The organism is Sphingomonas sp. IC-11, from assembly GCF_021043365.1.
In the GTDB taxonomy this organism is placed as follows: domain Bacteria; phylum Pseudomonadota; class Alphaproteobacteria; order Sphingomonadales; family Sphingomonadaceae; genus Sphingomonas.
Genome location: NZ_JAJNDU010000002.1, coordinates 56,751 through 113,157, shown reverse-complemented (window position 1 = coordinate 113,157; position 56,407 = coordinate 56,751). Strand labels below are relative to the sequence as shown.

Annotated in this window: 50 protein-coding genes, 1 tRNA gene and 1 other annotated feature (2 of these 52 only partly in view); of the genes, 23 read left to right on the top strand and 28 right to left on the bottom strand. The window is 64.4% G+C overall.

Annotation, left to right across the window (positions count from 1 at the left end):
* A protein-coding gene (locus LQ954_RS09175) for an efflux RND transporter permease subunit (RefSeq protein ID WP_227771870.1) crosses the window boundary here: on the bottom strand, positions 1-3,231 show its 5' portion. Its footprint begins 36 nt before the window's first position; 3,231 of the gene's 3,267 nt are visible here — the first part of the coding sequence; it begins with the start codon at positions 3,229-3,231; its stop codon lies beyond the left edge, outside the window.
* A 4-nt stretch (positions 3,232-3,235) separates the two neighbouring features.
* Complete coding sequence (locus tag LQ954_RS09170) at positions 3,236-4,417, bottom strand: efflux RND transporter periplasmic adaptor subunit (RefSeq protein WP_227771871.1); 1,182 nt, start codon at positions 4,415-4,417, stop codon at positions 3,236-3,238.
* 214 nt (positions 4,418-4,631) lie between these two features.
* Between LQ954_RS09170 and LQ954_RS09165 the strand changes: the two genes are divergently transcribed.
* The gene (locus LQ954_RS09165; RefSeq protein ID WP_231022834.1) at positions 4,632-5,360 is read left to right on the top strand and encodes an SIMPL domain-containing protein; all 729 of its coding nucleotides are present in this window, start codon (positions 4,632-4,634) and stop codon (positions 5,358-5,360) included.
* 98 nt (positions 5,361-5,458) lie between these two features.
* On the opposite strand, the gene LQ954_RS09160 is transcribed toward LQ954_RS09165, so the two are convergent.
* The 3 genes from LQ954_RS09160 to LQ954_RS09150 form a co-directional block, all read right to left on the bottom strand.
* Positions 5,459-5,716 carry a GlsB/YeaQ/YmgE family stress response membrane protein gene (locus LQ954_RS09160; RefSeq protein ID WP_227771873.1) on the bottom strand — a complete coding sequence of 86 codons (258 nt, stop codon included), beginning with the start codon at positions 5,714-5,716 and terminating at the stop codon, positions 5,459-5,461.
* A gap of 92 nt (positions 5,717-5,808) precedes the next feature.
* Complete coding sequence (sciP, locus tag LQ954_RS09155; protein ID WP_088330758.1) at positions 5,809-6,108, bottom strand: CtrA inhibitor SciP; 300 nt, start codon at positions 6,106-6,108, stop codon at positions 5,809-5,811.
* A 101-nt stretch (positions 6,109-6,209) separates the two neighbouring features.
* Complete coding sequence (locus LQ954_RS09150; protein WP_231022833.1) at positions 6,210-6,437, bottom strand: hypothetical protein; 228 nt, start codon at positions 6,435-6,437, stop codon at positions 6,210-6,212.
* Between the two features lie 131 nt (positions 6,438-6,568).
* On the opposite strand from LQ954_RS09150, the gene mnmA reads away from it, so the two are divergent.
* Positions 6,569-7,672, top strand: a complete 1,104-nt coding sequence (mnmA, locus tag LQ954_RS09145) for a tRNA 2-thiouridine(34) synthase MnmA (RefSeq protein ID WP_231023026.1) — start codon at positions 6,569-6,571, stop codon at positions 7,670-7,672.
* Positions 7,673-7,725: 53 nt separating this feature from the next.
* On the opposite strand, the gene LQ954_RS09140 is transcribed toward mnmA, so the two are convergent.
* The 3 genes from LQ954_RS09140 to pdxH are packed head-to-tail and all read right to left on the bottom strand — an operon-like array spanning position 7,726 to position 10,048.
* Entirely contained in the window at positions 7,726-8,517 is a 792-nt protein-coding gene (locus LQ954_RS09140) for a PhzF family phenazine biosynthesis protein (protein WP_227771876.1), read from the bottom strand.
* Complete coding sequence (locus tag LQ954_RS09135) at positions 8,514-9,461, bottom strand: cation diffusion facilitator family transporter (protein ID WP_231022832.1); 948 nt, start codon at positions 9,459-9,461, stop codon at positions 8,514-8,516. The genes LQ954_RS09140 and LQ954_RS09135 overlap by 4 nt, the downstream gene beginning before the upstream one ends.
* Positions 9,458-10,048: a pyridoxamine 5'-phosphate oxidase gene (gene pdxH / locus LQ954_RS09130; protein WP_231022831.1), complete on the bottom strand. Its 591-nt coding sequence runs from the start codon at positions 10,046-10,048 to the stop codon at positions 9,458-9,460. The genes LQ954_RS09135 and pdxH overlap by 4 nt, the downstream gene beginning before the upstream one ends.
* A gap of 84 nt (positions 10,049-10,132) precedes the next feature.
* On the opposite strand from pdxH, the gene ku reads away from it, so the two are divergent.
* The 5 genes from ku (at position 10,133) to LQ954_RS09105 (ending at position 18,471) form a co-directional block, all read left to right on the top strand.
* Positions 10,133-11,044, top strand: a complete 912-nt coding sequence (ku, locus tag LQ954_RS09125; RefSeq protein WP_231022830.1) for a non-homologous end joining protein Ku — start codon at positions 10,133-10,135, stop codon at positions 11,042-11,044.
* A gap of 41 nt (positions 11,045-11,085) precedes the next feature.
* A complete protein-coding gene (ligD, locus tag LQ954_RS09120) occupies positions 11,086-13,587 on the top strand; it encodes a DNA ligase D (RefSeq protein ID WP_231022829.1) in 2,502 nt (833 codons plus the stop codon).
* 221 nt (positions 13,588-13,808) lie between these two features.
* Entirely contained in the window at positions 13,809-16,289 is a 2,481-nt protein-coding gene (locus tag LQ954_RS09115; RefSeq protein WP_231022828.1) for a circularly permuted type 2 ATP-grasp protein, read from the top strand.
* Between the two features lie 23 nt (positions 16,290-16,312).
* Entirely contained in the window at positions 16,313-17,197 is an 885-nt protein-coding gene (locus LQ954_RS09110; protein ID WP_231022827.1) for a transglutaminase family protein, read from the top strand.
* Positions 17,198-17,277: 80 nt separating this feature from the next.
* The gene (locus LQ954_RS09105) at positions 17,278-18,471 is read left to right on the top strand and encodes a multidrug effflux MFS transporter (protein ID WP_231023025.1); all 1,194 of its coding nucleotides are present in this window, start codon (positions 17,278-17,280) and stop codon (positions 18,469-18,471) included.
* Between the two features lie 53 nt (positions 18,472-18,524).
* Here LQ954_RS09105 and LQ954_RS09100 read toward each other — a convergent pair whose 3' ends face one another.
* The 6 genes from LQ954_RS09100 to LQ954_RS09075 all read right to left on the bottom strand — a co-directional run bounded on the left by LQ954_RS09100 (position 18,525) and on the right by LQ954_RS09075 (position 24,420).
* A complete protein-coding gene (locus LQ954_RS09100; protein WP_231022826.1) occupies positions 18,525-18,755 on the bottom strand; it encodes a hypothetical protein in 231 nt (76 codons plus the stop codon).
* A 131-nt stretch (positions 18,756-18,886) separates the two neighbouring features.
* Positions 18,887-20,371, bottom strand: a complete 1,485-nt coding sequence (locus LQ954_RS09095) for a SulP family inorganic anion transporter (RefSeq protein ID WP_231022825.1) — start codon at positions 20,369-20,371, stop codon at positions 18,887-18,889.
* Positions 20,372-20,436: 65 nt separating this feature from the next.
* Positions 20,437-20,492, bottom strand: a sequence feature (sul1 is cis-regulatory element that is thought to sense ions involved in sulfur or methionine metabolism; They are found in Alphaproteobacteria).
* Between the two features lie 50 nt (positions 20,493-20,542).
* A complete protein-coding gene (locus LQ954_RS09090; RefSeq protein WP_227771884.1) occupies positions 20,543-21,304 on the bottom strand; it encodes a ZIP family metal transporter in 762 nt (253 codons plus the stop codon).
* A 71-nt stretch (positions 21,305-21,375) separates the two neighbouring features.
* Positions 21,376-21,768, bottom strand: coding sequence for an acyl-CoA thioesterase (locus LQ954_RS09085; protein WP_231022824.1), 393 nt, complete (start codon positions 21,766-21,768; stop codon positions 21,376-21,378).
* Positions 21,765-22,325, bottom strand: coding sequence for a DedA family protein (locus LQ954_RS09080; protein ID WP_227771886.1), 561 nt, complete (start codon positions 22,323-22,325; stop codon positions 21,765-21,767). The genes LQ954_RS09085 and LQ954_RS09080 overlap by 4 nt, the downstream gene beginning before the upstream one ends.
* A gap of 34 nt (positions 22,326-22,359) precedes the next feature.
* Positions 22,360-24,420, bottom strand: a complete 2,061-nt coding sequence (locus LQ954_RS09075; protein WP_231022823.1) for a S9 family peptidase — start codon at positions 24,418-24,420, stop codon at positions 22,360-22,362.
* A gap of 266 nt (positions 24,421-24,686) precedes the next feature.
* Between LQ954_RS09075 and LQ954_RS09070 the strand changes: the two genes are divergently transcribed.
* Positions 24,687-25,616, top strand: a complete 930-nt coding sequence (locus LQ954_RS09070) for a DUF808 domain-containing protein (protein WP_231022822.1) — start codon at positions 24,687-24,689, stop codon at positions 25,614-25,616.
* An 86-nt stretch (positions 25,617-25,702) separates the two neighbouring features.
* Here the strand turns inward: LQ954_RS09070 and LQ954_RS09065 are convergent, their stop codons facing one another.
* Positions 25,703-26,623, bottom strand: coding sequence for an ABC transporter ATP-binding protein (locus LQ954_RS09065; protein ID WP_231022821.1), 921 nt, complete (start codon positions 26,621-26,623; stop codon positions 25,703-25,705).
* 80 nt (positions 26,624-26,703) lie between these two features.
* Between LQ954_RS09065 and LQ954_RS09060 the strand changes: the two genes are divergently transcribed.
* Positions 26,704-26,934, top strand: a complete 231-nt coding sequence (locus tag LQ954_RS09060) for a zinc-finger domain-containing protein (RefSeq protein WP_231022820.1) — start codon at positions 26,704-26,706, stop codon at positions 26,932-26,934.
* A 197-nt stretch (positions 26,935-27,131) separates the two neighbouring features.
* Positions 27,132-28,556, top strand: coding sequence for a metalloprotease TldD (tldD, locus tag LQ954_RS09055; protein ID WP_231022819.1), 1,425 nt, complete (start codon positions 27,132-27,134; stop codon positions 28,554-28,556).
* A gap of 2 nt (positions 28,557-28,558) precedes the next feature.
* On the opposite strand, the gene LQ954_RS09050 is transcribed toward tldD, so the two are convergent.
* Both LQ954_RS09050 and LQ954_RS09045 read right to left on the bottom strand, forming a co-directional pair.
* A complete protein-coding gene (locus LQ954_RS09050) occupies positions 28,559-28,831 on the bottom strand; it encodes a CcdB family protein (RefSeq protein WP_269142268.1) in 273 nt (90 codons plus the stop codon).
* Between the two features lie 21 nt (positions 28,832-28,852).
* Positions 28,853-29,098 carry a type II toxin-antitoxin system CcdA family antitoxin gene (locus tag LQ954_RS09045; RefSeq protein WP_231022817.1) on the bottom strand — a complete coding sequence of 82 codons (246 nt, stop codon included), beginning with the start codon at positions 29,096-29,098 and terminating at the stop codon, positions 28,853-28,855.
* Here LQ954_RS09045 and LQ954_RS09040 point away from each other — a divergent pair.
* The 4 genes from LQ954_RS09040 to LQ954_RS09025 all read left to right on the top strand — a co-directional run bounded on the left by LQ954_RS09040 (position 29,097) and on the right by LQ954_RS09025 (position 31,770).
* On the top strand, positions 29,097-29,705 hold the full coding sequence (locus LQ954_RS09040; protein WP_231022816.1) for a pyridoxamine 5'-phosphate oxidase family protein: 609 nt from the start codon (positions 29,097-29,099) through the stop codon (positions 29,703-29,705). The genes LQ954_RS09045 and LQ954_RS09040 overlap by 2 nt on opposite strands.
* Before the next feature lie 43 nt (positions 29,706-29,748).
* Positions 29,749-29,949 carry a putative signal transducing protein gene (locus LQ954_RS09035; RefSeq protein ID WP_227771895.1) on the top strand — a complete coding sequence of 67 codons (201 nt, stop codon included), beginning with the start codon at positions 29,749-29,751 and terminating at the stop codon, positions 29,947-29,949.
* A gap of 132 nt (positions 29,950-30,081) precedes the next feature.
* Complete coding sequence (locus LQ954_RS09030) at positions 30,082-30,420, top strand: P-II family nitrogen regulator (protein WP_066781918.1); 339 nt, start codon at positions 30,082-30,084, stop codon at positions 30,418-30,420.
* Between the two features lie 12 nt (positions 30,421-30,432).
* Complete coding sequence (locus tag LQ954_RS09025; protein ID WP_231022815.1) at positions 30,433-31,770, top strand: ammonium transporter; 1,338 nt, start codon at positions 30,433-30,435, stop codon at positions 31,768-31,770.
* 179 nt (positions 31,771-31,949) lie between these two features.
* Here LQ954_RS09025 and LQ954_RS09020 read toward each other — a convergent pair whose 3' ends face one another.
* Positions 31,950-32,900, bottom strand: a complete 951-nt coding sequence (locus LQ954_RS09020) for a retropepsin-like aspartic protease (RefSeq protein WP_231022814.1) — start codon at positions 32,898-32,900, stop codon at positions 31,950-31,952.
* 137 nt (positions 32,901-33,037) lie between these two features.
* Between LQ954_RS09020 and LQ954_RS09015 the strand changes: the two genes are divergently transcribed.
* Together LQ954_RS09015 and LQ954_RS09010 are read left to right on the top strand one after the other, a co-directional pair.
* Positions 33,038-33,361: a hypothetical protein gene (locus LQ954_RS09015; protein ID WP_227771898.1), complete on the top strand. Its 324-nt coding sequence runs from the start codon at positions 33,038-33,040 to the stop codon at positions 33,359-33,361.
* 83 nt (positions 33,362-33,444) lie between these two features.
* Positions 33,445-33,882: an acetyltransferase gene (locus tag LQ954_RS09010; protein WP_231022813.1), complete on the top strand. Its 438-nt coding sequence runs from the start codon at positions 33,445-33,447 to the stop codon at positions 33,880-33,882.
* 748 nt (positions 33,883-34,630) lie between these two features.
* On the opposite strand, the gene LQ954_RS09005 is transcribed toward LQ954_RS09010, so the two are convergent.
* Both LQ954_RS09005 and LQ954_RS09000 read right to left on the bottom strand, forming a co-directional pair.
* Positions 34,631-37,042, bottom strand: a complete 2,412-nt coding sequence (locus LQ954_RS09005) for a ligase-associated DNA damage response DEXH box helicase (protein WP_231022812.1) — start codon at positions 37,040-37,042, stop codon at positions 34,631-34,633.
* 217 nt (positions 37,043-37,259) lie between these two features.
* Complete coding sequence (locus LQ954_RS09000) at positions 37,260-37,448, bottom strand: hypothetical protein (RefSeq protein ID WP_231022811.1); 189 nt, start codon at positions 37,446-37,448, stop codon at positions 37,260-37,262.
* Positions 37,449-37,521: 73 nt separating this feature from the next.
* On the opposite strand from LQ954_RS09000, the gene LQ954_RS08995 reads away from it, so the two are divergent.
* The gene (locus LQ954_RS08995) at positions 37,522-38,520 is read left to right on the top strand and encodes a ligase-associated DNA damage response exonuclease (RefSeq protein WP_231022810.1); all 999 of its coding nucleotides are present in this window, start codon (positions 37,522-37,524) and stop codon (positions 38,518-38,520) included.
* Between the two features lie 86 nt (positions 38,521-38,606).
* Positions 38,607-39,734, top strand: a complete 1,128-nt coding sequence (locus LQ954_RS08990; RefSeq protein ID WP_231022809.1) for a tetratricopeptide repeat protein — start codon at positions 38,607-38,609, stop codon at positions 39,732-39,734.
* Position 39,735: 1 nt separating this feature from the next.
* Here the strand turns inward: LQ954_RS08990 and LQ954_RS08985 are convergent, their stop codons facing one another.
* Positions 39,736-40,659: a peptidylprolyl isomerase gene (locus tag LQ954_RS08985; protein ID WP_231022808.1), complete on the bottom strand. Its 924-nt coding sequence runs from the start codon at positions 40,657-40,659 to the stop codon at positions 39,736-39,738.
* Between the two features lie 94 nt (positions 40,660-40,753).
* Between LQ954_RS08985 and LQ954_RS08980 the strand changes: the two genes are divergently transcribed.
* Positions 40,754-40,844 (top strand) — tRNA-Ser (locus LQ954_RS08980).
* Positions 40,845-41,098: 254 nt separating this feature from the next.
* Here the strand turns inward: LQ954_RS08980 and LQ954_RS08975 are convergent.
* Entirely contained in the window at positions 41,099-43,324 is a 2,226-nt protein-coding gene (locus LQ954_RS08975; protein WP_231022807.1) for a CaiB/BaiF CoA-transferase family protein, read from the bottom strand.
* Positions 43,325-43,417: 93 nt separating this feature from the next.
* On the opposite strand from LQ954_RS08975, the gene LQ954_RS08970 reads away from it, so the two are divergent.
* Both LQ954_RS08970 and LQ954_RS08965 read left to right on the top strand, forming a co-directional pair.
* On the top strand, positions 43,418-44,878 hold the full coding sequence (locus LQ954_RS08970) for an aldehyde dehydrogenase family protein (RefSeq protein WP_231022806.1): 1,461 nt from the start codon (positions 43,418-43,420) through the stop codon (positions 44,876-44,878).
* Complete coding sequence (locus tag LQ954_RS08965) at positions 44,875-46,077, top strand: acyl-CoA dehydrogenase family protein (protein WP_231022805.1); 1,203 nt, start codon at positions 44,875-44,877, stop codon at positions 46,075-46,077. Before LQ954_RS08970 ends, LQ954_RS08965 begins: the two co-directional genes overlap by 4 nt.
* Before the next feature lie 147 nt (positions 46,078-46,224).
* Here the strand turns inward: LQ954_RS08965 and LQ954_RS08960 are convergent, their stop codons facing one another.
* The 4 genes from LQ954_RS08960 to LQ954_RS08945 all read right to left on the bottom strand — a co-directional run bounded on the left by LQ954_RS08960 (position 46,225) and on the right by LQ954_RS08945 (position 50,031).
* Positions 46,225-47,247 carry an acyl-CoA dehydrogenase family protein gene (locus tag LQ954_RS08960; RefSeq protein ID WP_231022804.1) on the bottom strand — a complete coding sequence of 341 codons (1,023 nt, stop codon included), beginning with the start codon at positions 47,245-47,247 and terminating at the stop codon, positions 46,225-46,227.
* A gap of 2 nt (positions 47,248-47,249) precedes the next feature.
* Positions 47,250-47,567: a 2Fe-2S iron-sulfur cluster-binding protein gene (locus tag LQ954_RS08955; RefSeq protein ID WP_231022803.1), complete on the bottom strand. Its 318-nt coding sequence runs from the start codon at positions 47,565-47,567 to the stop codon at positions 47,250-47,252.
* Positions 47,568-48,749 (bottom strand): aromatic ring-hydroxylating oxygenase subunit alpha, encoded by a 1,182-nt coding sequence (locus LQ954_RS08950; RefSeq protein WP_227771908.1) that lies wholly within the window; start codon positions 48,747-48,749, stop codon positions 47,568-47,570.
* Between the two features lie 61 nt (positions 48,750-48,810).
* On the bottom strand, positions 48,811-50,031 hold the full coding sequence (locus LQ954_RS08945) for an NAD(P)/FAD-dependent oxidoreductase (RefSeq protein ID WP_231022802.1): 1,221 nt from the start codon (positions 50,029-50,031) through the stop codon (positions 48,811-48,813).
* A 100-nt stretch (positions 50,032-50,131) separates the two neighbouring features.
* On the opposite strand from LQ954_RS08945, the gene LQ954_RS08940 reads away from it, so the two are divergent.
* The gene (locus tag LQ954_RS08940; protein WP_231022801.1) at positions 50,132-50,815 is read left to right on the top strand and encodes a TetR/AcrR family transcriptional regulator; all 684 of its coding nucleotides are present in this window, start codon (positions 50,132-50,134) and stop codon (positions 50,813-50,815) included.
* A 57-nt stretch (positions 50,816-50,872) separates the two neighbouring features.
* On the opposite strand, the gene LQ954_RS08935 is transcribed toward LQ954_RS08940, so the two are convergent.
* Together LQ954_RS08935 and LQ954_RS08930 are read right to left on the bottom strand one after the other, a co-directional pair.
* The gene (locus LQ954_RS08935; protein ID WP_231022800.1) at positions 50,873-53,353 is read right to left on the bottom strand and encodes a TonB-dependent receptor; all 2,481 of its coding nucleotides are present in this window, start codon (positions 53,351-53,353) and stop codon (positions 50,873-50,875) included.
* A 92-nt stretch (positions 53,354-53,445) separates the two neighbouring features.
* Positions 53,446-55,056 carry a GMC family oxidoreductase gene (locus LQ954_RS08930; RefSeq protein ID WP_231022799.1) on the bottom strand — a complete coding sequence of 537 codons (1,611 nt, stop codon included), beginning with the start codon at positions 55,054-55,056 and terminating at the stop codon, positions 53,446-53,448.
* 188 nt (positions 55,057-55,244) lie between these two features.
* Here LQ954_RS08930 and LQ954_RS08925 point away from each other — a divergent pair, with 188 nt between their 5' ends.
* On the top strand, positions 55,245-56,407 hold the 5' portion of the coding sequence (locus LQ954_RS08925; protein ID WP_269142253.1) for a class I adenylate-forming enzyme family protein. It continues 337 nt past the right edge of the window; only the first 1,163 of its 1,500 coding nucleotides appear in the window; the start codon lies at positions 55,245-55,247; the stop codon falls past the right edge of the window.

Below are 56,407 nucleotides of genomic sequence, written 5' to 3'. Positions count from 1 at the left end.
ACGTCCAGGCGGCGGCGGTAGCGAGCCGCCCGTCGCCGCGTGATCGATCGCGGGCACACCATCGTCGCCGGGCTGGTACGTGAGCAGCTTTCGACCCAGCCACGGCCCCACGCGGCGCTCGATGCCGATCGACAGGCTGAACGATGCCGGCACGATCAGAAGCGTCAGCAGGGTGGAGACGATGAGGCCACCAATCACGACGATGCCCATCGGCGCTCGCCAGGCACCGTCACCAGTCAGTGCAAGCGCCGTTGGCACCATGCCCGCGACCATTGCAACCGTGGTCATAACGATCGGCTGCGCGCGCTTGTGCCCGGCATCAACCACCGCATCATAGATCGGCACGCCCGCGTGCATTTCCTCCAGCGCGAAGTCGATCAGCAGAATCGAGTTCTTCGCAACAATGCCGAGCAACATCAGTAAGCCGATGAACACCGGCATGGAGAGCGGGTGGCCGGTAATGATGAGCGCAATCACGCCGCCCAGAGGCGCAAGCAGCAGCGACCCCATGTTCACCAAGGGTGGGAGCAAGCGGCGGTACAGCAACACCAGAACGGAGAAAACGAGGAACACGCCCGCCACCACCGCGATAACGAAGTTGATCAGCATCTCCATCTGCCACTTGGCCTGGCCAACGCTCATCTGCTGCACGCCCAGCGGCAGGTTCTTCATCGAGGGCAGCTGGCTCACCTGCTTCATCGCATCCGACAGGATCAGACCCGGAGCGAGATCCGCCCCGATCGTGAGCTGACGTTGCTGATTGAGCCGGTTGATCTTGGTGGGACCAGAACCGAAACCGATGTCTGCAACGACCGACAAGGGCACCGACCCGCCATTTTGCGTCGGCACCGGCAGGTTGCGGATGGTCGCCATTCGGGTGCGTGATGATTGGTCGAAGGCGACGCGGATCGGAATCTGTCGATCGTTCAGCGAGAACCGCGCGCTGTTCTGATCGATGTCGCCAAGGGTCGCGATCCGGATCGCATTGGACAGCGCACTAGTCGTCACACCTAGATCCGCAGCGAGATCGAGCCGCGGCTTGATCACGATTTCCGGTCGATTGAGATCGCCGGCGATGCGCGGCGCGAGGAAGCCGGGGATCTTCGCCATGTCGCGAACGATCGTGTCCGCCGTTTGCCGCAACAACACCGGATCATCGCTACCTAACGTAACAGACACGTCCCGGTTGTTGTCGCCCCAGCCGAACTGCGATTGGAAGTTGACCCGTGCGTCGGGGATCTTCGCCAGGGCCGGCGCGAGCGCACGCTCGAACTCCGTCGAGGTCTTCTGCCGCTTGTCACCGATATCCTTGCCGAAAATGGCGCCGATACGATCGTTCAGGCTCGGTTTTTCCTTGAACTGAACGGTGACGCGGCCATTGCCCACGAAAGTTCGCGTATAGGTCGTGTCCACTTCCGGTTGCTGGCTGAGCAGGTCGTAGACCTCGTTCACCACCCGCTGAGTCTGCGCCAGTGTGGCTCCCGGCGCCATGGTGATGGTGACAGTGGAACGCTCCTGGTCAACGGAGGGCTGGAACTGCATCGGCAGGCTTGCGAAGCCCAGCACGGTGAGCACGAAGGCGAGGCCGCCAATACCGACCGTCCATATGCGGTGATCATGGAGGTAGCCGGTGACGCGCCGAATGCCGCCACGCGCCCGAACGGCCAGCGACTTACCCGGATCGAGCGTCCAGCGCAGGACGCCCATATAAAGATCCATGAGGCGGCCTTCGCCGTGTGACTCCGGCCCGGCGGATTTCAGGAAATAGGCCGCGATCATAGGCGTGATCATGCGAGCCACGGCAAGGCTCATCAGCACTGCCACGACGACCGTTAGGCCGAAGTTCTTGAAGAACTGCCCGGAAACGCCCGGCATCAAGCCCACTGGCAGGAACACCGCGACGATTGCCATCGTGGTCGCCAGCACGGCAAGGCCGATCTCGTCCGCAGCATCGATCGACGCCTGATAGGCCGATTTACCCATGCGCATATGGCGGACGATGTTCTCAATCTCCACGATCGCGTCATCGACCAGCACACCGGCAACGAGGCTCAATGCAAGCAGCGTCATGCTGTTCAGCGAAAAGCCCATCAGGTCCATGAACCAGAAGGCCGGGACGGCCGAGAGCGGAATGGCGAGCGCGGAGATGAAGGTCGCTCGCTTGTCGCGCAGGAACAGGAACACGATGAAGACGGCGAGCACCGCGCCCTCAATCATCGCGTGAATGGCGCTCTTATATTGCTCGACCGCATATTTGGAGCCGTCGATCCGCAACTGGAACTTGACCTGCGGATTGCGCTTTTCCAGCTCCGCCAGCTTTTTCTGTGCCTCACGGAAGACGGTAACTTCCGAATAGCCCTTCGCGCGTTTGAAATCGAAAGTGATGACCGGCTTGCCGTCCACGCCCGCTGCCGTGCGCTGCTCGGCATACAAGTCGCGTACGGTGGCGACCGCGCTAAGCTTGATGGTGCGGCCGTTGCCGGCGATGATCTGTGTCTCGCCCAGATCATAGGCGTCTCTTGCGTTGCCGAGTACGCGAACTGACTGCTCTGCGCCCGCGACTTCGGCGCGGCCGCCGGCTGCGTTCAGGTTTACCTGCCGCAGCTGCTGGTTGATCTGCGTCGCTGTCAAACCGTAAGCCGCGAGCTTCGCCGGATCGAGGATCACGCGTATTTCGCGATCGACACCGCCATTCCGCTCGACGCCGCCCATGCCCTCAATCGACAGCAATTCCTTGGTGACGGTGTTGTCGATGTACCAGCTGAGCTGTTCCACCGTCATGTCGGTAGCGATCGCCGAATAGCTGCCAAGATCATCGTCGTTGATCTTCACGCGGCTGATCTGCGGTTCAAGAATGCCTTCGGGCAGGTTCGACCTGATCTGGGTTACGGCATCCCGTACTTCGTTGACTGCCCGGTCCACCGGCGTTCCGATGTCGAGCTGCACCATAGTCGTGGAATTGCCCTCGCTAACGAAGGATTGCAGTTCGTCCACGCCTTCCACGGTTCGCACGGCCGCCTCGACGCGCTGCGTGACCTGGGTTTCCAATTCGCTGGGCGCCGCACCCGGCTGTGTGATCTCAACCGCAACGGCCGGGAAATCGATGTCCGGCTCCCGGTTGATGTCCATGCGAATGAAGCTGACGATGCCGGCGACCGTCAGGATCACGAACAGAACGATAATCGGAACCGGATTTCGGATCGACCAGGCCGAAATGTTGCGGAAGTTCATGCCGTCACTCTCCCGGCTTGCCGAGAACCGGGGCGATCTTCTGCCCGGGGTTCAGGAATGCGCCTGCGGAAACCACCACACGTTCGCTGCCGTCGAGCCCGGACGCGATCGCAACCGAGTTATCGCTGACCGTGCCAAGGCGCACATCACGACGACGCACGACATTGTCCTTGTCGACGACATAGACGAAATTGCCCTTTTCGTCGCTAAGGATTGCAGACTGCGGCAGGCCAGGCATGCTGGCATCCCCGCCGACGATCACCGCCGATGCGAAGCCACCCGGGCGAAGCGCCGGATCATAGCGCAGCGCGATCCGCGCGATTCCCTGACGGGTCTGCGGATCGATGACTGGCGAAACTTGCCACACCTGGCCCTCGAAGGAGCGATCGCTGCCTACCGGCGTTACCATCGCGCGCGCGCCAACCGGCAGCGCCGCCAGATCATCCTCCGGCAACTGGGCGCGCATTTCCAGTTCCCCGCCCTTGGCCATGCGGAAGAGCGTGCCCGACGCTGAGCTGATAATCTGGCCCGGCTCGACCTGACGAGTGAGGACCAGACCGGCAGCAGGCGCGCGGATGTCCAAGCGCTGGTTGCGTGCGCGTTGCTCGGCGGCAGAAGCAGCCGCAACCTTCAGGCGTGCGGCCGCCGCATCGCGGGTCGCAATGCGGCGCTGCACGTCCGCCTGGCTGATAAAGCCACGGTCAACTAGCTGCTGGGCGCGCTGCAACTCTGCCTGTGCCAAGGTCAGATCTGCCTGGGCGACGTTCACCTGAGCGGCCAAACTCTGCGCCGTCTGGGTCTGGACCGAACGGTCGACCAGCGCCAGCACCTGTCCCGCCTGCACCCACTGCCCCGGCTCCACCAGCACACGCGTGACCATGCCGCCCTCGCCTGCCACGCCAACGGGCATCTCACGACGAGCCGCCAGCGTGCCGTTCGCGTTGATCGTGCGCGCAACCGCCCCGCTCCCGGGAACAACGACTGTCACACGAGGCGCTTGATCCGAGGCAGCGCTAGCCGCAGCCGGCTTCTCGCCGCCGCGCGTGAAGAAGAAGGCGCCCAGGGCAATCACGACGGCGGCGACTAGCGCGATTACGAGAATGCGGCGCCGCCGGCGGGCGACGGGATCATCCGGCGCCTCGATCAAAACGGTCTCCCCACTCAACCCGCCCGTTTGATAATTCATGCGCCCTACATCCCGCTCCGGCGGCTTGCGGCAACCGGCACTACATTGATCTGCAGCTGTGTTATATGAATAAGTCACCGGGCTCAAGCACCGGTTTTGCCCCAATGCCGCATGGCAGATTCGACGGGGCGCGGCAAGCGGCGAGCCGTTCAGCCTGCGTTGATCAATCGGTCTGCACTAGGGCCCAACCGTTCCAAACCGGAGATTTCGGACGATGCGTTACACGATTGCCACACTTGCTCTGGCCGCCCTCATTCCGGTGGCCTTGCCTGCTGCAGCGCAATCCACGGCAGCGGTGCCGATCCTGCCGGAGGCGACCGTGCTGGACGTGGTTGCAACTGGAGAGGTGTCGCGGGTGCCCGATGTGGCGACGGTCCGCGCCGGCGTCGTTACGCAATCGCCGACTGCGGCGGCAGCTCTTGCAGACAATGCGAGCCGGATGGAACGCGTGGTTGCCGCGCTTCGCGCCGCAGGTGTGGCCGCTCGAGACATCATGACCGCCAATGTCGGCCTTTCTCCACAATATCGCTACGGCGAGAACCAGCCGCCGGCCATCACCGGATACCAGGCGTCGAACACTGTTTCCGTGAAGTTTCGTGATGTGGCAAAGAGCGGCGCGGTGCTTGATGCGCTGGTGAAGGCAGGCGCCAATCAGATCGACGGGCCGCAGATGGCCATCGACAATCCCGAAGCAGCACTCGACGCAGCCAGAGTAGAGGCGGTCAAGCGCGCCAGAGCGCGCGCTGCGCTTTACGCTGAGGCGGCCGGGCTTCGGGTTGACCGCATCGTTGCGATCGGTGAGGCAGGCGAGGACCGCGGCAACAACCCGCGCCCGCCAGTGCTTTACGCGCGGGCCGAAATGGCGTCCGACGCACAAACGCAAGTTCTGCCGGGGGAAACCAATGTTAGCGCGACGGTCACGGTGCGCTTCCTGTTGAAATAACGATCATCGCAGTCTGGCCTGACGCCCCGGTCAGACTAGCCGAAAGAAAACGGCCGCCCGTTTTCGGGCGGCCGTTGTTCTATCTAGTCTCAATTCGCTTAGCGAACGCGACCACGACGGGCGAGGTTAACAATCGCAAGCAGGATCACCGCACCAAGCAGCGAAACCAGGAACGACGTAAGCGTCAGCGGCGCGCTGTTGATCGAACCGCCCGAAATGATCAGGCCGCCAATGAACGCGCCGACGATGCCGACGACGATGTTGAGAAAAATACCTTGCTGAGCATCGGTGCGCATGATGATGCTGGCCAGCCAGCCAATCACGCCGCCGACGATCAACCAGAGAATAATACCCATGACTCACTCCCCTGCGTTAACGGCCCGAACGGCCGGGCGCTGGGGAAAAGACTCTTGACACGCAACATTTGTTCCGGGCCCGTAACCCGCCCTCAGAACTTCTGCTGCCGCTCGTAGAGGGACTTGTAGTGCTGGATGCGCGTGACCCGTAGCCCGGGCATACCCGAGCGGTCGATCGCGCGCTGCCAGCTGGCAAACTCCTCGACCGTCAAACCGTAGCGGTTGCACACTTCATCAACGGTCAGCAGCCCGCCGTTCACCGCCGCCACGACTTCGGCCTTGCGGCGGACAACCCAACGCGTGGTGTTCGGCGGCGGGAGGGTGTCGAGCGTCAATGGCTCTCCGAGCGGGCCGATCACGCGGGCCGGACGAATTTTCTGGTTCTCGATCATGGCTTAACCTCGGTTCGGGGCGGGGGCCCCCTCTCCACTTGATGAAACTACGGTGCGCTTACCGCCTGAAAGCGCATTAACGATGCGCGGTAAACAGGTGGTCACTCATCCTTCCACTGCATCATCACCTTCGCAACAGAACCGTTGAACGCCCCGTCGACGGGAGCAAACAAAGGGGAGTCGAGCCGCACCCTTGCAGATCGGGCATAGATGGTCGCCGTCGGCGACGCCGCCTGACGCGCCGTCATCTCCACCAGCAGCACCGCGAGGTCGCTAGGTAGCTCGACCAACGGGGCCCGTCGGTCAAAAAGGGCAAAACTCAAATCCACGCCTTGGCCGATCCCTCGTGCTTCATCGTCGGAAGCACCCCTGTACGCGCCATGAAGTGAAGGGTCCGTAAAGCTCGCGACGGTTCGTCGCGTTCACCATCAACATGAAATGTGCTATCGGCCTCGCCGTGATCGATATCGGTGATTTCCAGATGTCCGGCAGCGCTGCCGGACGGCGCATCGTCGTCGCCATGTCCGGCGGCGTCGACAGTTCCGTTGTAGCTGCTCTTGCCAAGGCGAGCGGCGCCGAAACGATCGGCGTCACCTTGCAACTGTACGACCACGGGGAAGCAACCTCGCGCGCGGGCGCCTGCTGCGCCGGACGCGACATCCGGGACGCACGGGCGGTATGCGACCAACTCGGCATCGCACATTACGTATTTGACCATGAAAGCAGCTTTCGCACGCAGGTGGTCGATCGCTTCGCCGATGAATATCTGGCCGGCCGCACCCCCATTCCCTGCGTCCAGTGCAACATGGGGCCGAAATTCACCGATCTGTTCGCGCTTGCCCGCGATCTTGGGGCAGATTGCCTCGCGACGGGCCATTATGTCCGGCGCCTGATCGGCGCCGACGGCCCAGAACTGCACCGCGCCATCGATCCCGCGCGCGATCAGAGTTACTTCCTGTTCGCGACCACCCGGGCCCAGCTTGATTTTCTACGGTTCCCCTTGGGCGGCATGCCCAAGGATCGCGTGCGTGCAATCGCCGCGGAACTGGGGCTCGGCGTTGCTGCGAAGCCTGACAGCCAAGACATCTGCTTTGTTCCGGACGGTGATTATGCCGGCCTGGTGCGGAAACTGCGTCCCACGGTCGTTGACGGGGGAGAGATCGTAGACCTGAGCGGGCGTGTTCTCGGCCGCCATAGCGGCATCATCCACTACACCGTCGGCCAGCGCCGCGGCCTCGACATCGGCGGCCAGCCGGAACCGCTGTACGTCATCAGATTGGAGCCCGAAGCGCGCCGCGTAGTGGTGGGCCCGCGCACTGCGCTTGCGGTCGGCGTTGCTCGCCTGACCGATCTCAACATCCTGGGACCTCTGGATCGGCCGCTGACCGCGAAGGTTCGCTCCATGGCGCGGCCGGTTCCGGCGCGGTTGCGGGGTGATCACCTCATATTCGATGCGCCGGAATATGGAGTCGCACCGGGGCAGGCAGCGGTATTGTATGATGGTGATCGCGTTCTCGGAGGTGGATGGATTGCCGAAACGGAAAGCGCGGCGCTGGCGGCCTGACGGCCGACTGGCGACCAACAGGCACGCCAGCACGCCGGTTCGTCAGCCCAACGTCAGGGCAACAAGAACGTGCCCTCGATCATGGTAATACACGAACCAGTCAGCACTACACGTTCGCCATCCAGACGACAGCCGATCCGCCCACCTCGCGCGCTCGCCTGGAATGCAGAAAAGGTGTCGCTTCCAATCACCTGCGCCCAATAGGGCACCATCACCGCGTGGGCGGATCCCGTGACGGGGTCCTCCGGGATGTCGAAATACTCTGTGAAGACCCGACTGACCACCTGCGCGGTTTCACCGGGCGCAGCCACGATGTGAACGATCGGGCCTAAACTCTTCAGCGCGCGGGCATCAGGCGCCGCTGCGCGCACCGCTGCCTCGTCGTCCACGATGACAAGGGCGTATCCCTTTTCATGCCACAGCGTCTCGCGCGCCGTCACTCCTAGCGCAGCAACGATATCGTCCATCGGCTTCGGCTCTGGAGCCCAAGCGGGCAGCGCCATTTCATACGCTGGCCCGCGACGCGTGACTTCCAGCACGCCCGCCTGGCGGGTGACAAAACGAACTGAGTGCCGGCTAGTGTCGGAGGAGAGCACGAAGTGCCCGCTCGCCAGGGTGGCGTGCCCGCATAGTGCCACTTCGGCAGCCGGCGTGAACCAGCGCAATTCGAAGTCAGCCTCGCCTTGGGACGGGACCAGAAAAGCCGTTTCCGATAGGTTGTTTTCCGCCGCGATCGCCTGAAGCGTAGCGTCGTCGAGCCACGAGGAAAGAGGCATCACTGCCGCCGGATTGCCGGTAAACGGCTGATCCGCAAAGGCGTCAATCTGAGCGAACGGGATCCTCATATGCGCTTTCCGAACCAGTGGGGGGTGACGTCAGCTTCGACGAGCGGATTGTCTGTATCCACATGCCCTTCAGGATCGAGGTGGATCAGAACTTCAACGCGAGGGAAGACATCCCGCAGGCGCCGTTCGACACTTTCAACGATATCATGAGCCGCCGCGACCGTAAGGTTGCGGTCGACCTCCATGTGGAATTGCGCGAAATCGTGGGTTCCCGCTCGCCGCGTCCGGAAGTCGTGGATGCCCCGGATACCTGGCTGCCGAGCCGCGATCTCGATGAACGCCGCACGTTGGTCGTCAGGCCATTCCTTGTCCATCAGCATGTCGATCGCCTGGCTGGACGCCTTGAAGGCGCCCCACACAAGCCACAAGGCGATCGCGATGCCGAACACCGGGTCTGCGCCAGCCACTCCCATGAACTGGTCGAGCACGAGTGCGGCGATAACGGCCACGTTCAGCAGCACGTCGGATTGATAGTGGACATTGTCGGCCAGGATCGCGACCGATCCGGTACGACGGATAACGCTGCGCTGGTAAGCGAGCAGCGCGAAGGTTGCCGCGATCGCAACAAGTGACACGCCGATGCCAAGCGACGCATCCTCGTTCACCTGCGGATTGGAAAGGCGCTCAATCGCGCGTGCCGCGATCCCGATTGCCGAAGCGGTAATCAGCACGACCTGGAACAGCGCGGCAAGCGCCTCGGCCTTGCCGTGGCCGAACCGATGATCATGATCGGCCGGCTCCGCGGCGACCTTGACGCCATATAGCGTCACCAGGCTGGCGAGCAGGTCGAGACCAGTATCGGCGAGACTGCCCAGCATCGCCACCGAACCGGTATGCCATGCGGCATAGCTTTTCAACGCGAGCAGGAACGTCGCGGTCGCGACGCTCGCCAGCGCCGCACGCATCGCGAACGGAATGATACGGCGGCGTTCTTCGCGCGTCATGGGTATAGGAGGCCTTCGATCCAGCTTGCGCCACCATCCGTATCGGTGCGCGTGAACAATCGACGCTCATGTAGTCGATGTGCGCGGTCCTGCCAAAACTCAATGCGGTCGGGCACCACCCGGTATCCGCCCCAATGCGGCGGCCGCGGCACCTCCCCTCCCTCAAACCGGAACTGCATCGCATCAAAGCGTGCCTCGAAGATCGAGCGCGCGGCCAGCGGTCGGGACTGTTCGGATGCCCATGCACCCAGCTGCGAATCGCGGCCGCGCGATGCGAAGTAAGCATCGCTTTCCGCCTCCGTGACCAGGCTTACCGCACCTTCGATCCGGATCTGGCGTCGCAACGACTTCCAATGAAAAAGGAGTGCCGCCTGCGCATTGGCCGCAAGATCCTCTGCCTTCCGGCTCCCGCGATTGGTGTAGAAAACGAACCCGTCGGGCCCGTGTCCCTTCAGCAGCACCATCCGCACCGCCGGGCGACCGCTTGCGTCCGCGGTAGCCAGCGCCATGGCATTGGGATCATTGGGCTCACTGCCGCGTGCCTCGGTGAACCAGGTGTCGAACAGGGTGAAGGGATCGGTGGTCATGCCCACGCCTTAGCACCGTACATATTGCGGAACGACTCCCCGCGCCGGGATTTGAATCGGCCTCGCAACGACAAAGGCTCCATCATGCCCGCTCGCGCATATTGGCAGGGACAGATCCGCCTCGCGCTAGTCTCGATCCCGGTCGAGATCTACTCGGCGACCAAATCCGGTGCCGCCGTCAAGTTTCGCCAGATCCACGAGCCGACCGGCAAACCGATCCACTACGAGAAAGTGGCCGAGGGCGTGGGGCCAGTCGATCCCGACGACATCATGAAGGGCTTCGAGATTGAGAAGAACGAATATGTCCTGCTCGACCAGGATGAGATCGACTCGGTGAAGCTGGAGTCCAAGAAAACCCTTGAACTCACCCAGTTCGTCGATGCGAGCGACATCGACGTTCTCTATTACGAGAAGCCGTATTTCGTCGTGCCGGCTGATGACCTTGCGGAAGAGGCATTCATCGTCCTGCGAGAGGCGCTCAAGCGCACCAAGAAAGTCGGGCTCGGCCAACTCGCCATGCGCGGGCGGGAATATGTCGTCAGCCTGAAGCCCTGCGGCCGTGGCATGATCCTCGAAACGCTCCGCTACGCCGACGAAGTCAATCGAGCCCAGAGCTATTTTCGTGAGATCCCAGATGAGAAGCCCGATAATGAGCTTCTGGAACTCGCCGAAGCGCTGATCGAAAAGAAGAGCGCCGCCTTCGATCCGCAGGAGTTCCACGATCGGTACGTGGACGCGCTGAAGGACCTGATCGAACGCAAGCGCAAGCAGAAGTCGAACCGCAAGATCATCGACGAGGATGAAGGCGGTGGCCGATCGGCGTCCAACGTCGTCGATCTGATGGCAGCCTTGAAGAAGTCGATGGAGAAATCAGGCGGCGCGTCGTCATCGACAAAACCGGCGGCGAAGAAGGCGCCCGCGAAGAAAGCGCTGGCCAAAGATGCGCCCGACAAGGCCGCTTCCACAAGGAAACCGGCCGCAAGGAAGCGCGCCTGAGCCGCTTTCCGGCGCCCCCCTGCCTGCATCGAGGCTGAAACATGAGCACCGATCCTCTCGCGCTATACAACGCCAAGCGCGATTTCGCGAAGACCGCAGAGCCGGCGGGCACATTGGCGCCGGGCAATGGCAACAGCTTCATCGTTCAGAAGCATGACGCGACGCGGTTGCACTGGGACTTTCGCCTGGAGCTGGACGGCGTGCTGAAAAGCTGGGCCGTCACCCGCGGGCCCAGCCTCGATCCCAACGAAAAACGTCTCGCCGTACGGACCGAGGATCACCCGCTTGGCTATGCCACTTTCGAGGGCACGATCCCGAAGGGGGAATATGGCGGCGGCACCGTCATGTTGTGGGATCGCGGCACCTGGTCCGTCATCAAGGGAAAATCGGCCAAGGATCTGGAAAAAGGGCACCTCCACTTCGTCCTCGATGGCGAGCGAATGAAGGGCGAATGGCTGCTGATCCGACTGAAGCCACGCGGCAGGGAGAAGCGTGAAAACTGGCTGCTTCGCAAGATCGACGATGCCTATGCAGGCGGGACAGACATGCTGGTGGAGACCGGCCTGACAAGCGTCGCCACCGGCCGAACCATGCAGGAAATCGCCGACGACAAACCGGCCCGTCTGAAACAGTCGAAACGAAGTGAGACGGGAGCGCCCAAAGCAGCGAAAGGCGCTGCAAAGGCAGGTTCCGGGAAACCGCGACAGCGTAAGGCACGCGCGGGATCAGGCACGAAACCGCCGGCCTTTTCAGAACCCCAACTGTGCACGCTCGTGGATACCGTGCCCTCTGGTTCCGCATGGCTGCACGAGATGAAATATGATGGCTATCGCGCCCTCATCGCCGTAGGCAGCGGGACAGCCAAGGTTTACACCCGTAACGGGCTTGACTGGACTGACAAGTTTTCGGCGATCGCGGCGGCCGCTGCACAGCTCAACGTCGACAACGCACTGATTGATGGCGAAATTGTTGCCTTCAAGGATGGTCGCCCGGATTTCTCGACGTTGAAGAACGCGATCTCGTCAGGCGGGGAGATGACCTTCTTCGCATTCGACCTGCTCGAAATGAATGGCGAGGATCTTCGGCCGTTGCCCAATGTGCAGCGCAAGGAGCGGCTGCGCCCTCTCCTCCCGGGATCCGAACGCCTGCAATTCAGCGAGCATGTGATTGGCTCTGGCGAGCAGTTGTTCGAGCGCATGTGTCAGGAGGGCATGGAAGGGATCGTTTCGAAACAAGCCGACGCACCCTACCGCGGGTCTCGCACGAAAGCCTGGCTCAAGATCAAATGCACGCGGCGGCAGGAATTCATCATCGTCGGCTGGACCCGATCGGACAAGTCGCGGGGATTTCGCTCGCTGCTCCTGGGCGTGTATGAGAACGGAAAACTGCGCTACGCCGGCAAGGTCGGCACTGGCTTCTCCAACCAGCTCATGATGGAGTTGAGCGCAAAGCTGGCCAAGCTGGAGCGCAAGACACCGACTGTCGAAATTCCCAAGAACATCGGGCGTGCGGCCGTTCGCGGCGCCCGTTGGGTCGCCCCGAAGCTGGTCGCGGAAATCGCCTTTACGGAAACGACGCCTGACAACCTGCTGAGACATCCCAGTTTTCTTGGCCTGCGTGGGGACAAGGATGCAAGAGATGTGGTCATCGAAACCCCGCAACCGGCGCCCGCGGCGCCCGCCAGCAGCATCAAGGTTAGCAGTCGTGATCGCCTGATCTTTCCGGAATCGAGCGTCACCAAAGGGGATCTGGCGGATTATTATGCCGCCGTTTCCGGCATCATGCTCCCCTGGGTTGCGCGGCGTCCGGTAAGCCTGGTCCGCTGCCCACAAGGGCGGGCACGCAAATGCTTCTTCCAGAAGCATGATGCCGGATCGTTTGGCGACCATGTCCATCAAGTGCCGATTACGGAAAAGGACGGAAGTACAGAGAATTACCTGTGGGTCGACGATACTGACGGGCTTGTTGCCTGTGTGCAGATGGGCACCATCGAGTTCCATGGCTGGGGCTCCACGGTGGACCATCTGGAGAAGCCCGACCGGCTGGTTTTCGACCTGGATCCTGATGAGGGGCTCGACTTCGAGGACACCAAGAAGGCCGCCGAGCATCTAAAAAATCAGCTGGCGGAGCTTGGACTTACAAGTTTTCCGATGCTGTCAGGCGGCAAGGGCATCCATGTGGTGGTGCCGCTAACGCCCAAAGCGGAGTGGCCGGCCGTGAAGAGCTTTGCCGACCGGTTCGCACGAGCACTGGCCCAGGCAGAGCCGGACCGCTTCGTTGCGACGATGAGCAAGGCCAAGCGCAAGGGCCGTATCTTCATCGACTGGTTGCGGAACCAGCGGGGAGCCACCGCAATCATGCCCTATGCAGCTAGAGCCCGCCCAGGTGCGCCGGTGGCCGCGCCGGTATCATGGACGGAACTGCGCGAGATCAAAACGGCCGCGAACTGGAGCGTGTTGGCCTCACAGGAACTGATCGAGCGCGCCGCCAGTCGCGCGCTCGCCGGCTGGGGTGTCGCGGATCAGGTTTTGCCGGATCTTTGACCGTCAGCATTAATCATCCCGCTCGTCGGCCAAACCGATCCTGTTTCGGCGATCCGGTGGTGAACCGGAAGGGCGGGCACGAGCGCCGACGCCTTTCGGCTATGTTGTTCCGCCTCAAGCTGGCGACGAACGATCAACTCCTGGATCCGCGAGCCGGGTGGTACTTTCGTGTTGCGCAGACGTCGGGCGTCGCTACGGTCCGCGCCGCTTAGGAGCCCGGCTTGGCAACACAACCAGCCCTTTTCGGTGCCGCGACGCATGCCCGTCGCTGGGTAGACGACTACCGGGCCCATGCCGGCGCGGGCGGCGACGTGCTGTGTGCCGCCGAGGACGCGCCGTGGCTGGCGATGTTCGAAGAGTTGGCCGCGCTGGTCGGCGACGATCTTGGCCATGCGCGCGAACGGGTGCAGCGCCATGCCGCCGACATCGGCACGGGCTTTCGAATCATCGGCGAATCCGAGGAGCGGTCCTGGCCACTGTCCCCCGTGCCGCTGCTGATCGACGGTGATGAGTGGCGCCACATCGAACGCGGGATCGTGCAGCGCGCCGACCTGTTCGAGACCATCCTGGCGGATCTTTACGGCGAAGCGAAGCTGGTCGCCCGCGGGCTCGTTCCGGCAGGGCTGGTCGCGGGAAGCCCGTTCTTTCTTCGCCAATTGGTCGGCCTGAAGCCGCCGGGTGGACACCATCTGCATTTTGTGGCGGTGGACCTCGGCCGGGGCCCGACGGGCGAGTGGCGGGTGCTCGCCGATCACCTGCGGTCGCCGACGGGCGCGGGCTATGCCCTCGAAAACCGGCTGGCGGTCAGCCGCACGCTGGGCGGGCTGCAGGCGCGGCTCAACGTCGCGCGGCACGCACCCTTTTTCGCGGCATTCCGAGACGGGCTGGCCGCCGCCTGCCCACGAAGCGACCCGCGTATCGGCCTACTGACGCCGGGCCGCTATAATCCCAGCTATCCCGAGCAAGCACATCTCGCGCGCTACCTTGGTCTATTGTTGGTCGAGGGCGCCGATCTCGCGGCGCTGGAAGACAAGGTTTATGTCCGCACCATCGGCGGGCTGAAGCGGATCGATGCGCTGTGGCGCCGGCTTGATCCACGCTTCCTGGATCCGCTGGCATTCGACACCCATTCCAAGATCGGAGTTCCCGGCCTGATCGATGCCTATGCTGCGGGCAACGTGCTGCTTGCGAATGCGCCGGGAGCGGGCGTGCTGGAAGCACCGGCCTGGAATGCGTTCTTGCCGCAATTGTCTACCCGTCTGACCGGCGCGGACCTGAGCCTGCCAAACATCGCCACGTGGTGGTGCGGCCAGGCGGCCGAGCGCGCGCGGGTGGAGGAGGATCTCGCCAACCTGCTGATCGGTCCGGCGTTCGGCAGCGGCACATTGGGCCTGCCCCGTGATGCCGCGATCGCGGGGAGCGACCTGACCGATGCGCAGCGGGCCACGCTGCGGGCCGATCTAGGTCGCCGACCGCAGGATTATGTCGGCCAGGAGATCGTGCGGCTGTCGACCATGCCGGTAGTAGGCGACGAGGCGCTGGTCGCCCGCCCCTTCACCTTGCGAGTGTTCGCGGCGCGCGGCCCGGACGGGCGATGGACGGTGCTGCCCGGTGGCTTTTGTCGGATCGGCGAGCATCCCGATCCACGCGCCGCCGTGATGGGCGAAGGCAATTGGTCCGCCGATGTCGTGATCCATGGCCGCGCGCCGGTGGATCCGGTGTCGCTGCTACCGGCACCGGATTCGCATCACGTCCGGCGCAATCCCGGCACGCTGCCGAGCCGGGTCGCCGATAATTTCTACTGGCTGGGCCGCTATCTGGAGCGCGGCGAGGCGCTGCTGGCGATCATCCGGGTGATGCTGGGCAATTCCATCGATGCGGACGGCGGCGCAGCGCTGGGGCCGGACACGGTCAGTCGGCTGGTCGGCATGCTCGCGGCGGCCGGCGCGGCTCCGCTGCCGTCGGCGCTGAAGCGGGCCGACCTGACGCAGATGGCGCGTACGGCGATGGAGTCGGTTGATTCCGGCTGGCAATCCGTGGCCGAGATGAACTTGCAGGCGCGGCGGATCGGCAATGTGTCGCGCGATCGACTGTCCGCCGACATGGTGCGGCTGCTCGACGCGCCGTTTCCGACGCATCGCGGAATGCTGGATCGAACCGGATCGCTTCAGCGCCGCTATGCCGCTATTGCGGGCCTTTCCGCCGAACATATGAGTCGAACCGCTGCCTGGCGCTTCCACGATCTGGGACGCCGCATCGAACGCGCGCTCGCGACCGTGCGCGCGGCCCGCACGTTCGGCCTGCCGGGCGCCTCGCTCGATGATCTGTCCACGCTTCTGGATCTGGCGAACAGCCAGATCAGCTACCGCCAGCGCTATCTGACCGGCCTTGCCCGCGTTCCGGTGCTCGACCTAGTGGCGCTTGACCCCGGCAATCCCCGCGCCCTCGCCTTTCAGGTCGAAAGGATCTGGGAACATCTGTGCGCCCTGCCCGTGTTGCACGATGATGGTATGGCGGAAGAACAGCAGGCAGAGGCCACCGAGCTCAAGGCGATGGTCTCCGTCGCCCGCGCTGCGACCATCAATGCCGACCTGCTGGACACGACCGAGCGCCGCCTCGCCAGCCTTTCGGACGCCATTGCCCGCCGCTATTTCCTGCAAGGCGCAGAACCGCTTCGTGCGGGCGGGCTGACGCTGGCGTGAGCGAAGCCGATTTCCCGAGCAGCATGATTTACGACATCGCCCACATCACGCGCTTTGATTATGGCGCACAGGTCAAGTTCGCGCGCTGCAACTTGCGGCTTGAGCCGATCGACTGGGCCGGGCAGCGGCTGGAATCCTATATGCTGCGCGTGTCCCCCGCCGGCCGGACCACGCCGGCGCGGGCAGAGGCGGGACTTGCCAATGTCACGCGACTGACGGTGGACGAACCAGTCCGCAGGCTGACCATCGAAAGCATTGCGCGAGTCATCGTGGATCGCCTGGTGCCGGCGCCGGAGGCCGGTGATCCGACGTTGGGCGAAGTGGCAGCCATGGCCCGCAACAGCCGCGACATCTCGGCTGCCGGGCCCTCCGCCTATCTGTTCCCCTCCCCCCTTATCCCGCTGGACCGCGAGATCGCCGCGTATTGCGCGCCCGATCTCGACCCCGGCCGGAATGCGCTGGAAGCCGGCATCGCCCTTGCCCGTCGGATCCAGCGCGAGTTCGAGTTCGACACCGCCGCCACCCTGGTCGATACGCCGCCGCACGAAGCCTTCGCCAAGCGCCGGGGCGTTTGCCAGGATTTCGCGCAGATCATGATCACCGGCCTGCGCGCCGCTGGCCTGCCGGCGGCTTATGCCTCCGGCTATATCCGCACCATTCCGCCGCCCGGCCATGAGCGGCTGGTGGGAGCGGACGCAACCCATGCCTGGGTGCTGCTGTGGTGCGGCCCGGAGCGCGGCTGGGTGGGGCTGGATCCCACCAACGGGATCTGGATGGCCAGCGACCATATCGTGGTGGCGGTCGGCCGTGATTATGCGGAGATCGCGCCGGTCGACGGCGTGGTGCTGGGCTCCGGTGCGCAGGAAATGCAGGTGTCCGTGGATGTCGCGCCCGTCGAGGAAGGCTGACCGATAGCAAAGCTGTGCTTGTGCCGAGCGGCGCGCTTCCCGATAGGCACCCCATGACGTCCCATCCCGCACCCGCCGGCATGCATCCGCGTGAATTTGTTGCTTTTGTCGCCGCGGTGATGGCGGTGAATGCGTTCGGCGTGGACCTGATGCTCCCGTCATTGGCCGACATCGGTCGCGACTTGGGGGTGATCGAGGCCAACCACCGCCAGTGGATCATCACTGTCTACATGGTCGGATTCGGCGCAGGGCAGCTTGTGTATGGCCCGCTGGCCGACCGCTACGGCCGCCGACCGGTGCTTGCCCTGACGCTTGCCGGATTCGTAGGCGCGAGCATCTTCGCCGCTGGCTCGGCCAGCTTCGCCGCGCTGCTCGGCGCGCGGCTGCTGCAAGGGCTGATGTCCGCATCGACTCGGGTGCTGGCCGTCGCCATCGTCCGTGACGGATCATCGGGGCGGCAGATGGCGCGCACCATGTCCGTGGCGCAAATGATCTTCTTCCTGGTGCCGATCCTCGCCCCGTCCTTGGGCCAGTTGCTGCTTGCCTTTGGGCCGTGGCGGTTCATTTTCTATGCGCTTGGCGCCTTCGCCGCCCTGGTTCTCGCCTGGACGCTGGTGCGCCTGCCCGAGACACTGCCGGTCGCGCGGCGCGTGCCGATCTCGATAACGACGTTGCGCGCCAATTATCGGCTGACGCTCACCAACCGCTATTCGGTGGGCTATGCCATTGCCGCGTCGCTGACGTTTGGCGGGATCATCGCCTTTGTGTCGCTGTCACAGCAGATCTTCGTCGATGAATTCGGCGCCGGCGACCGCTTCACCCTGTTCTTCGCGATATGCGCCTGCGCGATGGGGGCGGCTTCGTTCCTCAACAGCCGGCTGGTTGAACGGCTGGGCACGCGGCTGATCTCGCAAAGCGCGGTGCTGGGCCTCATCACCCTGTCGATCGTGCATGTCGCGGTGATCGTGACCGGCGTGGAGACGCTCTGGAGCTATATTTTCTTCCAGGCCCTGAGCATGACGTGCATCGGCCTGTGCGGGGCGAATTTCGGCGCGATGGCGATGGAGCCGGTAGGCCATATCGCCGGCACCGCTTCGTCGCTGCAGGGCTTCATCACCAGCATCGGGGCAGTGATCGTGGGCTCTGCGATCGGGCAATCCTATGCCGGCACGACGACGCCGCTGGCGATTGGATACCTCGCGATCGGCTTTGCCGTGCTGGGCATCATCTGGGTGGTGGAAGGCGGCCAGCTCTTTCGCGCGCGCATGGGCTGAGGCGCTGGCGACCGGTGTTCAATCGTCCGGCCGCCAAATGACGGCCCGCCGCGTCAGGCTGGCTTTGAGGCCCGCAGCAACTGCTGCTCGGCATCGCTGCCTGCATCTGCCCGCGTGAAGAAGATTGGTCCTTGGTCGTTCGCGAACCCGACGCGGGCCTTCAGCGGCAGCGGGGCCGCGTCCTCGTAATCCGCCGCGGGTGCCGGCAGGATCTGCATCAACGGATCTGCTTCCTCGTAGGAAGCGTCATCTCCGTAGCGGAAGGACCCGACCGGATCGGCCATAATCGTGTCGCACTGCATGGCAGTGGTTAGGTCAGCATTGCTGCCAGATCAACCGCCATGCTGCGACCGACGATCAACTTTGCGACAAATGGAGTCGCCGATTTCTCGTCGCCCGTCGCCCGACGCACGCGTCAGTGCGGAACAGCGCCCAGTTCCACCCCGGTCTTGTCGTGCAAGGCAAAGCGATCGACCAAGTCGGCGCTTGCCTCGTTGTAACCGATCACCGCGACGTACGATCCATCGCGGCGCAGACGGGCGACGATCTTGTCGAGCGCGCCAACGGCGGAAATGTCCCAGAAGTGGGCCGCGGTCACGTCGATCGTCACCGCCCTGCCATCCTCCGGTTGGAAAGCGCGAGCAAAACGGTCCACCGACGCGAAGAAGACCTCGCCCTTGACCCGGTAGGTGGTCATCTTCGCGCCGGCCTCCCGCGTGACGGCGAACATCCGCTGCACCTTGCCGGCGAAGAAGATGCCGGAAAGCAGCACCCCGGCGAGCACGCCCTGCGCCAGATCGCGCGTGGTGACGACCACGCCGACGGTGACGAGCATCACGATCGACGATGTAGGCGGGTGACGGCGCAGGTTGGGGATCGAATTCCAGCTGAACGTGCCGATCGACACCATGATCATCACCGCTACGAGCGCTGGCATCGGAATACGGCCGACGATCGGCCCGAGCACCGCAAGCAGGAACAGCAGGAAAGCCCCGGCGACAAAGGTCGACAGGCGCTTGCGGCCGCCCGACGTGACGTTGATCACCGATTGCCCGATCATCGCGCAACCGCCCATACCGCCCACCAGCGCGGCCGCAATATTGGCGCCGCCCTGCCCCATGCATTCGCGACGCTTGTCACTGTCGGTATCGGTCATGTCATCGACGATCTGCGCCGTCAGGAGCGATTCCAGCAGGCCGACGGCCGCCATGGTGAGCGAATAAGGGAAGATGATGCGCAGGGTTTCAAGCGTGAGCGGGACTTGCGGCAATGCGAGGCTGGGAAGTCCTTCGGGCAGCTGGCCCATGTCGCTGACCGTTCGCACCGGCAACCCGAGCGCGATACTTGCCCCGGCCAGCACCAGGATGGCGACGAGTGGCGACGGCACTGCGCGGGTGAAGCGAGGCAGCAGGTAAATGATGCCGAGCCCGGCCGCGACCATCGCATAGGTGTGCCAGGTGACGCCGGCGAATTGCGGCAGCTGGGCCATGAAGATCAAGATCGCCAAGGCATTGACGAAGCCCGTGATCACCGACCGCGACACGAACTGCATCAGGAGATGCAGGCGCAACAGCCCCGCAATCACCTGAAGCAACGCCATCAGGATGGTCGCGGCAAGCAGATATTCGACCCCGTGATCACGGACCAGCGGCGTCACGACAACGGCAACGGCGGCGGTGGCGGCGGAGATCATCGCCGGCCGTCCGCCCAGAAAGGAGATCACGATGGCAATGGCGACAGAAGCATAAAGGCCGACACGCGGATCGACGCCGGCGATGATCGAAAATCCAATCGCCTCCGGGATAAGGGCAAGTGCGACGACAATCCCCGCGAGAACATCGCGGCGCGCCTCTGCGACGCTGGCGAACCATTCGGTTCGGACACGGGAAAACAGGGTCATGGGCCTGTGATGAACAACGCACACCGGCTCCCGATATGGAGCCTGGGCCGGACGAGGGATGTGCGAGTTGCCCGGCGGATCGGCGGCCGGGATAGCTACCCGGAGTTGCACCGGGTCCTTGCGATTAACAGGCGCTTAGCCGGAAGCGGCGCCGCTGTTCAAGTCCGCCAGTCAAGCGCCCGATTTGGACAGAACAAAGGCCAGCAGGAACCCGGCAACGGCGATCAGGCCCGAGTAATCGTGAGTCGTCTCCGTCGCCTCGGGGATCATGGTGTCGACCAACATCGCCAGAATGGCGCCCGCGGCCAAAGCAGTGACCGCAGCGATGAGCTCCGGCGTCGCATTGGCGAGTGCGAAATTGCCGATCATCGCCGCCAGACCGGACGCGATCGCAATACCGCCCCAGACACCGAAGACGTAGCGGGCGCTTCGTCCGGCCTTCTTCATCCCGGCGGCGCTCGACAGCCCTTCCGGCACATTCGACAGGAACACAGCGGCCACCGTGACCGCGTTGACGCCGCCGCCGTCGAGCAGGCTGATGCCGATCACAACCGATTCAGGGATGCCATCCAGCAGTGCCCCGATCGCGATCGCAGCGCCCGAACTTGCGTCCGCCCCGTGCTGGCGCTCATCGGGATTGGAGCCAGAGCGCTTGCGATGGCGCGCTCCGCGGCGCGACACGACGATGTTGGCAATCGTATAAGCGAGTGCCCCGCCCAGAAAGCCAATCGCGGTCGATGGAAACCCACCCTGCTTATAGGCTTCATCCATCAGATCGAAGGCAACGGCGGAAATGAGAACCCCCGAGCCAATCGCCATCACGGCAGCGATCAGTCGCTGCGGCAGCCTCGCGATCCAGGCGATAGCGGCCCCCAGCACGAGTGCCGATCCACCGACCGCTCCCCAGAAGCCTGCCGCCAACGCGCCCTGCATCTAACCTCGCCACTCGCCGATCGAACCACAGGTGCAACGCACCGGGGGGCGAAGCTCTCCCGAGCCGCCAATCAACCGACGAGGAACGGTGCCGCGATGTCGGGACGCACGCGAACGAGCCGGCCGCTGGCGCGGTCAAGCATGGCCCAAGTGGTGATCCCTTCCACCAGCGTGCGACCGGCTGAATCCGCGAAGCAAAAATGGCGGTTGAAACGGGCGCCGCGCGGCGGCTCAGGAACCCACGTCTTTCCGGTCGCCGACGCGCCCTCAGCCAGATTGCCGCGATAGTCGATCTCATGCCGGGTTACGACCCAGACAAAGGCGTGGCGATGTTCATCGGGCGCGACAGCCTCCCAATGCGCCACGGCAAGATCCTGGATCCAGCGCACCCATACGGCATTGTTGACGTGCCCAAGCTCGTCGATGTCCTCCGCCGCAGCCGTGAAGATCTTCGAGAAGCTCATCGTTCCTTCCACCATCGCACAAACTGAAAGATGGCAAAGCCGCTGCTTAACACCGCTACCCCCATCAGCAGGGTCTGGCGGCTGGGTCGCAGCCGGCCGGCAAGCTCGGTCACCGCCTCCCCGAACCAATAGCCGAGTGCCGTGAACAGACTGGCCCAGATCACCGCGGCAAGCGCGTTGATGGTGAGGAACGTCATGGCCGGCACCCGGCTGGTGCCAATGGCGAGCGGGCTGACGGTACGGAAGCCGTACAGGAAGCGAAAGGCGAAGATGAAACCTACAGGGTAACGCTCCAGCAGGTTCAAAGCCTTGGCGAAGGCCCGCTTCTGCATCCAACGCTGCACGAATGGCCGGTCGCGGTAACGTCGTCCGGCCGCGAAGAAGAACTGGTCTGCCAGGAATGACCCGAGCGCCCCGGCGGCCAGCGCGAGGGGCCAGGCGATCAGCCCCTGATGAGCGATCAGCCCGCCGGCGATCACTGCAGTCTCCCCCTCCAGCATGGTGCCGGCAAAAACCGCAGCAATGCCCCAGCGGGCGATGATCGCCTCAACCGTCATGGCGCGTTCTGAAATGGAGGCGCCAAGCCGCCGCTCATTCCCCCACGCCCAGCTGCCACAGCACGAACGCATGTTCCTCTGCGGCCTCGCGCAGGCTCTCGAACCGGCCCGATTTGCCGCCATGCCCGGCGCCCATGTTGGTCTTGAGCAACAGGATATTGTCGTCGGTCTTGGTCGCGCGCAGCTTGGCGGCCCATTTCGCCGGCTCCCAATAGGTCACTCGCGGGTCATTGAGGCCGCCCGAGATGAACAGGGGCGGGTACGCCTGCGGGCGCACATTGTCATAGGGGCTGTAGCTGCGGATCAGCTCGAACGCGGCAGCATCGGTGATCGGATTGCCCCATTCCGGCCATTCGCCCGGCGTCAGCGGCAGGCTTTCGTCCATCATCGTGTTGAGCACGTCGACGAACGGCACGTCCGCGATCACCGCGCCCCACAATTCGGGATCGGAATTGACCACCGCGCCCATCAGCTCGCCGCCAGCGGAGCGGCCCGCGATCGCGATCTTCCCCTGGCTGGTCCAGCCGCCAGCGATCAGGCCGCTCGCAACGTCCACGAAGTCGTTGAACGTGTTGGTGCGCTTCTCGAGCTTGCCGTCATGATACCATTGCTGGCCGAGATCATCGCCGCCGCGAATGTGTGCAATGGCATAGGCAAAGCCGCGATCGAGCAGCGAGAGCCGCCCGGTCGAGAAGCCCGGCGGGATGGCATGACCGTAGGCGCCATAGGCGTAAAGGAACAGCGGGCGGCTGCCGTCCTTCGGGAAATCGGCCGGATAGACGATCGAGACTGGCACCTCAGTACCGTCGCGCGCGGTAATGTGCAGCCGCTCGGTGCGATACTTGCCCGGGTCATAGCCGGACGGGATCTCCTGCACCTTCAGCGTCGTGAGCGTGCCCGTCGCCGTGTCATAGTCATAGACGGTGCCCGGTGTGACCATCGACTCATAGCCCAGGCGGAGTACCGTCTGGTCATGCTCAGGATTGTCGCCGAGGCCAGCGGCATAGCTCGCCTCCGGGAAGGTGATCCGCTTTCCCTTCGTGGGCGTGTCGTAACGGTGGATCGCCACCTGGTCGAGCCCGTCCTCGCGCCCTTCGACGACGAAGAAGTCACGATAGCATTCGACGCCCGTCATGTAGAAATGCTTCGATGGCGCGATCAGCTCACTCCACTCGCCCGGCGCGCTGATCGGCGCGGTGACGAGCCGCCACATCGGATCCACGTCATTGGTGTGGATGAACAAGGTGTCGCCATGCGTGTCCACGTCATATTCGCGGCCGGGCCGGCGCGGCGCGACCAGGATCGGCTCCGCCAGCGGATTGGTGGCGGGCAGCAGACGAACCTCGCTCGTTACGTGATCGCCGGTCGCGATCACGATCCAGCGCCGGTCGCTCGTCTCCGCCACCGCGACGCGGTAGCCCTCGTCATCCTCATGGTAGAGCTCAACATCCTGGGCCGGGTCGGTGCCCAGCCGGTGCAGCCGCGCATTGTCCGTCCGCCATTCCTTGTTGGCGAGGCCATAAAGGAAGCCGCTGTCATCCGCGGTCCACACGATGTCGGACAGCATCCCCGGGATCGTGTCGGGAAGCAGCGCGCCGGTCGCCAGATCCTTCACATGGATGGTGAAGCGCTCCGATCCATTGTCGTCGATCGCATAGGCGAGCTTCATGCCGTCGTTCGACACGGCGAAAGCGCCCAGCCGGAAATATTCCTTGCCCTCGGCCAGCGCCGGCTCGTCGAGCAGAAGCTCGTCCGGGCCGCCCGCGACCGGCTTGCGCCACCATTTGCGATACTGTCCGCCGGTTTCATAGGCCGTCCAGTACAGCCAGTCGCCGTCTTTCTGCGGCACCGAGGATTCGTCTTCCTTGATGCGCGCCTTCATCTCTTCATACAGCCGGTCCACCAGCGGCCGGTGCGGCGCCATCGCTGCCTCGAAATAAGCGTTCTCCGCCTCGAGATAGGCGAGCACGTCCTTGTCGTTGACGTCGGGATAATTCGAATCCTTCAGCCAGGCCCAGGGATCCGCGATCGTGGTGCCATGGGCAGTGAACTCGTGCGGGCGTGTCGCGGCGATAGGCGGAGGAGGAAGCGTCATCCTTCCTTTGTGGCGATGGCGAGCCCAGATGTCGACCGGCCGCGATTGCATGAATTGCAACCGTACGGAATCCTTTTGCACTTGCGATAGATCATGCTGCGGTGCACAAGGATCGGGCCTTTCAGGCATCCTCTCCTAAAAACTTTCATGGCCGATCCCTTGCGGGGTCGGCCCTTTTTTGTGCTCTGGGCTCCGGAACGAGTCGCTTGCCTGCGCGCTGAGCCTGAGCGATGGCGGCGGGACCATCACCGAGGGGGATTTGATACATGGCCGGTGGCCTCGTCGCGCTGCTCGACGACATTGCCGCACTCGCAAAGCTGGCCGCGGCGAGCCTGGACGACGTTGCCGGTGCTTCGGCAAAGGCCGGTTCCAAAGCGGTCGGTGTCGTCATCGACGATACGGCGGTCACGCCGCGCTATGTCACTGGCCTGTCGCCTGCACGCGAATTGCCGATCATCTGGAAGATCGCGCTTGGCTCCTTGCGCAACAAGCTCCTGTTCCTTTTGCCCGCAGCGCTGATCCTGTCCGCCTTTGCACCATGGGCGATCACCCCAATCCTGATGGCAGGCGGCGCCTTTCTCTGCTTCGAAGGGGCGGAGAAGATCATCGGGGCGCTGAGTGGCGAGGATCACGGCCAGGAAGCCTGTGAGATCACCGATCCCAAGCAGTTGGAGGATCGCCAGGTCGCGGGCGCGATTCGCACCGACCTGATCCTGTCAGGCGAGATCATGGCGATCGCGCTGGCCGAACTGTCGGGCCAAAGTATCCTGAACCAAGCGATCGCGCTGGCGCTGGTGGGCGCCGCCATCACTGCCGGCGTTTATGGGGTCGTCGCGCTGATCGTGAAGATGGATGACATCGGCATCGCGCTTGCCCGCCGTCCTGGAGCGGCGACACAGGCGTTCGGGCGCGGGCTTGTGTCGGCGATGCCGGTAGTGCTGAGGGCGCTCGGGACGATCGGCACGGTTGCGATGCTATGGGTGGGCGGGCAGATCATCGTTCACGGTCTGCACGAATTTCATCTGACGCCGCTGCCCGAATGGATCGAGCATGCCGCAGAAGGCGCGCGCCATGCACTGCCGGGGATCGGCGGCGTAGCGGCCTGGGTCGTGAATGCCGGGCTGTCGGCCATATTCGGGATCGTAATCGGCGGGGTCATCGCCGGGCTGCTTCACCTCAAACCCAAGAAGCACTGAGCGCTCCCCTGCTCGCTCACACGACAGGCGTGAGCGATGCGGTGAGGTCGGCCGCGTCTCGCGCTCGAGGGTGACCGGGAACGGCTTCAGGCGGCGCTTCGCGTCAGGCTGAGGAAAACGTCCTCCAGATCCGCTTCGCGTGTGGACACATCGACGATTGCGAAGCCGGCGCCCTGCACTGCCGCCAGCACCTCACCGGCGTTCACCTGATCCTTGGAATAGGTGATTTCCAGCGTCCGCTCGCCCTTTAGCGCGATCTTCTGGAAACAGGCCGCGTCCGGCAGTGCGGTGACATCCCGCTCGACCGTTACCTCAACGACCTTCTCCTGCGCACGGCTTAGCAGCTGACGAGTCGGCTCATTCGCGACGACCGTGCCGTGATTGATGATCGCGATCCGGTCACACAGTTCCTCCGCTTCCTCGAGATAATGGGTGGTGAGCACCACCGTCACGCCGCCGGCATTGAGTTCGCGGACATAAGCCCACAGCTGCTGGCGAAGCTCGATGTCGACGCCGGCAGTCGGCTCGTCGAGCACCAGCACGGGCGGCGAGTGGACCATCGCCTTTGCCACCATCAGACGCCGCTTCATGCCGCCGGAAAGCGTCCGGGCATAAGCGTCCGCCTTGTCCTCCAAGTGCACCGCCCGCAGCAGTTCCATCGAGCGGCGCTTACCCTTGGGGATGCCGTAGAGGCCAGCCTGGATCTCCAGCGTTTCGATCGGCGTGAAGAACGGATCGAACAGGATCTCCTGATTGACGATGCCGATCGACGCCTTGGCGTTGCGCGGATGGGCATCGATGTCGAAGCCCCAGATCGACGCCGAGCCGCTGGTCTTGTTCACGAGGCCGGCGAGGATGTTGATCAGCGTCGACTTGCCGGCGCCATTGGGGCCTAGCAACCCGAAGATCGTGCCCTGCGGGACATCGAAGCTCACCCCGTCAAGCGCGCGCTTGCCCCCCTGATAGGTTTTGCAGAGATTGCGGATGGCGATGGCGGCGTCTGTCATGGTGCGACGGGTTAAGCCGGCACGCGCGCGAAATCCATGGGGCGATTGATCGTGCCCGGCGGCCTTGCTAACGCACCGCCATGTTGCCGCCGCCTCAGATCAGCCGTGTTTCGCACCACCGCGTCGCCTGTGATGGCGCGCATGACGGTATTCCCGCCGCGCTCGGCCACCCGCGCGTGTGGCTGGAAATCTCGGAACTGGGCTATGTTGACTGCGGCTATTGCGATCGACGCTTCGTGCTGATCGGTGGTCCCGCGGACGGCGTGGATCAGGGCGACCTGCGCGATCACGGCGACGGCGCCGGCCGCTAAGCCCCCGGCGAATGCTCGCGGGACGACCCCGCGTCCGCCGCTCCGCGGCGGGGTAATCTGCGGATTTATTCCCGCCACGCTTTTTAGCTCGTCCCGGTATCTGTCCCGGAGCGCTGGCGACGTCATGGCTGGCGGAGAAGCGCGCTGTCGGCGACGGAAGCTTTGCTTGGGCGCGCGGACGCCCTACATCTAGCGGCATGACCGCTGCTGACCCCCGCTCGTTCCTGTACCGCGACTCGCTCGATCCGGATGCCGCCAAGGCACTCACCGCCGATGCCCTCGGCAAGGCGGACGATGGCGAACTGTACCTTCAGTACAAGAAGTCGGAGGCGTTCGGCTTTGACGACGGGCGGTTGAAGACAGCCAGCTACGACACGCATTCCGGCTTCGGCCTGCGCGCGGTGTCGGGCGAAATGACCGCTTTCGCCCATGCCAGCGAGCTTTCCGAGGCAGCGATCAAGCGCGCGGCCGAGACGATGCAGCTGATCGACCCGTCGACGGGCGCAAAGGCACCGCCGCCCGCCGGGACGAACCAGCGGCTCTATACCGATGGCGATCCGCTCGACCTCGTTCCTTTCGCCGACAAGGTGAACCTGTGCCAGACGATCGACGCGGCTGCGCGCGCGCGGGATCCGCGGGTGGCGCAGGTATCCGTCGGGCTGTCCGGCACGTGGAGCGTCGTCGAGATCGTCCGCCCCGACGGCTTTGTCGCCACGGACGTTCGCCCGCTGGTCCGGCTCAACGTGTCGATTGTGGTCGAACAGAACGGTCGTCGTGAGACCGGTACGTTCGGCATCGGCGGCCGCTATCTTTACAACTCATTGTTCGACGAGACCACGTGGAACCGCGCCATTGACGAGGCGCTGGCACAGGCGCTGGTAAACCTCGATTCGGTCGCGGCGCCCGCCGGCGAGTTGACCGTCCTGCTCGGGCCGGGCTGGCCCGGCGTGCTGCTGCACGAGGCGATCGGCCATGGGCTCGAGGGCGACTTCAATCGTAAGGGCACCAGCGCCTTCTCCGGCCGCATCGGTGAGCAAGTCGCGGCGCGCGGGGTGACGGTGGTGGACGATGGCTCGATCCGCGATCGCCGCGGCTCGCTGACGATCGATGACGAAGGCACGCCCACGCGCGAGACGATCCTGATCGAGGACGGCTTCCTCAAGGGCTATATGCAGGATCGCCTCAACGCGCGCCTGATGGGCGTCGAGCCGACCGGCAACGGGCGCCGCGAATCGTTCGCGCACGCCCCCATGCCGCGCATGACCAACACGTTCATGAAGGCCGGCAACGATGATCCCGCGGAATTGCTGAGCCGCGTCAAGAACGGCATCTTCGCCAAGTCCTTTGGGGGCGGCCAGGTCGATATCGTCTCGGGCAAGTTCGTCTTCTCCTGCACCGAGGCGTACAAGGTGGAGAACGGCAAGATCGGCGCCCCGATCAAGGGCGCGACGCTGATCGGCGACGGCCCAACGGTGCTGACCAAGGTGCTTGGCGTCGGCAACGACTTCGCACTCGACGAGGGCGTCGGCATGTGCGGCAAGGGCGGGCAGAGCGTGCCCGCGGGCGTCGGCCAGCCCACGCTGCTGGTCGGCGGATTGACGGTGGGCGGCACCGCCGCCTGACGTCAGGCGATACCGATCAGGATGTCGATCGCGCCGGTTATGCGAAGATGGTCGCGGTCGAACGTGGTGACACGGCTTCGTAGCTCGGCCGTCCTGATCGTGCCGGCGAGTTGCGTGGCGACAACCGGCGTCTCGCCATTGACGTCCACCTCAGGGTTGATCCGCGAGTTTGGGGGTGCGCCGGTCCCGCACGGCAGCAGCGGAATCATGAACCGCGTGCCGATGTCGCTGAGAAAATCCGCCTCACAGTCGACGACCGGCGCACCATTGCTCAGGATACACGTCGAAGCTTGACTTCAGAACATTCGATACCGCTCGAGCGGCAGTTCATTGCTCTCGACCCACGCACGATGTGCGTCGATCCATGCCTTGTTCTCTTCTTTCCGCGCCGCGTTCCGCGCTTTCTCGGCAGCGCGTCGGCTTGCCTCTTCGCTGACCTGCGACAAAATCACGCCGGCCTTTCGTGCTGCGGCGACGATCCCGGTGTCGATCGACATGTTGACCGGCGCGCGCTTGCCCGAAGCGATCGGATCGTGTCTCATGCGCATGAATTATGCGCGTGCGCATGATGCGTCAGCGAACGGAGCATCCACCGTGGCCGAGTTCTTCCCCGCCCTCACTGAAGCGCATCGCACGTTCGTTGAACGACAGCCGGTGTTCTTCGTCGCCACTGCGGCGGAAGGGTCGCGGATCAACCTCAGCCCCAAGGGCATGGACAGCTTCCGCGTGCTCGACGACCGCACCGTCGCCTATCTGGATGTGGTGGGATCGGGCAACGAGACCAATGCGCATCTGCTCGCGGACGGGCGGATCACCATCATGTTCTGCGCCTTCGATCAGCCGGCGTTGATCTTCCGCATCTATGGCCGGGGGAGGGCCGTGCTACCGCAGGACGACGAGTGGAGCGCACTTTACGCCCATTTCACCCCGCTGCCGGGCACGCGCCAGATCTTCGTCATCGCGATCGATCAGGTGCAAACGTCGTGCGGCTGGGGCGTGCCGCAGATGACGCTCGATCGCCCGCGTGACACGCTCAACAAGTATAACGCCAAGTACAGCGACGAGGAACGCCTGAATTACTGGCGCGCCAGCGATGGCAAGAGCGTCGACGGCCTGCCTACGCGCCTGCCGGATGCGTTGCCCGGCTGATACGGGACTGGCACGAAGCCGGTCGCGGCTCGTTCTTTATCGCATGAGCCTCGTCGAACTCGGCCGTTACGATCGCAACCTGGCCAACATCCTGGTCGCGCGCCTGGAGAGCGAAGGCATCCTTGCGCTTGCCTTTGATGCCGGCGCGTCCATTGCGGACGGCAGCTGGTTGCTGATCCCCGTCCGCGTGATGGTCGACGAAGATGATCTCGATCGCGCGCGACAGGTGGCAGACGGTGCCTGATTATTGAGCAACTGCTCGCATCTGCACAAAAACTGATGCGTACCAAACCTCGTTACGCCCCTGTTTCTGCCTGTGCAGCACTTGGCACGGCCATTGCGATGGCTGTTTCCGGGACAACGGGAAGGGGGCGCGATGAAACTGGTCATAGCCATCATCAAGCCGTTCAAACTGGACGAGGTGAGAGAAGCGCTCACCACGATCGGCGTAGCGGGAATGACGGTCACGGAGGTTAAGGGGTTCGGGCGGCAGAAGGGCCAGACCGAAATCTATCGCGGGGCCGAATACAGCACCAACATGGTGCCCAAGATCAAGATCGAGGTCGTCTGCGCCGCCAACCTGGCGGACCGGGTGGTCGAAGCAATCCAGTCCTCGGCCAACACCGGCGCCATCGGCGATGGCAAGATCTTCGTCCTCGATGTCGGCCAGGCGGTGCGCATCCGCACCGGTGAAACCGACGATACGGCGCTCTGAGGGGGGATGACCATGAACCGAACATTGAAAATGGGCGGCGCCCTCGGGCTCGGCGCCGCCGCATTTGCCGCCCTGCCGGCCTGGGCGCAGGAAGCAACCGCTGCGGCCCCCGTGCCGAACAAGGGCGACACGGCCTGGATGATGATCTCCACCGTCCTGGTCATGACGATGATCGTGCCGGGGCTCGCGTTGTTCTACGGCGGTCTGGTTCGTACCAAGAACATGCTGTCGGTGCTGACGCAGATCCTGGCCGTGGCCAGCTTCGCCATGATCATCTGGGTGATCTACGGCTACACCATGGCATTCGGCGACGGCGGCAATGCCTTAATCGCCGGGTTCAACAAGCTGTTCCTCGCTGGCGTGACCCCGGCATCAACCGCCGCGACCTTCACGGACGGCGTGGTCATCCCGGAATATGTCTTCATCGCATTCCAGATGACATTCGCGGCGATCACCGTCAGCCTGGTGATTGGTGGCCTGGTCGAACGCATGAAGTTCTCAGGCCTGATGGTTTTCGCGCTCATCTGGTTGACGATCGTCTATTTTCCGATCGCGCACATGGTGTGGGCGGGTAATGGCCTGCTCTTCAACTGGGAGCCAGCCGCGCTCGACTTTGCCGGCGGCACCGTCGTCCACATCAATGCCGGCATCTCGGCGCTGGTGGGCGCGATCATTCTTGGCCCACGGCTCGGCTACAAGACGGACATCATGGCCCCGCACTCGCTGGTCATGACACTGATCGGTACTGGCCTGCTGTGGGTGGGCTGGTTCGGCTTCAACGCTGGCTCGGCGCTGGAAGCAAACGGATCGGCCGCGCTGGCGATGATCAACACCTTCGTTGCAACCGCCGCGGGCGTCCTTTTCTGGATGCTGACCGAGCGAGCGCTGGGCCACAAGGGTTCGCTGCTCGGCGCCTGCTCGGGTGCCATCGCCGGCCTCGTGGCAGTAACGCCGGCGGCCGGAAACTCCGGCCCGTTCGGTGCCATCCTGCTGGGCGCCGTGGCCGCGATCGTGTGCGCCTATTTCGTCGTGTCGGTGAAGCCGAAGCTGAACCTGGACGACTCGCTTGATGCGTTCGGCATCCACGGTCTCGGCGGCATCGTCGGCTCGATCGGCACCGCCTTCACCATGCTTCCGGGGCTCGGCGGGCCTGGCGCCGCCGATTATGCGCTCGGGCCGCAGCTAGTGACGCAGATCATCGCAGTGGTCATTTCCGTGGTCTGGGCAGCTGTCGGATCCGGCATTGCCTTCTCGGTTGCCAAGGTCGCGACCGGGCTGCGTGTCAGCGAAGAGGTGGAGCGCGAAGGCCTCGACCTCGGCGAACATGGCGAGCGCGCCTACAATTATTGACGAGATTGGGCGCCGGTTGCGGCCGGCACCCAAACGATGTTCCTCCTGCGGACGCACTAAGGCCCGGTACGAAAGTACCGGGCCTCTTTTCGTAGTCGGTTGGCCGCGCAGATAAGCCGAGGAGCAGAGAAGCGGCCTGTTTGCGGATCAAATTGGCCTTCAATCGCGCAGTCCTGGCCTCAGCCGCGCCGCGCACCGCCACGCGGCAAGAGCAGCCGCAATTCGCGGTTGGCAAAATCGATCTGCACGCGGGTGAACAGCTTCAGCACATCCATGCCAAGCATGATGGCGGGCTTGTTCTCCAGCCCGAAGGCACGAAACGGCGGCACGTCCGCGAAGGCGACGGGCATGTCGTGAATCTCCGCATCGCCGATCTTCACCAGCCCGACGGTGCCGTAATCGGCGATCAGCTGACCACCGGTGACGCTGACAAGCGTGATCGGCGTGACCTTGCCGCGCTTTGCCAGGCGTTTGCGCAACGCCATATTGCCCATCGATACGACGCTGCCGGTGTCCAGGATCACCCTCACCCGCTCACCACCGACCCTGGCGTCGGTCACGACAAGCTGCCCGAACAGGCTGCGGGCCTGAATGACGATTTCGTCGGGCGCACGGCGCACACGCTCGCCGCGCTTGCGCGCGGGCTTCACCGTCATCTGCTGATTGTCGAAGTCGATCAGGAGCGCATGGCCCTGAAGCGCATCGATACCGAGCATGCCCGGCGCGCCGAGATGCGCGGCGGCGAGTGCCGGCGCCTCGATCCGTTCGCCGCCCAAAGTGCTGACCGAAATGGAGGGGATCACGACTGTGCCCACGTTCTGGGTCCCCGTCATGCCGGTGAGCCGCACCGTCTGCCCACTCGGCAGGCCGAGCGTGCCGGCAAGCTCCCGGCTGATCACCGTGCGCTGCGCCCCGGTGTCGATGATGAACGGAAACGGCCCGGCGCCGGCGATCTGGACGGGCACCGTCATGCGCGGGCCATCATGATCGAAGCCGAGTTGCTCCTCCAGCGCAGCGTCGCCGAGCGGATCGCCGGTCGTTTGTGTGATCGGCGCCGGCGGCGTGACCGGCTGCTGCGGTGCCGAATTGGCGAGCAGCGCGATCAGGGGCAGAGCAAACCAGCGACGCATAGGGGGAGGAAGCGCCCGATCCGGTCCTTTGTCAATGGCGTTGGTGGCAAGACGCATAGCGGGGGACGGCGCCTCAAACTTGCGGACATGCCCGAGGCAAGTGAAGCCGGCTGCGGCGTTCCGGCAGGCGGGCAGACATGAAAGTTGAGAGATTACCCCACGCGGAACTCGCGCTGCGACCCCACGGGATCAGCGGCCCGGTGGCCAATATCCTGCTGACCCGCAGTGCGATTACTTCGGACCGCGCCATCCCGTATTCGCCAGATCACGCCGCCGCTCAACATCCTTTCGCAGAATTGCGCGGAACCGGTATCGTCAAACTGACAGAAGAAAGGCGCTGCTGGTTCGACCTGAGAACCCATGACACCGCCGGAGCGGAACCCGAGCCGTTGGGTGCAGTGATCTCGGTTCCTTGGGCGATACTCGCCGCAGCCCTGGCCACCCCACTCTACAGCGGCTGAGTGCCCCACCGCGGCGGCAATGAAGCGGCCGGACGGAAAACGCCGACTTGCGGTCGCTACGCGAGTTCAAGCATCATGGGACCATGTTTACGATCAGGCGGTCTCGCGTAGATGAGGGCAGTCGCATTGTCGCAATCTGGCGTGCGGCTGTCGATGCGACACACGATTTCCTTGCGGACGAAGATCGCGTCGCGATCGAGAGCGAGGTTAAAGATTTCTTGCCACAAGCCCCATTGTGGCTGGCTGTTGATAAAGTCGATCGTCCGCTCGCCTTCATGCTGATGGACGGTAGGCATATGGAGGCACTGTTCGTTGATCCGGCTTTTCATGGGCGCGGTGTCGGGGCTGAACTCGTGCGGCATGGACTCGCGCTGCATCCAGACATGACGACGGACGTGAATGAACAGAACGGCCAAGCGATTGGCTTCTATGAACGCATGGGCTTTCGCCGCACTGGCCGCTCGCCACGGGATGGGCAAGGTAGGCCATACCCGCTGATCCACCTCGCCTATCAAAACTGAGCGAGCGTCCGCTTTCCAGCCATTAGCTGTCGCCTACCCGTCGCCGGAACCCGCCCGAGAGCGGACAGGCTGCTAACGTCCATAATTGGTCATCCGCCGACCAGTTCGGCGGTTGCCCGCTCCGCGCCAAGCGGCGACTATTGGACGGAGAGGCGACCAGTCGGCCGATACGAGGTATAGTTCAGGATCTCGTTTGCCCTGCGTCGCACATAGCTCTGTTGCTCCGCAGTCAACTTGCCGCCGTTTTCGCGGAGCATGCTGTCGACTTCTGCACGGAGCTCTTGTGCGCGTTTGAGCTTCTGTCGCCGCATCGTGGGCGTGTCGCTGGGCGGGACCATCGCATCGCTTCGGAAGAGCGGCTCGTATGTTGAGTAGTTCGGCCCATTCATCGAGGGCTGCGAACCCGACAGCCCCTGTGCCGACGCAACAGCAGGTAAGAGGACTGAACAGAGCGCCAGTGCGGGTCTCACCGTTTTTCCCCATCCATTTTGCTAATAGTGAATGACTAGGCGGTCGATCGGGTCAATAGTTTGATGAAATTCAACGATCCTTATGTCTCTTAAGTTCACTCCGACGGCCGCTCAGAGCCGCATGAACAAACGGCAGGTTTTCGGATGGTGCCGAACAGGGCTTAACGGCTAAGGGGGAGCGCGAAGCCGCGACCAATTGAGTCTGCGCGATAAGCCACTTACGTCTGTTTACCAGGCCAAGCCGACATTCCGCTTTCCCTCGCACAGCCCGCCGCGCTTCAATCCAGCCGCATGGCTTCCCCGGCCAGCGCTTCCGCCTCGATCAGGAGTGCGTCGTCGGCGCTGCCGGTGGTGACTCGTTCGCGGCCAATCAGGACGAGCACCGGCACGGCAAGCGGGGAGACGCGGGGGAGGTCGACGTGGAGCATCGTGCCGGCGGCTCGGTCGAGCAGGTCGGCGAGGCGGCCGACGTCCGTCATGCGGGCGCGGGCGTCCGCCCAAGCCGCCTCGAGCAGAATATGACCGGGCTCGTATTTGCGTAGCACGTCATAGATGAGGTCGGTGGAGAAGGTGACTTGCTTGCCCGTCTTGCGCTTGCCGGGGTGCTGCCGCTCAACAAGACCGCCGATGACGGCGACTTCGCGGAACGCGCGCTTCAGCAGGTGCGATTGCTGCACCCAGTCGACAAACTCATGTTCGAGAATGTCGGACGAGAACAGCGCCGCGGGATCGGTGACGGGATCGATCGAATAAGTGGCGATGGCATAATCGTTGGCGACGAAGCCGAGCGGTTTCAGCCCCGCCGTCTCCATGCGGCGGGTAATGAGCATGCCGAGCGACTGGTGCGCGTTCCACCCCTCGAAGGAATAGGCCACCATGTAGTTGCGCCCTTCACGCGGAAAGGTTTCGACGAGGAGCTGGTCGGGCCGCGGGAGGGCGGAGCGGCGGGCCTGAATCTCTAGCCATTCGCGCACGTCATCGGGGAAGCGCCCCCATTCGGCCGGCGTGTTGAGGAAGCTGCGCACGCGATCGGCGAGGTTGGTGGAAAGCGGCATACGGCTGCCGCCATACGTCGGGATACGCGCAGGCCGCGCGGTGGCGCGGACGATCAGATCCTCGGTGTCGATCTTCTCGACCTCAAGACTCAGACCAGCGAAGAAAAAAGTGTCACCGTGGGCGAGCGTGGCGGCGAAGGCCTCCTCCACCTTGCCCAGCGTGCGGCCGTTGCGGAAGCGGACCTTGAGCATCGTCGCCTCGACGATGATCCCGGCGTTGAGACGATGCTGCGCGATGAACTTCGGGTGGCTGACGCGCCAGAGGCCGTCGGCATCCTGCGTCAGCCGCTTGAAACGATCATAGGCGCGTAGCGAATAGCCACCATCGCGAATGAAGCCGAGCACCTTGTCGAACAGCTCGTCCGTGAGTGCCGAATAGGGCAGCGCGGAGCGGATTTCGTCCAGCAATGCCTGCTGATTGAACGGCGCGGCGCAGGCGCAAGCCATCACGTGCTGCGCCAGCACGTCGAGCGCGCCCATCCGGAAGATGTCGGTGTCCAGCTCGCCGGCCTCCACCGCGTCCAGCGCAGCGCGTGCCTCGAGATATTCGAAGCGGTTGCCGGGGACGACGATCGCTTCCGACGGCTCATCGAGGCGATGGTTGCTGCGGCCGATGCGCTGGAGCAGGCGCGAGGAGCCCTTGGGAGCGCCCATCTGGATCACGCAATCGACATCGCCCCAGTCGACGCCCAGATCGAGGCTGGCGGTGGCAACCAAAGCGCGCAGGCGGCCGGCCGCCATCGCCGCCTCCACCTTGCGCCGCGCCTCCTTCTCCAGGCTGCCGTGATGGATGCCGATCGGCAGCTGCATGTCGTTCGCCTTCCACAGATCCTGGAAGATCAGCTCGGCCAAGCTGCGCGTGTTGCAGAAGACGATGGTGGTCTTGTGCGTTTCGATCTCCGCCATCACCTGCGCCGCGGCGTAGCGACCGGAATGGCCGGCCCAGGGGACGCGATCCTCGGGCAGCAGGATGTCGATGTTCGGATCGACGCCGGTTTCCCCCTGCACCAGGCTGACGCTGTCGATATCGCCGTCGGGCGCGAGCCAAGCGCGATAGCCGTCCGGGTCCGCGACGGTGGCGGACAGCGCGACGCGCCGCATCGTCGGGGCGATCGCCTGAAGGCGCGCCATGCACAGCGACAGGAGGTCGCCTCGCTTGCCGGTGGCAAAGGCGTGCACTTCGTCGATCACGATGGTGCGCAGGCCAGCGAACATGGTGAAGCTGTCGGGGTAACTGAGCAGCAGCGACAAGGACTCGGGCGTGGTGAGCAGGATCTGCGGCGGCCTTGCCCGTTGGCGGGCCTTGCGATCGGATGGCGTGTCGCCCGTGCGCGTCTCCACGCGGATGTCGACCCCCATTTCCTCGAGTGGGGTGACGAGGTTGCGCTGGATGTCGACCGCCAGTGCCTTCAGCGGCGAGACGTAGAGGGTGTGGAGGCCATCGATCGGTTGCTCGATGAGCTCGGCCAAGGTCGGGAGAAAGCCGGCCAGCGTCTTGCCCGCGCCAGTCGCCGCCACGAGCAACGCGTGTCGCCCGGCGCGGCCCTCGGCGAGCATGTCGAGTTGATGGCGGCGGGGGGACCAGCCCCGCTTGTCGAACCAATCGGCGAGCGGGGTGGGTAGATCAGGCGTCATTGAAGCTGGATATAGGATCGCCCCCGGCATGGCGGAATGGAGGCGCCGCATGGCGCACGGCACCTTCTGCGGTGACGGTCATGCTGAACTCGCTTCGGCATCCATTGCGCGACAAGCAGGGTCGCTGCGGGAAGAGGAATGGACGACGAAGAAAGTCCGGGGTGACGGCAGGCGTGCGCGCGAGCGTCAGACAATCGCCATCACCCGAGCAGAACCCTTACCCGCGAAGGGCGTCGTCGCGCGATTGCTCCTTGTACATCTCCCGCGTGGCACGTTCCGTCTGCGCGTTCTGCGCCGGCGTGGTCTTGTTGCGCAGCTTCGCAAAGGCAAGCGCAAGACCGAGGATGATGAACCCCCCGATCACGATGAAGGCCCAGAGGCTGTCGCCGGTTGCTTGATGTTCCATGTCGAACTCTCCCAATCCTTGCAGGCAGAACGAGGAGGTGGGGCGATTTGATCCGTTCGTGCGTAATGGGGATATGCCCAAGCTCGGCGATTGGCTGGAATCACACCCCCACGGCATTTACGTTCGACCGGCGGACGCCTGGGTCGATCCTTCAACCCCGCAGGCCAAGGCACTGGTCACCCACGGCCATGCCGATCACGCGCGTGGCGGGCATGGCGAAGTCTGGGCCACGCCCGAGACGCTGGCGATCATGGACACCCGTTATGGCGAACAGGTCGGTAACCCGGTCGCTTATGGCAAGACAGTCCGGCTGGGCGATGTGGAGGCGACGTTCGTGCCAGCCGGGCATGTGCTCGGCTCCGCGCAGATCCTGCTCGAGCATCGCGGCGAACGCATCGTCGTGTCGGGTGATTACAAGCGGCGCGCCGACCCCACCTGTGCGCCGTTCCAGCCGATCGCGTGTGACGTGTTCATCACTGAGGCGACGTTCGGCCTGCCGGTCTTCCGCCACCCGGATACGGGGGACGAGATCGACAAATTGGTCGCGCGACTTCACGCCAATCCCGACCGCTGCGTGCTGGTCGGCGCCTATGCGCTGGGCAAGGCACAGCGGGTGATCGCCGAACTTCGCGAACGCGGGCATGAGGCGCCGATCTACATTCACGGCGCGCTGCAGCGTCTGTGCGACCTTTATGCCGAGCACGGCGTGCGGCTGGGCGAGCTGATCCCGGTGGCGGGCGTGGCGAAGGCGGCGATGGCGGGGCACGTGGTGATGTGCCCCCCCAGTGCGCTTAACGATCGCTGGTCACGCCGGCTGCCCGACCCGATCACCGCCATGGCAAGCGGCTGGATGCGGGTGCGCCAGCGGGCGCGCCAGAAACTGGTCGAGCTGCCGCTGATCATGTCCGACCATGCTGACTGGGACGAGCTGACCCAGACGATCGAGGAGATCGCGCCGCGCGAGGTGTGGGTGACGCATGGACGCGAGGAAGCGCTGATCCACTGGTGTGCGATGCGCCAGATCAAGGCGCGGGCGCTGGCGCTGGTCGGCTTCGAAGACGAGGACGACTGAAGCAGAAGGACCAAGCGGCGCGCCGCCGCGCGTGACCGGCTGGACGTGCCAGCGAACCGGTTTAGGGTTCAGCGTGGGAGGGCCGATTGGATCAGACGCTGTTCCGTTCCGACAACCTCTTGGTGCGGCGGGCGGGGATGCGCGGCGGTACGGTGATCGTCACCTTTGGCTCCTACACCACCGAACCGATATTGGATCGCCCCGGCTTCGCCGAGGAGTTCCTGCGCACGGCACAGATCGATGCCATCCACGTGATCAACCGCCGCAACCGATGGTATCAGCACCCGGAGCGCCCTGCCGCACTCGCCGCCATTGCCGCCGTGACCGGTGACTATGATCGGGTGATCACATACGGTTCAAGCATGGGAGGCTATGCCGCCCTGCGTTATGCCCTGCCCTGCGGCGCCGACACCGCGATCGCGCTGTCGCCGCAGTTTTCGGCCGATCCTCGGATCGTGCCATGGGAAACCAGGTGGCAGGCCGATGTCGCCCGGACCCGGTTCGATGAGCCGGCCTATCACGGCGCCGCGCACGAATATGTCTTATACGACCCGCGCGTGCGGCTGGACCAGCGCCATGCGGAGATGATCGCGGGGGCGGATGGGGCGACGTGTATCCCCATCCCCTTCGGCGGCCATCCGGTTGGGCCCTTGCTGGTGGAAACGGGAGCATTGCAGCAAGCGATCCGCTCGATCGTTGCCGGCGACTTCGACCCGGCCAGCGTACGGGCGCGCATCCGACGCGAGCGACGGCGCTCACAGCATCAGCATTTCGTGCTGGCGCGGCATTGCGCGGCCCGGCGGCCGCAGACTGCGCTTCGCCTGCTGGAGCGAGCGGCCGAGATCGAGCCGGAATCCCATATCCTGAGCGCGCAGGCCGCGCTGCTCGATGATCTGGGACGATTCACGGAAGCAGCGCCGCTTCACCATGCTGCGGTAACCCGAACACCCGGGAACGCGCACGCCTGGGCCGGCCTTGCCCGGCACCGGGAACTGCTCGGCAATACGGCAGCCGCGGCCGACACCCTGCGGATGGCCGCGCAGCGCCAGAGCGGCTCGATGCTGCTGTTCGTGCGCGCACGGCAAGTTCGCTTATGGTTGCGCCGCCACCGGCTCGGCGCCCTCGACCGCTGGGCTGGGCGCGCCATCGCGCGAAGCACGGGCTCGCGCCTTCACGCCTGTCTCCTGCGCACGATCGGCAGGTGTTTGAGATGATCTAGCGGGGCCGACGGATCGGCACCGGAAGGTTGCAGATGTCGGCCGCGCCGGCGGGCCGGATGAAGAACGAATCCTGCCGATTGGCCCGCGCCGCTGCGTACCGGGACCAGCTGCCGGATCTGGTGGACAGATACGCGAAGGCGGGCCGCTCGGCTGCGGGCAACTCGCTGGCCAAGCGGATCTGCCGGATGGGCACGCGCTGTTCGGCCCGCTCGTAAAAGCCGAGGCCGAGGCTTCCCCGCGGAAGGCTGGAAAGATGCTCGATCCCCTCAATCACGCGCCCGACCACCGCGATGTTGCGGTCGAGGTGTCGGGGCGCGTGGCCGATTACCGCATAAAGCTCCGCGCCGGTGCCGGTATTTGGCGACACATCGCGGCCAACGCCGACCATGCCGTAGCAATGCACCGGCCAAGCGGCGCCACCGCCCTGCCCGTCTGCACCGACGGGCCAGCCGCGATAGAAGAAGGTGGCCGGCGCATAGACGTCCGAGGGGCCGGGCGTCAGCTCTTCAGGGCGCAATGCAGCACGGTCAGTGGTATAGTCGCTCTCCGCAGCTACGGTGAGGTGCGGCGGCAGCGGCTTCTTCTCCGTCGCATCGCCCCATTGCGCGACGTAATTGTCCTGCACCCGATTGACGCTTGTTCCGTCCCACCAGTGCGCAGCGGCGAGCCGGCGCACATTGGCGACCCAGGGACGCGCGAACGGTTCGGCGATCAACTGAATCACGATCCGCCGCTGGCTCTCGCCGGGATTGGCGGCAAGATCCATCACCAGCAAGTCATCGGCAGCGATCTCGACCCATTCCGCGGCAGGTGCCGCTGCCAAGATTTCGCTGGGCGATTGCGGGCTGGGCGAGGCGCGGCCCGCGGCTTGCGCGGCGGCAGCCTGGGCGATGAGCAGGGAGAGGAGAAAAGCGGCCATTACCGCACCGTGACGCGGCATAATGCGGTAGGCAATGCGCAAACGCTTGCGCCGAACGCGCGGGCAGCTTAGGGCGCGCTACTTCCAGGTATGCGGAGCGGTGGCCGAGTGGTCGAAGGCGCTCGCCTGGAAAGTGAGTATACGGCAAAACCGTATCGAGGGTTCGAATCCCTCCCGCTCCGCCAATCAGTCTCCAGATACTTACCTTACTCCATTTTCCTCCCGGGAGTGGCGCGCTTCCGCGCGGCTGCCGTCCGCTTTCGTGGTCTCCCCGGCTTGGGTCAGCCTGGTGCCGGTCCCACGACTTACAGCCCGGTCGATCTGGTCGCTCCGGGCGTCAGAAACGCCGGTGCGCCCGCGGCTCACAAGTGCAGCAATGCTTGTTGCACAGCGAAGTCGAGCGGAATGCGCAGGTAAACGGCCATCACCGTGCAGACCCTTACGCGCCCACCCGATCAGAGGCGCTTGCCGCGAGCGTTTGCTCGATGGCGCGTCGCTCGTCTGGGCTGGTGCGCTGGATCACGCCCTTGACGGCGAGGCGGTCGATTGTGTCGGGATCAAGGGCGAGCCACTGCCCCAGGATCTCGTCGCTATGCTCGCCCATCAGAGGCGCCGATCGCATCGGTGCTGCCGGTAGCCGGCTATGTGCTTGCCGTGCTTCGGCGGTGACAGGGTCTGCCAGGAAGGGGTGATGCTCGCACCGCAGAAGGCGCCGCTCAGAGACATAGTCGAACGCCGGAAGGTCCCCCACCCGCAACATCCGGGCGGCGGGAACGCCGGCGGCCTGCAAGCGGCGCATCGCATCGTCGGCGTCCATACAAGCCAGCCACTCCTCCAAAGGCTGTCCCTCGCACACCGAAGCGACAGCGGCGGAATCGGCGTCGGTGCGCATCGTCACCGCGATCCACTCGTCATCGCCGCTGCACCGGTACACCGCCGAGCGCTCGCCTTGCGCAGGAGCGCCGGTCGACGCTCGTGCGATCTCGGCGCCGAACTGGGCGAGCATGACCTCCGCCTGGGCGATGCTGGCGTGGCCTCCCTGCCCGGTCCGCTCACGTCGGATCAGCAATGCCACCGCGGCGATCGCCCCGACGCGGCCGGCGACATGGTCGGGGTAGATGGTGATGGAGTCGCTGAAGCTTTCGGGATCATCGGCGTAGCGCCACGCTTCCGTCAGGCCCGTGGCAGCCCTCACGAGCGGGCCATAGCCCATCCGCTTGCTCCAAGGCCCGCTATCCCCGAACGCGGAACTCTCCACGCTGATCACGCGCGGATTGGCGGCTTTGAGGACATCACGGCCGAGACCAAGCGACTGCATCGTCCCGGGCTTGAAGTTGGAGAGTACCACATCCGCCTGCCCAACCAGGCGAAGGAAGAGCGCCTTGCCGTCCGGGTCACGCAGATCGAGACCGACACTTCGCTTGTTGCGGTGCCCGGCCGCGAAGCTCGCCGACAGGCCATAAGGCAAATAGGATTGGCGATTGCCATCCGGAAAGGCAGCGCTCTCCACCTTGACGACGTCGGCACCCTGATCGGCCAGCAGGCGACCAGTCTCGGCACCGACGACGATGACGCCGAGGTCCAGCACCTTCAGCCCCTCGAAAGGCCGGGACAGATGATGTGCGCTTGTCGTCAGGCGAGCCTGCGCATGGTCAGCGTCTGGCGTCATCCGCTCCCCGTCCACGATGATGCACCCGTTGGGGACGGGATAGGTCGCACCATCCACGGCTTCGCTCCGGAAAGATGCACGTTCAACGAAGTGCGGCAGCATTGGCGCTTCAGCGAGCGTCGACAAACCACTCAGCGGCACGCCGTGCGAGATGGCACCCGCTTCAAGTTCCGCCCGGGTCTTGTCCGCAAAAAAGGCGGCGATCGCCGGCAGAAGATCAGCTGACTTGTAACGAACAGCCGTCTTGTTGAAGCTCGGGTCGGAGAAGGCAGGCGGTTCGCCCATCCAGCGGAACATGCCCTGCCACTGCCGTGCTGAGAGCAGGCACAGGCGTACGTGACCGTCGGCACAGGGGATGATGGGATATTGAAAGCCCTTGGCCGGTCGATCGCGCGATAACAGATGCGCAGGCCGCCCCAGGGTGGCGCTGCCCCCAATCCCGAAGCCCGGATCAAGCGCCTGCACGGCGCCGTCCAACGCGGCAAAGTCGATGCGGTCACCCTGTCCGGTCCGCAGGGCAAGGAAGTAGGATTGCAGGGCCAGGAAGGCCGCCTGCACCGCCGCGCACTGCCACGCGAGTTGGCCCGGCGGCAGCAGCGGCTCACGTCCGCGGATGCCGGAGCGCGACAGTTCGCCTGAAAGCGCATTCAAGATGGCGTCGCTCGCCTGCCAGCCCGAGAAGGAATTCCCGTGCCCGAATGGACTGACGCTGACGATGACCTGCGCCGGTAGGCGCCAGCTCAGCTGGAGGCCGCAATCCTCGACAATGATATCCGCGGCGGCGAGCAGGGCCGCCGCTTGGGGTGCGTGATGATCGAAAGGATGCACCGTCTTGCCGAGATTAGCGATGCGGTCCGACAAGCTGTCCCCTGCCGCGGCAACCACGATGCGATCCACCTGCGCGCCAAGCTCGGCCAGATACCGTGTGGTCACGCTCAGCGGGCCGTGCACCGCATCGACCACCCGGACCCCCGTCAGAGGCCGGTCAACTGCCATCTTCCTCTCCCAACCTCTTGCCGCGCGCTTTATCTATGGGCATTAGGTTATCAGACACAAGCGGCTGATGGCCGCGATCAGCGGGAGAGTGAGATGGCCAGCGCGGCAGCAACAAGCTTCACCATGACGATCGACGGCGCCGCCGCGCCCACGGCGACCTCGCTGCCGGTGCGCAACCCGGCGACAGGTGAGGTGTTCGCCGAGGCTCCCGACGCGACCCCCGCCGATCTCGATCGCGCGGTCGCTGCTGCGACCCGCGCCTTTGCGACCTGGAAGAATGTACCGATCGCGGAGCGCAAGGCAGCGCTGATCAAGGCAGCCGAGATCATCGAGGCCAATGCCGACGAGCTGGCCAGCCTGTTCGTCAAGGAACAGGGCCGTCCCTACCCCGGCGCCAAGGGCGAGGTGCTGGGCGGTGCGATGTGGATGAAGGCGACCACCATGCTCGACATCCCCGTCGACGTGACGGAGGAGACCGACACCCGCCGGATCGAGGTGCATCACGTGCCGCTGGGTGTCGTCTGCGGAATCGTGCCGTGGAACTTCCCGGTGCTGCTGGCAGTGTGGAAGATCGCGCCGGCAATTATGGCCGGCAACACGCTGGTCCTGAAGCCTTCGCCCTTTACCCCGCTTACCACGCTACGGATCGGCGAACTGATCCGCGATTGCTTTCCTGCCGGCGTATTCAACGTCATTTCGGGCGGAGACGCGCTGGGACCGCGGATGACGGCGCACAAGGGATTCGCCAAGATCAGCTTTACCGGCTCCACGGCGACGGGGCGCCGCGTGATGGAAAGCGCCGCCAAGGACTTGAAGCGTATCACGCTCGAGCTGGGCGGAAATGACGCGGCGATCGTGCTGCCGGACGTTGATGTCGATGCGGTGGCGGAACAGCTGTTCGAGGGTGCATTTCACAACACCGCGCAGGTGTGCGTTGCGACCAAGCGGCTGTTCATCCACGCCGATATCTATGACCAGGTCCGGGACCGGCTGCACGAGCTCGCCAAAGCCACGCCGGTCGGTGACGGTGCTGAGCAGGGCAGTCGCTACGGCCCGATCCAGAATGAGGCGCAGTATCGCCGCGTGCTCGGCCTGCTCGACGATGCGCGGGCGAACGGGCTGACGCTGCTCGAGGGCGGTGAGGTGCCGCAGCGTGGCTATTTCGTGCCGCTGACGCTGGTCGACAACCCGCCCGACGATGCTCGCGTCGTAGTGGAGGAAGCCTTTGGGCCGGTACTGCCGCTGCTCAAGTGGACGGACGTGGACGACGTGATCGCGCGCGCCAACGACACCGAATACGGCCTTGCCGGGGCAGTCTGGTCCGCCAACGTCGAAAAGGCGACCGAGATAGCCCACCAGCTCGATACGGGCACGGTGTGGATCAACCAGAACCTGCAATCGACGCCCTTCACGCCGCTGGCTGGCGCTAAGCAATCCGGCTTCGGGCAGGAGAACGGGCTGGCTGGCTTGCTCGAGTTCACCCGGCCAAAGTCGATCTTCATTCCCAAGCAACCTGCAGGCACCATCCCCGAAGCAGTGGTTGCGGCGCCATGAAGCTGACGCCCGAAGACGAGGCCTTTCGCACAGAGGTTCGCGCCTTTCTCGCCGAGAAGCTGACGCCCGCGATCCGCGCGGCGGGTAGCCGCATGACGAGCGTCTACGCCGATCACAAGGCACAGATGGCGTGGCAGGCGATCCTCCACCAACGCGGCTGGGCGGCACCGGCCTGGCCGAAGGAGCATGGCGGCGCCGGATGGACGGTCACGCAGCGCCACATCTTCGAGCGGGAGCGCGTCCTCGCCGGCGCGCCGCCCACCTCGCCAATGGGGATCAACATGGCCGGGCCGGCGATCATCCGCTTTGGCACGGAAGAGCAAAAGGCGTTCTTCCTACCGCGGATGCTGTCGGGCGAGCATTTCTGGTGTCAGGGCTATTCCGAACCGGGCGCCGGATCGGACCTTGCGGCGCTGCAGATGAAGGCCGAGCGCGACGGTGACGATCTCGTCTGTACCGGCAGCAAGATCTGGATCACCCATGCCAATGTCGCGAACTGGATGTTCTGCCTCGTCCGCACCGCGCGGGGTGAGCGCAAGCAGCAGGGCATCACGTTCCTGCTCGTGGACATGACAACGCCGGGTATCGAAGTGCGCCCGATCGTCATGGCGTCTGGCGAATGGATCCAGAATCAGGTGTTTTTCGACCAGGTACGCGTTCCGATTGGCAACGTTCTTGGCGCGATTGACGAGGGGTGGAGCGTCGCCAAATATCTGCTCGAGTTCGAACGGGGCGGCTCGGCCTATGCGCCGCAGCTTCAGGTCAGGCTCGACGCATTGCGCGATCAAGCCGGGCCACTTGCCGAAGAGCCGCTGTTTGCCAACAAGTTGACGGACCTTGAGATCCACATCGAGGTGCTCGACGCGCTTGAAAGCGAGTCCTTGTCGAAGCTGTCGCGGGGCGAGCAACTTGGGGCCGATCCGTCGATCATGAAGATACTAGGTACGGAGTTGGCGGGGCGCTTGTCGGAACTCGAGCTTGAAGCTGCTGGACCCGTCGGGCGGGCATGGCAGCCCGGCGTGACCGAGCCGGGCGGTCCCGTTGTCGGCTATCCGGAAGCGGCGTCAGATTACTGCAGCGGCGAACGGTGGCAGGCGATCGCACCGCTTCGCTACCTCAATACACGCGCCGGCCTGATCTATGCCGGCACCAACGAGATCCAACGGGGTATCATCGCCAAGGCGGCGCTTGGATTGTAGCCCGCAAGACCCTCTCCTTCGAAGGGCGCGCTGGGATGGACAGTGTTTCCCATAGACCTGCGCGCTCGGCTCGTCCCTCGGGCCTGCCACCTGCCCCTGCCCCCTCTTTCCAGGGGAAGGGGGCGTGTAGCTCCTCAAAAGGAGCGACTAAGCCGCGAGTTGCGCCGTCATCCGCCCAAAGCGCTGGCGGTGCTGATCGGCGCTACCGAGTTCGTGTTCGATCACCGTCAGGCGTTTGAAGCATCGGCCGACGAGCAGTTCCTGCGTCATGCCCATGCCCCCGTGCAGTTGAACCGCATTCTGCCCGACGAAGCGCCCGGCATCAGCCACCGTCACTTTCGCGGCACTGACCAGCCGCGCGCGCTCGGCCCAGTGGCCGCCCAGCGCCTGGCAGGCGCGCGTCGCAATCGCTGTCGCCCGGCGAGACTGGATATACATGTCGGCAAGCCGATGCTGGATCACCTGGAAGTGCGCGATCGGCTGGCCGAATTGTTGGCGCTCCTTGGCATAGGCAACTGTGTCCCTCACTAGCCGCCGCATCAAACCGCTTGCTTCTGACGCGAGGCAGGCAAGCGCAATGTCACCCGCTTCGCTCAGCGCATCGTCGACATCCATCGCGAGCAGCGCGGCATCGGCGTTGATGAAGCGGAGGTCGGCGGCGCAGCGGCCATCGATCGTCGGATAAGCCTTGGCGATCACGCCTTCGGTCTTTGCGGATACCAGAAGAAGCGCGGACGCGTAGCTTTCGGTCCGCGCCGCCACGAGCAGGTACGCCGCAGACGCACCGTCTAGCACCAGCGGTGCGTCGCCATCGAGTCGCCAGCCCCCAGCCGTAGGTGTCGCGCTGACGCTTGGTCGAAGCCGTGGGTCGAGCCCCGCAACGGCGACCGTTGCGCCGTTCGCGATGTCCCGCAGCACGCCATCCCCGGCCGGCGTTCGAGCGCCCCGCAGCAGCTGCGCGGCAATGACGCATGTCTCAAGGAAGGATGTCGGCGCACAATGCTCGCCAAGCGTTCCAAGCACGGCTCCCGCCGTGGAAGCATCCAGCCCGAGACCGCCCAGTTCCTCGGGCACAATCAACCCGAAAGCGCCCGCAGCTCGAAGGGCGGCCGACCCGTCGCGAGCGCTTGCCAGATGGCGGTCGAGCGCCTCGCGCAATGCCTGCTCCACGTTCAATCCTCCGGCGCGATGGTGATGCGCAGACCGTCGAGTGAACCGTCGAAGCGCAACTGGCAGGACAGGCGCGAACGCTCACTGCGATGTTCGGAGCTGTCGAGCAGTTCGTGCTCGTCCGGGCCGAGCGGGCCAAGGCAGTCAAGCTGATCCTCGTCCACATAGACGTGGCATGTCGCACACGAACAACTGCCGCCGCACATGGCGAGCAGTTCGTCGAACCCGTTGTCGCGGATCACCTCCATGACGCTGAGCCCGGCCTCGCCAGCTACTTCATGCTCGGTACCGTCGCGCGTCCTAACGATCAGCTGCGGCATCTACAGCAACGTCTCCAGCGCTTCGTAATAGCGGATCACGTTCTCCTCGAGCCCGCAATAGACGGTGCTTTCGGGCACACCCGCGTTCAACCCCTCCTGGCTGATCTGCGCCGCGCGGAAGTCCTCTCCCGCGAACACCTTGATGATCAGGTCGTAGGAGCGTTCGAACACCTCTTCCGCTTTGGGCGTTGTCGCTGGACCGGGAGTGATCATGTAATAATGCACGATCGTCCGGTCGACGCCGTACGGCATCAGGATCATCACGCTCGTGTAATATTGGCTGGTGACGATCACGACATTCGGGAATGCGGTATAGGCGTGGGTGACAAGCTTGTGGACGTTCATGTCCGCATCCTCGTCCAGCATCGACGGCTCGTAGCCGATGCGCCCGGATACCTGACGGATGTTGACGCCGAACGTATCGCTGACGCTTGGCGCATCGACAAACAGAGCGCCAATCGATGCCGCATGCAGCCGCTGGACGTGATAACCCTCCAGAAAAGGCTCGAGAACGACTTTCCAATTGGCCTTCAGGTCGAAGGTCTTGCGACCGTAGACATGGCCGCCGGGGATGCCAAGCGCGGTGAAGTCTGCATCGATCTGGTCGTGCAGTTGCGACACGTCGAGCGGCCCGCCGTTCAGCTGCGCATAGATTACGCCGCCCCAGACGATGCTGGGCAACTCCTTCAGCCCGCGCTGATCCTTCATCACGCCTTCGAACATGTCCGAGCGGGCAACGCCGATCAGCTTGCCGTCGAGGCCGTAGGCCCAGGCATGGTAGGGGCAAACCATTCGCCCCTGCTTGTGGACGGCGCAATCCTCCACCAGCTTCGCGCCCTTGTGCTGGCAAGCGTTGATGAAAACCTTGATCTCGTCGGCACGCGTCCGGGTAACGAGCAGGGGCTTGCCATAGGCCTCGATCGCGACGACCGACCCTGCCTCCGGCAATAGCGCCGATAGAGCGATCGGCACGGCGTGCTTCTGGAAGATCTTCGCCTGTTCGGCGTCAAACCGCTCGCGACCAGTGAAGATCTCGTTCGGACGCGTAGCCGCGAGTGGGACGTTGACAGCGTCCTTTTCGGCGGGAATCCGGCGAATAGCCGCCTGCTGACTGTCGGTCAGGTCGGACAGCCGGGTCACGCGGCGCTCGGCCGGCCTCGCTATGTCGGCGACGAAGTTCATGGTCGCACCTCTCCTGTTTGTCGGCACGACATACCCCATCTAAAAACTAATGGCAATAGTTTTACGTTTCTTTGAGGGGAACATTCGGGTCCGCGAGCCGCGCGGGATCGGGCGCGGCGCGGGCCTCGACCAGTTTGCGGCCCTGGACGTAATCCTTGACCGCATTGACGCAATCGAGCGCGATGACGCGGCCGGCCTTGAGGTAGATGATCGAGAAGCTGCGGGTGGCCGGGTCGCCGCGCAGGACGGTGGCGTCATGGCCGATCGAGAGGCCGACGGTCTGCAGCTTCAGATCATATTGGTTGGACCAGAACCACGGCACCGCGTGATAAGCGGCGTCCTGCCCGGCGATCGTCTTCGCGACGACATTGGCCTGGTCGTTGGCGTTCTGCACCGATTCGAGCCGGATCTCCGTGCCGTCGGCAAAGCCGTTGGTGTGGAGCGCGCAATCGCCGATCGCGAAGACGTCGGGCAGGCTGGTGCGGCATTGCGCGTCGACCGCGACGCCATTGCCGCCGACCGCTCCCGCGGCGAGCAAGGGTTCCACCGCGGGGATGATGCCGATGCCGACGATGACGAGCTGCGCCGGGATGACGCTGCCGTCGGAAAGGCGCACGCCAGTGGCGCGACCGTCCTCGCCGACGATGCAGTCGACCACAGCGCCGAGCCGAACGTCGACGCCGTGCGCGCGATGCTCCGCCTCGTAGAAGCGTGACAGGTCCGGGCCGGCGACTCGGGCGAGGACCCGGTCGAGCGCCTCGAGCAGAACGACCTTCTTGCCGAACTTGGCGAGGACGGCGGCGGCTTCCAGCCCAATATAGCCGCCACCGATGACGACCGCGTCGGTCACGCCGGGAAGCTCGGCCATCATGCGATCGGCGTCGGCGCGGGTGCGCACGGTATGGACCCCGGCGAGATCGTTGCCGGCGCAGGCGAGGCGGCGCGGGCTGCCGCCGGTCGCCCAGATGAGGTGGCGGTAGCCGATCGCCCGGCCATCGGCGGTGGTGACGGTATGCGCGGCGGGATCGACGGCAGTGACCGCGCGGCCGAGCAGCATCTCCACGCCGCGTTCCTGCCAGAAGGCCGCCGGGCGGATCAGGATGCGGTCGAACGTCTTGTCGCCGGCGAGATATTCCTTGGACAAAGGCGGGCGTTCATAGGGCAGTTCCGGTTCCGCGCCGATCACCGCGAGCGTCCCGTCGAACTTTGCCTGGCGCAGCGCGATGGCGGCCTGCGCCCCGCCATGGCCGGCGCCGACGATCACCACGTCATAGCTGCTCATTGGCCCTCCCCTCGCACGATTGTTAAACCTATGATTGTTAGGTTAACGCTACGCAGCGCAAGCTCTGGCCGTCAAGCAGTAAGCCGGTTAGCTTAGTGGCATGAACATCATGACACCGGCAGTCGCGAAGAGGACGAAGACGACCGTTGACGGCAAGCGTCGCGTGCCGCGTGCAGGGCGCCCGTCGTCTCCGCTGATCACGCGTGAGGCGGCGGCTGCGGCGGCGTTACGGCTCATCGATGCTAAGGGTCTGGACGCCCTGAGCCTGCAGGCTGTGGCCAAGGAGCTGGGGGTCAGTGCGCCATCGCTCTACCACCACTTCCGTGACAAGGAGGAACTTCTCGCGGAGGTCGCGCGCAGTTTGCTTTCGGAAGTCGGCCACGAGCAGGAGGAATGGTCGACGGATTGGGAGACGCGGATGGTGGAACTCAGCTGCGCGACGCGCCGCGTTGCCCTGCGCCATCCCAATGCCGCCCCGCTGTCGTTGCGCTTCTTTCCGCGGCGATTGATGCTCCCCGCCTACGAGGCCGGTTTGCGCGATTGCCCGTATCCGCTCGCCACGCACATGATCGTGCACGAAGTGATCGAGAAGTTCACTTATGGCTCGTCGCTATTCGCGGCAGCGGCGGAAACGCATCACATCCCGGCCATGCCCGAGGTGGATTCGGCCCATTTCCCCCGCCTTGCCGAGGCGCTTGAACTCGCACCCTCGGACGAGGAGATCTTCAAGGAAGGATTGCAGGTGCTGCTTGCCGGCCTCCGCGCGCGGTACGGCAGCAGGTGACAAGAAAAAGGGGCGGTGAACCCACCGCCCCTGTGAGGTTTCCCGGGAGGAAACAGATCAGAACTTGAACGCCAGTTCCACGAACACTTCGCGCGGATTGTCGACAAAGGCAGACATGTCGGCGGTGACGCCTGGGCCGGCCGTCCCGCCGCCGGTTCCGCCCGTGAACGGAATGTCGTTCGCGGCCGTGACTACCAGCTTGTTGGTGAGGTTGCGGCCGATCACCGACAGCGTCCAGCGTTCGTCCGGACCGTTGAGCGCCAGTGCCGCGTCGAGCTTCGCATATCCCTTCTGAATGGCATCGGGGCGGAGCGCATCGGTAAAATTATACTTCGACGTATAGCTCACATCACTGGAGGCACGCACCGACCATCCCGAGTCGGTCACCGGCACTTCGAACGTGAAGCCGGCGCGTCCGGCGAACTTGGGCGCCTTCGGGGGCGTGCGACCGTCATAATCCTGCGCGTTGAAGACACCGCCGGCGGGCTGGAGATTGCAGCCCAGCGCGATTGTCTGCCCAGGATAGCATTGGCCGATATAGTCCTGGTATTTGACGTCGTTATAGGCTGCCGCACCACGCAGGCTGAAGCCGTCGATCCCCGGCACGCGGAAGTTGAAGTCTGCTTCCACGCCCTGCGTGCGCAGCTTGCCGGCATTGCCCGCGGTGAGCGACACGGTGGTTGGGTCAAAGAACTGGACCTGCAGATCCTTATATTCGTAGCGATACGCCGTCAGGCTGAAGGTCAGCCGGCGACCGAAGGCCAGCGTGCGATAGCCGATCTCGCCACCCTCTGCCGTCTCCGCGCCGAAACGGCCCTGATCCTGTAACACGGCGGTCGGGGCCGGCGTCAGCGCCTGCGAGATGTTGAAGCCGCCCGCCTTGAAGCCCTGCTTGTACGAGGCGTACAGCGTGGTGTCGGTATCCGGCTTGAACCGGATCGTCGCCTGCGGCGAAATGTTGTCGTCCCGGTAGCGGTCGGTCACGACGATCCCACCGGGGAAGGCCGCAGCAAAGGCTGCGTTCGCCGGCAGTGAGCGCTGGTAGCTGTCGCGTGCTTCCAGGCTATAGCGCGCCCCGGCCGACAGTTCGAACTGCTCCGACAGATTGAGCGTTCCTTCGGCGAACACCGACATGGAGTCAGTCTTGAAGCCATTGTCGCGCTTGAAGCTGACGTACGTGCCCGTACCCGGATCAAACGGCACCGGCGCAAAATAGGCATCGGTATTGAAGACGAAATCGCCGTGCGCATAGAAGCCGCCGAACAGAATGTTAAACGGCCCGTCGAACTTGGACTGGAACCGTAATTCCTGCGAAAACTGATCAAAATCGGCGAGCTGGCTGAACCCGGCCGGATAAGCTTCGCCCGACACGTTGTTCAGATCATATTGGCGGAAGTGATAATAGCCGGTGATGGACGTGACATCGAACGGATCGCTCGTCACGTTGGCGGTCACGATGCCGTATTGCGACGCGAAATCGCCGTACATGTTGCCGTCGCGGGCATAGCGATAATTGGCCTCAGCCACCTGAATGGGGATGGCGGACTGGTCCGATCGCCCGTTAATGCGGCAATCCGCATTGGGGCTGGGCGGTATACCATTCGCCGCAAGCGGGGTGGTGCGTCCGCCCCCGCACAGCCGTTCCACGATGTCGGTGGGACCGCCATCCTTCACCTTTGTGAAGCCGCCCTTCACCTGCAGGTTGAATGCGCTGCTCGGCTCCCATTCGATCGTGCCACGAGCGCCATAGGCTTCCGAAAAGCCGCGCCGGTCGCGGTCGCGGGTGCGGAACTGGCCGGGTATGTAGTTGGTGTACTCATCCGCCGCCGTGTTGGTGAAGGCACCCTTCGCCTTGGAATAACGGCCGGCGACACGCGCTCGCAGCGTGTCGGATACCGGGCCGGACAGATACCCCTCGACATAATGTTCGTCGGCATTGAACCCGTACCCGCCCTTGATCCCGCCCTCGAACGTATTGGTCGGGTTGTTGCTCGATACGCTGATCAGGCCGCCGGTGGTGTTCTTGCCGAAGAACAAGGCCTGCGGGCCCTTCAGAACCTCGACGCGCTGGATGTCGAACTGCGGGAGGCTGATCTCGCGCCCGCGGCTCATCGGCAGGCCGTCGATGACGAACGACACTGACTGGTCGAAGCCGGCGCTCAGCGCGGTCGAGCCGACGCCGCGCAGGAAGATGCTGGCGGAAGAGCCTGATGCTGCCTTGCCAGCAATCAGCGAGGGCACCAGCGTCGCGATATCGCTGACGCGGGTTGCCTGATATTGGGTCAGCGTCTCGCCGCCGACTGCGGTGACCGCGACCGGCGCGTCGAGCAGACGCTCGTCACGGCGCCGGGCGGTGATGATGATCTCGCCATCGCCGGCTGCAGAAGGCGTCGTGTTCGCGGGGCGGGTTTCGCCGGTCGCGGATGCCTCGACCCCGCCGGTCGCGGGCTCCTGCGCCGTCTGCGCCTGCACGGTCAGGGGCACAATGGCTGTGGTGGAGGTCAGCGCCACCAAGGCGAGCCGCAAGGAACGCTTCATCCTTCAACATCCTCTCTGGAAACACGTGGTGCGATCTTCTGTCGCGCGGCCGAGAATTCGGCCGTAACAAACCTAATGTCAATAGATATTGATCATTCCTGCAAGGCGACCCGATCGCGAAGGATCAGGTCCGCAGCGCGCCATGCCATTGCCATGGTCGGGCCCTGCGTATTGCCAGCCGGGATTGTGGGCATGATCGAGGTGTCCATGACGCGCAGGCCGTCGACCCCGCGCACGCGCAGTTGGGGGTCCACCACGGACGCCGCGTCACTTCCCATTCGGCAGCTGCCGACCGCATGATAGCCGCAGGTGCCATAGCGATCGTATGCTTGCAGAATTTGCTCGTCGGTTTCGTATTGCGCGCCCGGCATGGTCTCCTGGCCGACCAGCTCGCCGAGCGGCGGTTGGCGGACGTAATCGCGCACTACCCGGATTGCGCCGATCATGGCGGCACGGTCTTCCTCGTTAGCGCGGTAATTCGGCCGGAACGACGCCGCCGCATCCGGATCACGGGTAGTGATATGGATGCTGCCGCGCGAGGACGGACGCAGCGGATAGACAACAACGTGCATACCGGGAAAGCGCTCGACATCCTGCCGCTGCTTGGCGAAATCGAACGAGAATGGCGCAACCAGCATCTGCGCATCGGGCCGGTTCAGCCCCGGTCGCGTGCGGAACCAGCCACCGATCTCATATGCAGCGGCTGCCATCGGGCCTGAGCGAGTCAGGTAATATCGCGCAGCGGACCGCAGAAGCCGCCAGCCATGGAACTGCTTGTTCTGCGAAATGTCGCGTTTGACCTTCCACTGCACAATCAGCCCGCGATGTTCGATGAGCCCTTCGCCGACTTCCGGATTGTGGTGGATCAAGGGAATGCCGAGCGCGGCCAGTCGGTCGCGGTCGCCGATGCCCGAGCGCTCGAGCACGCCGGGACTCGCCATTGCGCCGCCGCAGACGATCACCTCACCCTTCGCCGCCAGCGCCTCGCGCTTGCCAGCGCGCACCACCTCAACTCCGGTGGCCCGCTTGCCGTTAAAGGTAACGCGATCGACCGTGCAGTCGGTCATCACCGTCAGATTGGCGCGCTTCTCCGCCGGGCGCAGGAAAGCGGTTGCGGCGCTCTGCCGCTTGCCGCCGGAGATGGTGCGCGGCGTGAAGCCAATGCCGTCACCATTGTCGGGCGCGTTGACATCTTCCTTGCGCGGCCACCCCATCGCCTCGCCTGCGGCGATCTGCGCCTCCGACAATTTGTCGCGCAGCGTCGGCATGGTCACCTTGAGCGGGCCGGCGGCGCCACGGGTTTCTGCCGCGCCCAGCTCATGCCCTTCCAGCGCCGCATAGGCCGCGCCGATATGCTGCCAGCTCCAGTCGTCGCTCGACACTTCCGCGATCGCGTCGAAATCGGCTGGCTGCCCGCGCACGTACATCATGCCGTTGGTAGAGGTAGATCCGCCCAGCACGCGTCCGCGCACCCACATTTCGGATTGTTCGCCGGTGCAGGCGTCGGGCTGACTGGCATAAGCCCATAGGTGCTTGGGATCGGCCATCACCTTGGCGAGCCCTTTGGGCATGGCGATGAAAGGGTGCGTGTCGCGCGGCCCCGCCTCGATCAGGCACACCGCGACGTGGGGATCTTCAGACAGGCGATAGGCCAGCACGCATCCTGCTGCTCCCGCCCCCACGATCACATAATCGTAGCCCATTCGCGCGCCCTCTCCCGGGTCGGCAGCATCGCGTGCCGCTCAACCTACGGTGAATAGGTAACGTCATCGGACGCACGACGACAAGTCCCAGATAGAGAAAAAACTATTGCTATTAGGTTGACGCCTTTTTAGCTTCAGTAACAACAAGGAGAACGTACGCCGGCCAAGCTGGCGTCGGAGAGGGACGTATGCCGCAGACGTTGCCGAATGCCATCGCATGGTGGGCCAGGATGCGTGGCGATCAGCCGGCCGTGGTCCTCGACGGCGATGTGCTCACGTATCGCGACTATCACGAATGGTCCGCCCGGGTTGCTGCGATGCTGATCGCCGACGGGCTCCAGCCGGGTGACCGCGTTGCTATCTGTGCCACCAATAGCCTCGCCTATGTCGCCCTGATCATGGGCACGATCCGCGCCGGCGGGATCGTGAACCCGGTCAACTTCCGCTACACCCCGCGCGAAATCGCTGAACTGGTCGAAACCACCGAACCAGCCATCTCATTCGCTGATCCGGCTTATAGCAGGAATATGGCGGATGCCGGTCTTTCGCCCCGCGCGATGACGGAAATCGACGCATTGCGCCACGGCGCGCCGATCACCCCGTCGCACGATCCGCAGCCTGATGCGCCAGTGGTCATCATCGCGACCTCGGGCTCCACCGCCAAACCGAAGGGCGTCGTCTTCACGAACCGCTCGATGACGGCCTATGCCGCCAGCTGGGCAGTGGAGGAGACGAGTTCCGCGCCTGGATCGCGGGTCATCAGCCTTGCGCCGCTCAACACCTCGGCCGGCTTCGTTCAGCTGATGCATTATACGACCCAAGGCTGCACCATCTACATGGTGCCGCAGTTCATTCCCGCCGATGCGCTTCGGCTGATTGAGCAAGAGCGGATCACCTGCTTCGGCGCGGTGCCGGCCTTTTTCGAGTTCATCGCCGCCCTGCCCGAGTTCGCCGACGCCGACCTGTCGTCGATTAAGCTCGCCACGGCGGGCGGCGCGCGCGTCAGCCGCCAGTTGCTGGAGACCTACAAGGCCAAGGGAGTCACCATTCGCCAAATCTATGGCCAGACCGAGGTTGGCGGCAACGCGACGATGATGCCCGAGCATCTCGCCATGGACTCGCCCGAGAAATGCGGCTGGGGCAACATCTTCATGGACCTGCGGGTCGTGCGCCCCGACGGTACGGACTGCGATCCGGGTGAGCCCGGCGAGATCGTGATGCGCTCGCCTGGCATGATGCAGGGCTATTGGCGTAACCCGGCGGAAACGGCGAAGACGATCCGCGACGGCTGGCTCTATTCCGGCGACATTGGCACGCTGGACGAGAACGGTCTGCTCACCTTCGTTGACCG

Bases quoted from the DNA above. Each gene is read 5' to 3' on its own strand.
- LQ954_RS09170 (WP_227771871.1), bottom strand. From the start codon at position 4,417: ATGAATTATCAAACGGGCGGGTTGAGTGGGGAGACCGTTTTGATCGAG.
- LQ954_RS09165 (WP_231022834.1), top strand. From the start codon at position 4,632: ATGCGTTACACGATTGCCACACTTGCTCTGGCCGCCCTCATTCCGGTG.
- LQ954_RS09160 (WP_227771873.1), bottom strand. From the start codon at position 5,716: ATGGGTATTATTCTCTGGTTGATCGTCGGCGGCGTGATTGGCTGGCTG.
- sciP (WP_088330758.1), bottom strand. From the start codon at position 6,108: ATGATCGAGAACCAGAAAATTCGTCCGGCCCGCGTGATCGGCCCGCTC.
- LQ954_RS09140 (WP_227771876.1), bottom strand. From the start codon at position 8,517: ATGAGGATCCCGTTCGCTCAGATTGACGCCTTTGCGGATCAGCCGTTT.
- LQ954_RS09135 (WP_231022832.1), bottom strand. From the start codon at position 9,461: ATGACGCGCGAAGAACGCCGCCGTATCATTCCGTTCGCGATGCGTGCG.
- pdxH (WP_231022831.1), bottom strand. From the start codon at position 10,048: ATGACCACCGATCCCTTCACCCTGTTCGACACCTGGTTCACCGAGGCA.
- ku (WP_231022830.1), top strand. From the start codon at position 10,133: ATGCCCGCTCGCGCATATTGGCAGGGACAGATCCGCCTCGCGCTAGTC.
- ligD (WP_231022829.1), top strand. From the start codon at position 11,086: ATGAGCACCGATCCTCTCGCGCTATACAACGCCAAGCGCGATTTCGCG.
- LQ954_RS09110 (WP_231022827.1), top strand. From the start codon at position 16,313: ATGATTTACGACATCGCCCACATCACGCGCTTTGATTATGGCGCACAG.
- LQ954_RS09105 (WP_231023025.1), top strand. From the start codon at position 17,278: ATGCATCCGCGTGAATTTGTTGCTTTTGTCGCCGCGGTGATGGCGGTG.
- LQ954_RS09100 (WP_231022826.1), bottom strand. From the start codon at position 18,755: ATGGCCGATCCGGTCGGGTCCTTCCGCTACGGAGATGACGCTTCCTAC.
- LQ954_RS09095 (WP_231022825.1), bottom strand. From the start codon at position 20,371: ATGACCCTGTTTTCCCGTGTCCGAACCGAATGGTTCGCCAGCGTCGCA.
- LQ954_RS09090 (WP_227771884.1), bottom strand. From the start codon at position 21,304: ATGCAGGGCGCGTTGGCGGCAGGCTTCTGGGGAGCGGTCGGTGGATCG.
- LQ954_RS09085 (WP_231022824.1), bottom strand. From the start codon at position 21,768: ATGAGCTTCTCGAAGATCTTCACGGCTGCGGCGGAGGACATCGACGAG.
- LQ954_RS09080 (WP_227771886.1), bottom strand. From the start codon at position 22,325: ATGACGGTTGAGGCGATCATCGCCCGCTGGGGCATTGCTGCGGTTTTT.
- LQ954_RS09075 (WP_231022823.1), bottom strand. From the start codon at position 24,420: ATGACGCTTCCTCCTCCGCCTATCGCCGCGACACGCCCGCACGAGTTC.
- LQ954_RS09070 (WP_231022822.1), top strand. From the start codon at position 24,687: ATGGCCGGTGGCCTCGTCGCGCTGCTCGACGACATTGCCGCACTCGCA.
- LQ954_RS09065 (WP_231022821.1), bottom strand. From the start codon at position 26,623: ATGACAGACGCCGCCATCGCCATCCGCAATCTCTGCAAAACCTATCAG.
- LQ954_RS09060 (WP_231022820.1), top strand. From the start codon at position 26,704: ATGTTGCCGCCGCCTCAGATCAGCCGTGTTTCGCACCACCGCGTCGCC.
- tldD (WP_231022819.1), top strand. From the start codon at position 27,132: ATGACCGCTGCTGACCCCCGCTCGTTCCTGTACCGCGACTCGCTCGAT.
- LQ954_RS09040 (WP_231022816.1), top strand. From the start codon at position 29,097: ATGCGCATGAATTATGCGCGTGCGCATGATGCGTCAGCGAACGGAGCA.
- LQ954_RS09045 (WP_231022817.1), bottom strand. From the start codon at position 29,098: ATGAGACACGATCCGATCGCTTCGGGCAAGCGCGCGCCGGTCAACATG.
- LQ954_RS09035 (WP_227771895.1), top strand. From the start codon at position 29,749: ATGAGCCTCGTCGAACTCGGCCGTTACGATCGCAACCTGGCCAACATC.
- LQ954_RS09030 (WP_066781918.1), top strand. From the start codon at position 30,082: ATGAAACTGGTCATAGCCATCATCAAGCCGTTCAAACTGGACGAGGTG.
- LQ954_RS09025 (WP_231022815.1), top strand. From the start codon at position 30,433: ATGAACCGAACATTGAAAATGGGCGGCGCCCTCGGGCTCGGCGCCGCC.
- LQ954_RS09020 (WP_231022814.1), bottom strand. From the start codon at position 32,900: ATGCGTCGCTGGTTTGCTCTGCCCCTGATCGCGCTGCTCGCCAATTCG.
- LQ954_RS09015 (WP_227771898.1), top strand. From the start codon at position 33,038: ATGAAAGTTGAGAGATTACCCCACGCGGAACTCGCGCTGCGACCCCAC.
- LQ954_RS09010 (WP_231022813.1), top strand. From the start codon at position 33,445: ATGTTTACGATCAGGCGGTCTCGCGTAGATGAGGGCAGTCGCATTGTC.
- LQ954_RS09005 (WP_231022812.1), bottom strand. From the start codon at position 37,042: ATGACGCCTGATCTACCCACCCCGCTCGCCGATTGGTTCGACAAGCGG.
- LQ954_RS09000 (WP_231022811.1), bottom strand. From the start codon at position 37,448: ATGGAACATCAAGCAACCGGCGACAGCCTCTGGGCCTTCATCGTGATC.
- LQ954_RS08995 (WP_231022810.1), top strand. From the start codon at position 37,522: ATGCCCAAGCTCGGCGATTGGCTGGAATCACACCCCCACGGCATTTAC.
- LQ954_RS08985 (WP_231022808.1), bottom strand. From the start codon at position 40,659: ATGGCCGCTTTTCTCCTCTCCCTGCTCATCGCCCAGGCTGCCGCCGCG.
- LQ954_RS08975 (WP_231022807.1), bottom strand. From the start codon at position 43,324: ATGGCAGTTGACCGGCCTCTGACGGGGGTCCGGGTGGTCGATGCGGTG.
- LQ954_RS08970 (WP_231022806.1), top strand. From the start codon at position 43,418: ATGGCCAGCGCGGCAGCAACAAGCTTCACCATGACGATCGACGGCGCC.
- LQ954_RS08965 (WP_231022805.1), top strand. From the start codon at position 44,875: ATGAAGCTGACGCCCGAAGACGAGGCCTTTCGCACAGAGGTTCGCGCC.
- LQ954_RS08955 (WP_231022803.1), bottom strand. From the start codon at position 47,567: ATGCCGCAGCTGATCGTTAGGACGCGCGACGGTACCGAGCATGAAGTA.
- LQ954_RS08950 (WP_227771908.1), bottom strand. From the start codon at position 48,749: ATGAACTTCGTCGCCGACATAGCGAGGCCGGCCGAGCGCCGCGTGACC.
- LQ954_RS08945 (WP_231022802.1), bottom strand. From the start codon at position 50,031: ATGAGCAGCTATGACGTGGTGATCGTCGGCGCCGGCCATGGCGGGGCG.
- LQ954_RS08940 (WP_231022801.1), top strand. From the start codon at position 50,132: ATGAACATCATGACACCGGCAGTCGCGAAGAGGACGAAGACGACCGTT.
- LQ954_RS08935 (WP_231022800.1), bottom strand. From the start codon at position 53,353: ATGAAGCGTTCCTTGCGGCTCGCCTTGGTGGCGCTGACCTCCACCACA.
- LQ954_RS08930 (WP_231022799.1), bottom strand. From the start codon at position 55,056: ATGGGCTACGATTATGTGATCGTGGGGGCGGGAGCAGCAGGATGCGTG.